This is a genomic window from Legionella sheltonii (assembly GCF_026191355.1).
GTDB classification, from domain to species: Bacteria; Pseudomonadota; Gammaproteobacteria; order Legionellales; family Legionellaceae; genus Legionella; species Legionella sheltonii.
This window is the reverse complement of record NZ_JAPHOQ010000011.1, coordinates 115,344-173,014: the sequence shown is the minus strand read 5'-3', so window position 1 is coordinate 173,014 and position 57,671 is coordinate 115,344. Positions and strand designations below refer to the sequence as shown.

The following is a 57,671-nucleotide window of genomic DNA, read 5'->3' as shown; positions in this document are numbered from 1 at the left end:
AATTTGATAAAAACAAGACAAGAACAACCATGGAGCCAAGAGCTTCACTGGACTTTATTGCTTGAGCTAATTCAAGAACCACAGCACTTTTATTCTGAGAATTCCCAAACGGGAGTTCGTTATTAACGGCAATGACGGCGAAGCGAACAAAGGTAGCCTGTGCGCAGGTTCATACACCCCCACCCCAGCTCCCACTGCATTTCTCAGACTACGTTTGCTTGATTTACTGCACCGCATTAAAAATGTCTGGGTACATGGGCTTCTTTATTTACCTATGAGTATAAAAATTGCAGCCAGCAAAGCAACCACAGCGGTTATGGTGTTGGGAATTGCAACTCCAGGAGCCAAAACACCAAGAGCTACTATAATCAGGTAAACAGCAAGAAGAATAAAACCTATATTTTTAGTGAATCGCATAATTTAATCCTTTATTAATTTGGTCCTAAACACTAAACATCTAGAAATGAATTTTTGATTATTCAATAGTACCTCCTAATCTTTCAAGGTTTCAGGTGACATAAGCATTTTATATATTTCGCCAACATGCATTTCTTCTTCTTGAATCATTTTTCTGGCAAATTCTTCAACTAATACTGACTTTTTTTCTGAATGGTGTGCTAGTTGATAATACAAATTCAAACCTTGTTTCTCATGCTCAAGAGACTCCTCCAAAATAGTTCTAATATTATGCTCATGAGTCTCTAATAATGTGCCAATTTTAAGTGTAGGGTGATAGGAAAAATGGGTGATAAGCTCCCCTATTAAATGAGCGTGACTTAAGCTCTCTTGAGCCTGATCCCGCATCCATTTACAGATAGGAATACGATTAAAACCAAATATCATAAAAGAGTAGTGGGTATAGCGCACAACCCCCGCCATCTCAAGCTCTAATAATTTATTTAGAGTTTTTATGATTGCATCATCAATTGTTTCAGGCTCGGGTCTTCCATGTGTCATAGCTCATTCCTTTAATTAGCATATGTAAGAGTATAGAATAATTCAAAAGAAGTATGGGTTGAGATTGGGCATTATGCTCCCAACAAAACAATCAATCCAACAAAGTACAAAAGGGGGCTGCAACTTGAATTTTGCATTACAGCCCCTGCAAAATGCAGTCTCTGACCTATGATTTCTTAAGACATTCGGCACACTTCCCCGCTGCCCGTGAAATCACCTCTATTATAAACTTAACATGGTACCTTGCTCAGGTTTAATTAATTCGACACCGATATCATTTTCCTGGGACAATTCATTGATAACCTGCTTTCTTGTATCCTCTTTCGAATTTGAAAAGTCCACTAATCTGGGTTTGATGTGAGTCACAATAATTGGCAATCCTCTTAGTGCGTTTTTTAAATCTAAAGGATCAACAATTGACGCCAATTGACGCAACTCAAACATAAATAAACTTGGTTTTAAATGCCCAAATAATTTGTCATCGGGTTGTGAGTTTAAAAAGGAACACTCTAGCATGATGGCATGAAGCTGCTTATTTCTTATAAGTGGCGCGATCTCATTCCAAATAGTTCCCATATTTGTCGATTTTTCAATGCGATCAGCACCCGTATCCCCAAAATATAAAAGATATTCTGTCTTATAACGTATTAAAAACGCGCTTGATGCCATTCCACCATGACTTAAAGGGAACGTTTTTACCTGCAGATCGGTATGAGGAATAGCAGTCCATTGCAGTAATGGCATGGTTTGATAATGCTGATAATTCAAGTGCGGAATTTCACCCTTATCACCAAAATTTCCCCAAACAGACCAATTAAAAATATTGTTCTGCAATGCCTGCATGGTTTCTTCGCGAGCCATAATTGTCTGCTGCTCTCGCAATTCGGGTTGAGCCATTACAAGCCCCATCAGATGATCAAGATGTGCATGAGAAATGAGATAAGCAGGAATATGTTTTTGCAGCAAATCGTCAATATTTTTATTAAATACCGATTGCTTGTGGGCGGTAACTTCAAGCCCTCGCATCAAAGTCCCCCCATCAAGAGCTGTATAATTTTCGCTCTCAATTGTTTTTAATAGGTAAGCGGATAAATTTCCATCTTTTAAACCGCCATAGACCCCAAGAGGAATAATTTCGAAAACGGGTGCACAAGATGCTACATCAGACAACAAAAAAATAAAAATCGTAATCAATAACTGACGCATGGGACCTTCCTTAGAGGGTTCGGGTAATTTTGTAAAATACTATAGTATTTACAATTGCCGCAATCAAAGAGTTTATCAGCTAGAAAATCAGCAGCTTTATTCAAGTGACTTTAATAATAAAACTTGATTGCAGGGAATGTGTTCGTTATTTTTTAATCAAATCCCCCGTCCGGGACTGGGTATTTTCAGCTATTAGAATAAATTTAGTGACATATGCAAAAAGGAATAATTTGTATTTATTCCAGACAAATAGTTAAATCAATGATAAATAATCAAATTAAAATGAAATTGGCTTGAGTCCGTGTTAAAGTTGGCCAATTTATTATTTTATTCATTTCGGTGTAGCAACTTATGTCCTTATATCAACTGATTAATCGCCAACTGAGCCAAGCAGGTTTTCATTACGAAGAAGAGCAACTTACACAATTAGATATCATGGAATACATAGTGTTTGAATCAGCAGGCGTATTGCCTTTGCTACAAGATAAGTCGCTCAAATGTATCTTTCGTCCAGGTCATAGCAGCAATGTGTTTTTTCCAGTGGGTCAAAAAGTCTCAACCATAAAGTTCGGCCTTAAAGACGTTGTCTTTAATATGAACGAACTTTCCATGAACAAAGATGAGCAAATTAATTTTTCTCTAATTGCCAATGCGATTGCCGATAAATTTCCAGAGAGTGTTGTTGATGAGACACATCAAATTTATAATCATTATAATACGCTCTGTGCGGTTATTATTCCCGACCAACATATTGAAAAAGCGATCCAATCCTCTTCTTTGTTCGTAGCAGCCGGTAACTTATCAGAATTTGATCTCGAATCACTTCTTCTCCTAAGAAAGAAACTGAATCTCTATAAAATTGCTGATAATAATCTCTCAGACCTGGTAGATAGATTACTCATAAGAGTCAAAACCCATATATCAGAGCACTATGACCTACCTATAGTTCATCAGGCATTACCTAAAGTAGAAAAAAAATTCGCAGCGATATTGGCCATTAGAAGAGAAGAATATAAATATAATCAATTGCTACGGGAGCTCAAACATAAATTACATGAGCTGGTTCATAAAGGAACGGTAACTTATGAATCTCCTTTTCCCGATGAACGACCTGTTTGGAATGATGAGTTTGACCCAAATTACTTGAGTGTCGCTCCAATTGCTCAATTATTAAAAACTACCTTAAGCGAAAGTGGTGCTGATTTTTTCAATAATCCTATTTCACAAAAAAGCTTTGAGCATTTCAAAGAAAAGTGTCACAGTGCAATAACAAGTGCAAAAGATAATTTTGCCAACTTTCGCGGCAGAGGAAGGTGGTATAATGAATTGAATCCCATATTGAAAGCAATTATCGTTTGTGTCAAAGCAATAGCCGGAATTATTGCGGGTCTTACTGTGATTCCAGGCGTGTTGACAGCAATCTACTCTGAACAGGGCTATATTGGAACTTTCTTTAATACTAAAACAGACTCGCTCAGAAAATTAGAAACCTTTGAACACGATCTTTTTTCTAAAAAGGGTATTTTTGATGAATTAAATAAAGAAATTCCCCATACAGGAATGGTCATTTAGATTCAGGGGCGGCGATACATCCCTCTTTAACTTTGCCATGCTCATGTTGTAATTCAGCTGGACGACTTTATTGTTATAAGTCATGATGCAAAGAGACACCCAATTTTTGCCAACTATAAAATATCTATTGCTAAGAGTAAGTGCTTATTGGGTGAAGGAATTTTAAATGATATTCTTTCCTGCCTATATGCCTCTATTTTTGAACAGAAATTTTGCGGATGAGATGAGACATTGCAACGATTTTTAATGGTAATCGAAGAGGAACTGCAACATGCTGAAAACAAGTCAAGTGAGTGAAACTTTGCGGCAATCTGGTATTCGTGCGGCAAGCACGGAGTGTGAAAAAATTGGCGGCATAAATTTAGGTCAGGGTATTTGTGATTTACCTACACCTGAGGTCATTAAACAAGCGGCAATACGTGCGATTGAACAAGAAAAAAATGTGTACTCTGCGTGTGAAGGGGTATTTAATTTACGTCATGCCATTGCTCATAAAATTCAAACCTTTAATAAAATTCCTGTTCAGGCCGAAACAGAAGTTCTGGTAACTCACGGTTCTACCGGTGCATTTATTTGTGCGACGATGTCTTTGTTTAATCCAGGGGATGAAGTGATTTTGTTTGAACCCTTCTATGGATACCACAAAAATATTTTGGAGCTGTATCAAGTTCATGTTAAAGCGGTACCCATTAATTTACATGACTTAAGCATTCAAATGGAGGATCTTGAACAAGCGATTACCCCTAAAACCCGAGCAATTATCATTTGCACCCCCTGTAATCCTTGCGGCAAGGTGTTTTCAGAGCAGGAATTATTAGCCATTGGTGACATTGCAGAACACTATGATTTAGCAGTAATCACGGATGAAATTTATGAATATATTACTTATCCTGGCTATAAACATGTGTCGTTTGCTCGTTTGAAAAATTTTAAAGAACGCACGATCACCATTTCAGGATGTTCAAAAACTTATAATATGACGGGATGGCGTTTAGGTTATGCCAGCGGTCCGGCACATGTCATTGCGAAAATGGCCCTGGTTCAGGACTTAGTGTATGTGTGTCCTGCAACCCCTTTACAACATGCGGCGATTGACGCGTTTAAATTACAAGAAAATTATTATCAAAAAATGTGTCAAACCTATTTGGAAAAACGTGATCATACAGTTCGAGAATTACGTGAGATTGGTTTTGATGTGACCGTTCCTCAAGGAGCTTATTATATTATGGCTGATTTTTCTGGCATGGGTTTTAAAGATGATGCGACCATGACGCGCATATTATTGGATCAAGCCAAAGTTGCTGTGGTTCCTGGACGTTCATTTTATTTAAACCCGGATAAAGGAAAACATGTCTTACGTTTTTGTTATGCGTTGAGTATGGAAAAAGTAGCGCAAGCACTAAAACAGATTAAGGATGGTTTAGTATCCTGTGTTTCCTAGGACATAGACTAACTCCTAGCAGGTAGGTTGGGTCATTTTTTCCCAATCCAGCTTGCTGGGTTATCCCGCAAAACAAACAGCGTCGTTTGGATTATGAATAAAAAAATTATTGCTGCAGCATCCTTAGGCACTCTGCTTGAAATGTATGATTACGCTATTTATGGGTTTATGGCGCCAATTTTAGCGTCTCTTTTTTTTCCTATTGCCAATCAACACGTTGCTTTAATTGCAACATTTGCTATTTTTGCAGCAGGCTTTTTAATTCGACCCTTGGCCGCCTACTGGTTAGGGAACCTAGGTGACAATATTGGTCGGAAAAAAACATTGACGCTCACGCTCTTGGTCATGACGTTTTCATCAAGCTTTATCGGTTTATTACCTACGTATAAAGCCGCAGGCATTATCGCCCCCATATTGCTAACTATCTGTCGACTAGCCCAAGGTGTTTCCGTAGCCGGGGAAATGACCTTGGCAAGTATTTACATCTATGAAAATGTCAGTATGCGTCATAAAGGGTTCGCCGTTAGCTTCGTCACTTTGGGTTCTATTTGTGGTTTGTTACTTGCAATCATCATCAGCAAAATAACTTTGTCATTTTTTTCCAAACAAGAACTCGTTTACCTTTGGCGCTTCCCTTTTTTAATGGGAATATTCGTTGGTTTTGCTGGAGTTTATTTGCGAAGTAAGACCAGAGAAGTGACCGATTTTTCAAAAGTAATGACAAAAAGACAACATCATCCATTAATAAGTGCCTGGCATTATCGGAAAAAAGCAATTATTGCTATTTTTCTTCTAGCAATTTTTTGCAATGGTAGTTTTTATACACTTTTTGTTTATATGCCATCGTATTTACAACAACGCGGGTTAGCAATAACCGTAGCAATGGATGTAATTATAGTAGCAATGATTTGTTATAGCATTGGCTTACTTCTCTCAGGATTTATCTCGGATATTCTAGGAAGACAATTCCCCTTAGCAGTCAGTTTGATTGCAATGATTTTTGCCAGTCTCCTAATCAATTATTTAATTAATGCAGGAACCTTAGTACAGATTACTTTGGCTTGCAGTGCTTTGGCGATTATTATCTCTCTTTTTATTGGGAGTGTATTTACTGCCAGTCTTGAACTATTACCACTGGAAGAACGAGCCAGTGGTTTTACATTATTTTTTAACCTAAGCAATTCTTTATTTGGGGGTACAGCACCGCTGATTATTTTACTCTTAAGTTATATTTTCATAAATTTTGCCTTTTCCATTTATTTGATCGCGATGGCGTTGTTGACTCTTCCTGCCCTATGGTTAATGCAAGATAAAACAACAGCATAGGAACTAGTTTTCCTAATAAAACGTTCGTGATAACCATCAATACCCTAGGCGGAAATGAAAATTAATTCAGTTTGCGCGTAATTCAGATAATAGCTCAAGTTGTATTTTTTCAATTTCCATCATTTTTTCCCATTGGTGTGATAAAAGATGATCGATTTTTTCATGTAAGATACGAATTTCAAGTTCCGCTTTCAAATTAATTTGATAATCATGTTGGGCGCGAATGCGATCTTTTGCCTCCTTTCGATTTTGACTCATCATAATCACTGGTGCTTGAATTGCAGAAAGGCAGGATAGAATTAAATTTAGGAAAATAAAGGGGTATGGATCAGTAGGTTGCCACCAATAAATCAATGAGTTTGCTCCTAACCAAAACGCCATAAAAATGGAAAAAGAGATTAAAAACTTCCAGCTGCCCCCAAAACTGGCCATGCTGTCTGCAAGACGATCCCCTAGTGACAATTTTTGATTAAGATGAGGCTCCATATCTATAGACAATAACTCTTTGTCATCCAGCCGATCGAGCACTTTATTCTTCAAGGTTGTCAGTTCATTTTTATCAGATGTGAGCAAATGACGGACATAGCGTGAGCGCATTAGCGCAAGATCTTCATGACATATGAAGTGTTGATCATTCCAATCTGGGTAGAGATGCATAATCTCTTTGCTAATCTCTGGGCGAATTAATTCGCCAGAAATCAGTCTATTGGGAGGAAAAGACTTCTCACAAACCGAACATACATATAAAGACCGTTTCATCAGATTTTTCAGTTACCGTTGATAGGGGTTATCCATTATACCTTTTAGAAGAAGAGAGTACTATTGCTGAAAAAAATGGTATTTTTTTAAATAAATGCTTGCCCCACCCTACTCATGCTACTATTTAATAATTGTTCAAGCGATCGTGTTTGAGAATTTTAATGAAACGCTCCATACTCTTTACCTTTTTTTATTTGCACACCATGATTGGAAATACTGCCAGTCAAATTCTGGTTCTTTCTGGTGGTGATAATCCTGGGCTTAATCATTATTCACAATATTTGCAAACCAAAACTCTTTATGAGTTCCTGGCGCATCAATATGGTCAGGACAGAGTGAGCCTATTTTTTGGAGTAGGAAACAATGAACTTCACCAACCCCTACCTTTAGACGTTCATAAAAAAATTAATACACAGCAGGATAAATACGATAAAACGGATCTTATGCTGACGGGTATCATTACCAACAATCAGAGTGCCACAAAAGGACAAGTCAGTACTTATTTTTTATCCCCCAAAATCCGCTCCTTAAAACCTAATGATGACTTGTTTCTTTTTGTTAGCGACCATGGAATGCCTTATGGTTTTTTCGAAGATAAAAATACCAATCCCTACAGTAACAATTGCATCGATTTATGGCACTATAAAAAACCTTTTATCAATAACTTTACTAACGAGAACCATTTTAATAAAGCCTGCCTTTCTAAAAATGAACTCGGCTCACTGCTCGAACAGGTTCCAAGTCATCACGTTGTGTTTGCGATGTCGCAATGTTATTCGGGAGGCTTTCATCAATTATCGGTCAAATTAAAAAATGGTTATCCCAGTGCTAATCCTAAAATTTGTGGGTTTACAGCCACAACTCCAGACCATTATGCTTCAGGTTGCACAGCCGATGCTGATGGAGCTACTTATCAAGGTTATGAACGTTCGTTTACCGAAGCGTATACGGGAATTAGCATCTTGACCGGTGAGAAATTAAAAGAACCCACAAACAATGTATTTACTGCGCATCAACAAGCAATATTAGACGACATGACCGTAGATGTCCCTATCAGTACTTCTGATTATTATCTATTGCTATGGGCCGATTATTTTATGAAGGACCATTTTTCCTCTCGCATGGTGAATTTTAATCAACTAGCCATCGAAAAAATATTTAACCAATATCAGAATGAACTTCAATCAATCAAAAATCCAGATTTAGATCAATTTGTTGGTTTAAGCAAAGCCAATGAAACTAAAATTCTTTCCCTTCTTCCAGAAGCGAAAAAATTTGTAGGGCTTTCTATAGCGCAGCAAACGAAGAAAATAACTGAATTAGAGCAGCAAATTAAAGAACAAGGTGATGAGTTAGAGTCAACTTGGGATGGTATGATGAATCTTTATAATAATGTAATCAATGCACAATGGAATCAAAGCTTAAAACAGCATCAAATGACCAATTTAAATTCCAAGATCTATCAATTTGAACAAGAATTCTATCAAGCGATTATTAAGCAAGGAATATATAAACATCCATTCCAACTGGATATGTATTATCTGCAGTATTTATCTGCAAAAAACAATGATAAGGACTTAGTAGATTATGAAAAAAACCGGTTAGACATTATCAAACAATGGGCGGAAGAACAACATAATCCAACCTTGGTTTATGCGATAAATTACTATCAATCCCTGGACAAAAAACAACAGCAATTAGAGGACATTATTGCTAAAAAGGAAAAAGAGAAACAATTACTCAAACGCATCTTAACTTACAATAAGATCAAAGCCGCATGGGTTACTTTAATTCAAATTGACGATAAAACTGCTTTAGCTGAATTGCAAGGGCTACTGGACTGCGAACATTCTAAGCTGAACTAGGCGTTTAATCTGACGGCGAGTTCTTCGCATGTAGCCCCTTCCCCAGAAAGTTTTAGAAGCTATCTATCGTTTTATCAAATGAGTAAAGATGATGCTGAAAAAATTACTCCCGAGAATAACGATGATTTAACTTATCTTTAGGGAAATTTTTCCGAGATTACAGGTTTCTATCATTCGGCTCATAAACATTCAGGTTCTAATCATCTGATAATTTGCTGTGTCTTTAAGGAAAAAGAGCCTTGTTTTATAAAGTTTTTTATACGTAAAAAGCAAAAAAGTAGTTGCTTTTTGAGCACCTGCAGATTTAAAGAGAAGCACGCGTAGGTCGAACTTTGAAGTAAAAAAATTAAAAAATATGAAAATTGTGTATATAATGCCCGCAAACTAATAAAAACAAGAACAGGGACTTAATCATGCGTTATTACTTTAACAATTCAAAAAATTATATCGACACTCGCGAGAAACTTTCCTCAGAACAAATCGAACAACTGAAAGAAATTATGTCTTTTTTTCCTTACAAAGATAAGGAAAATTGGCCAGAAAAATTGATGTCATTTCAACCTGAAAAATATTCTTCTAAACTAGTTTATCTGGCTGCTAATGCTTTTGATCACAATGGCTATACCATGTTAGGTTTGGCCTGTGAGTACGGTAAAGATATTGGGGTAGTCCAAAAACTGATTGATTTGGGTGCCCATTTGGATACCCCGGATCACCAAATGAAAAAAGCACCATTGCACCGCGCCATCAATAATCAATTGTCCGGTTCTAACGGTGATTCTTTGCCGGCAACAGCGGTTGTTCAATGTCTTCTTCAAAATAGGGCGAATACTCAAAATACTAGCTTTCAAAAGCCCATTCTTTTTGCTCGAGCGCAACATTTTGAAGCAGCAGAAAAACTCATAGGAGTACATATAAAATATTGTAAAGAATATGAGAAATTCCGGAGGTTATTGCTTTCAGGAAATACGGATGGTCTAAAAAAAATGTTACATGGATCGACTACTTTGTCCTCTTCAATGACAACTTTTAAAGGTTGGTCTCTTATTTTTAATGCCATCCAGGAAAGTTATGCTCATCAAAATAGCTTGAGTAATCTAGAGCTACTAAAAAAGCATCATGTTGATTTCAACAGTACCTTTTACCTTAAAACCTACTTAGGTGTCCCCGTGTATTGCTCGGTTAATCCTATCGCTTATTTATTATTACGTGGCGGTGACTCACGACTGATCGACGCCTTAATTAAGCATGGAGCTGATCCGGACCATCCTTCAGTTGCGGTAATTAAGAAAATTATTGAACTCAATCCTCAACATAAGGTCTTTGATTACCCAGTAAAAAATGATAAGAACCCCTATGATGTCAACTCCAGAAAAATGCTCGCCTTATTTGAGTCCAAAATGATGAACCACGATCAAGACATGAGCCATACTAAAAAATCTGATGCAAGTCCCTCACGTAAACTGGGATTTTTTGAAAGAAGCGTTGATCTAACCGAAGATATAAGTGCTGATGAAATGCTAACAAGCGCCTTTGGTCTAGGATCATTCACTGCAAAAAAATGACAGCCATATGGCGACAACGTCGGGCTACAAAGAGCCCGACAAAACAACCAAACTCCCTAAGCAATATTATTCTCCAAGCTACTTCACTGCTCCTTCAATTATCTTAAACTGAAAATGTTTTGGTCGCTACGAATGTATCTTCCTCATCATTGGGCGCCACAGGGATATTCTGTAAAATATCCCTTATCAAGGATTGATTGTAACGTCGTTGAGGATTCGTTTTGTCAAATTTTCCTCCGCTAAAAAAAGTAGCATGATAGCTTGGAATCTCTGAGTCCCCAAAATCAAAAACTATATCTTGAGCGCCATAGGCAGTCTGAAATTGAGCAGCAATGTAGGCTTCCAATATACGAGTTTGCTCCTCATTCAAATCCGTGCGCTCAAATCGTCCAGATACAAGGTAAACTTGCAAATAACCATCTCGTTGACAAATATAACCTGCATAAAATGCAGAGCCGTCATACTTGCCTTCAGGTAAGGTGAGTGAGGGATGTCCATAGCGATCCTTCCAATTTATAAATGGATAAAGTGATTCGCTAAAGCTGTCCTTAAAACCAGTGTATCCATATTCTTTCTCATAAGCATTTTTTACACCAGTTGCCAAAATAAAATCACTTCGTAAAGCCCAAATTCGCTTTTCCCCTGGAAGCAAGGGATATTGAATACTAGTAATCTCTTGATACCCTGGATTGATGGAACCCTCATCAGGATAACTGTATTTGGGTTTAATCGAAGGAATATTATCTTTAATGTAGTTTTGGGCTGTTACATAATGTGAGTCATCGTGTGAAATCTTAACCGCTTTAGCGATTGATGAGGGCGTGTATGTTCTAGGTTTTTTGCTCTTAGAGTATGGCGTATTTGTAAAGAATAATGACGAATCAACATCATCCTCTTCTGGCGTTGTATCATAAAATACAACCTTCTGAATCCCATATGCCTTTTGAAATTTTAATGTTAAATAGGACTCAACAACATAAATCTGTTCTTCTGTTAGTGGTAAGATTCCCTCGTTAATTCGATTACAACGATTATATCTTCCCGAAGATAAAAAAACTTCCAGGTGTCCGTCACGTTGACAAATAAATCCAGCATACAGGACAGTACCATCGTAATTATTATCTGCTATGGCAAGGGAAGGATGGCCGTATCGATCGCTCCAATTTAAATAGGAATATTGTGATTCTTCAAAGGCTTCTTTTAACCCGTAATAACCATGTTGCTGTTCTGCGTTTTTCACTCCAGTCGCTAGAACAAAATCACTGCGCAAAGCAAATATTCGTTTTTCATTAGACCTAAGTAAACTGTCAACCTCTTCAATACGTTGAAAAGCTGGATTTATTCCTACCTCCCCAGGATAAGTATAATTAGGTGCAACTCCTTTGACATGACGTTGAATATAAGATTTTAATACAAACTCTACGTTAAAAATTTTTGACTGAATGTCTGCTACGTTCATTATAATTGCCTCATTTTGCCCCAAATTAACCCACATTGATTTATGGATGTAAGTTGGGCTTAAATTCAGCAGTAAAAAACATTAAGTTGAATTTTTACCACCAAATTTCAATTTGAGCGCTTTTTTAAGATTTAGAATGAGTGTCTGGAAACCTGGACACTGGTATTGGAGAGGATTAGTTTGTTAGCGCCTTTTACAAATAATTCCGCCCAACCTCGACAACAGTGTCCAGGCAGCGCATCATCATCATTTGTTGTAAGCGTGTTTGTTGCATTTCAGATAACAGAAACATCAAAGATAAAAAACATTGTGTCATTAAATTACACACCCAGTCAAGCATTTAAATAGAATTCATCGAGTACGACTCTAATTGAGGTTTTTCTAAAAAATAATTAAGAATTTTCCAATACAGCAGCGCTGGAGCGTATCAATATCCTGTGATTTATCTATGGAACTGTGGCATTTATTGATTGAAGCAATGGCAAATGCAGGATATTTGCCTGCTTGGAGGCAGTTTTATGAGCTAGCAGCACCGCTACTCCTAAACAAAGACCGCCTGTGTCTTTTATAAAATTTTGACAGAGCCTTCTGATGTATCCCGGATACATTATGGTTAAATTAATTGTCAATCTAATCACAGGATAAGCTTAAGAATACTCCATAATTTACCGCACGCGGACTCTTTGTGCTATTGTTAGATAATATAATGTCTGTGTTCAATGGTTAAAAGGAGTTTCCATCAATGAAAACCTCCTTATTTAAAAAGGAAATGTCCTCTCAATTAGAGAAGATTGCTGCACAGCGAGATGAGTTAATTTCTAAAATTAACGAGTATGAGAAGCTACTAAAGGGGGCGCCTGAGTTAATACTTCAATACATCGAAATGATTGCTACTCCCTTCTATCAATTTTCCGTTGATCTAGCAAAAATTAGCTATATTAATCCAGCAGCAGAAAAATTGTTCGGTCGTTCTCGTGAAGAGATTTACCAAAATCCGAGTTTATGGTTTCAATCGATTCATGAAGACGATAGAGCAAATGTAATTCAAGCCTTACGCGATACAGTGCACCAGAGAGAGAATGAAAAATTATTTGAATACAGGGTTAAAATGCCTGACGGAACAATTGCCTACGTCGCTGATAGACCCACTCTGATTTATGACAAACAAGGTAATAAAAATTGTATTATGGGTTTTATTACAAATTTGTCTGGGCTTTTTAATGCAAAGCGAGAACTCTTACTTTATGATCAAATCTTGAATGTGGCTCATAATGAAAAAAGTATAGAGGTTGCTGTCGAAGCCATATTAAGAATAAGTTGCTTATCATTTGCATGGGATGAAGGTGAAGTTTGGTTAATCGACAAATCAACTAGTTCATTATATTGCATCAAAATTTGGCATAGTCTTCATGATGAAATCAGGGAATTTTATGAAAAATCCTATCTGTTAAAAATTGATATCAAAGAAGGGCTTCAAGGAAAGGTGATAAGAGATAATCTACCCATTCTCGTGACAAATTATGGTGAACATCAAGAATATATTCGTGGTGATCTTGCAGTAAAAGCTGGATTAAATTGTGCGTTTGGCTTGCCCCTAGCATATCAAGGTCAAACCCTTGGCGTGCTGCTGTATTTCTCAAAAAAAGAAAAAAAACTGACTCATGACCAAATCCTTGCTTTAGAAAAGGTATCCAATGTCCTAGGAAGCCTGATTCAGAATAAATTCAATAAAGACCAAATGATCTATTTTATTCACCATGAAAAATTGACTGGATTAGTCAATCGGTCAGGTTTAGAAGAGTTTCTTGAAACCGAAATTAATAAAAATAGAAAATCGTTAATTGCGCTCATCATGGTTGATTTTGATCGATTCAAAAAAATCAATGAATCGATGGGATTTGATGTTGGAGACGCGGTCCTTAAGAATATTGCTGCCAAATTTAATGAATACTTAAGTGATTCATGCTCTATTATCGCAAATATTGGTGGCGATCAGTTCGTTTTCGCATTAAGCAACATGAAACAACCCGAAGATATTTCACCAGTGGTTGAACGAATAAGGTCAATGGTTAAAACACCCTTGATTATTAATCGTCAAACCATTTTATTAACAATTAGCATGGGAATAAGTATTTATCCGTATGATGGAACTGATTTTTTATCGCTCTTGCAAAATGCAGATATAGCACTGAATCATGCTAAAATCTCAGGAGGCAACTCTGTGGAATATTTTTCTACAAAATTGCAAAAAGCGGTCACCCACTCCATCGACATTGAGAATAAGTTACGCAAGTCGCTCACTGAAAACGATTTCAGACTCTATTATCAGCCTAAGGTAGATTTAAAATCAGGGAATATTGTCGGAGTGGAGGCATTGCTACGATGGCAAAATCCTGATGACGGCTTGATGTTACCGGGATCGTTTCTTCCATTAGCTGAGGAATCTGATTTGATTGTTTACATTGGTGAATGGGTTTTGCTTGAGGTTTGTCGACATTTCCCATTTGAGCATTTGCACGTTCCGGTGTCGATTAACTTCTCCGCTCGGCAATTTCTAGTTGAATATGATATTGTAAAATTTGTACAACTACTTTTAGAAAAATTATCTATGGATCCTACGTAAGCGCTCCAAGAACCACAGGCTTACAATTTACAACTTAGGGGTATAATCTAAGCCAATATTCCAAGGCAACAGTTTTTCATAATCATCAACACTGTTGCAAAGAGGAGCGTTCTTTAACAACATGACATAGTAATGATAAGGGTCGAGATTGTGTAATTTAGCCGTTCTGATGATACTGAAGTGTAAACACAAGGCCTCAGCACCTTCAACAGAGGCGCAAAACAAGAAGTTCTTTCGAGCAATGACCAAGGGTTTGATTTCTTGTTCAGTAAGATTGTTATCGATTTCCAGACGCCCATCATCTAAAAAGCGCATCAGTCCATCTCTATATTTAACACAGTAATTGAGTGCTTTCCCAAGCGGTGATTGGGGCAAAGTTGTAGGATAGACCTTATCAACCCATGTATTAAAGGCTTCCATGAGTGGTTTGGATTTTTCCTGACGCAACTGGTGACGTTGGTCTGGATTCAGTTGATTATTTTTAGCCTCACGCTCTATTTTATAAAGCTCTTTAAAAAAGCGCATGGCTTCTTTGGCAATGCCTTTGCCTTTATTAGATTGGGCAATAGGTTCAAATTTTCTGCGCGCATGCGCGTTGCAATTGACAATGTGCGCATTGCTGCTACCCACAAGTTCAAAAAAATTGTCACCATCGACATGTAAATAGCCATTGAATCCGACAAACCAATCGTAAATAAATTGTTTGTGCTCCACATCGTTGTAGTCATAAAGAATAACGGATTTATCCGGTGGTCCACCCCGAATGCAATACACATAGGATTTGGTTTCTGCTTTTCTTCCAGGCTCATGCAAGACCTGCAAGGTCGTTGCATCACAACTGGCCACATCATACTCAATCACACTGTCTTTCAACAGATTATAAATGGGACGCAGTGGTGTCATTAACTCAATGAGCCAGCGCGCCATGGTTTGGCGTGAGCAATCAATACCATGTCGTTCGCTGAGTTGTCGCTCCAGATGGTACAGTGGTTGCCTGTCATCCAGCTTGCTGACCACCAGGAATGATAAAAACTCTTCTGTTGCTTTAATTTTGGGGAGAATTTGTTTGGGCGCTGCTGCGGTTACGATTTGATTCTCGCATCCTTTAGTGCAAGCAACTACTTCACGTCGTTGCTCCACAATTTCGATGACGCAAGGTTGGTAATGCAGTAGCTCTTTGGTTTCATAACGAATCACTGTTTTGCATGCACCACAGGCACATTGCTTGTCTTCATCAGATACCGGAATAATTTCAATGCGACGGGGTAGTTCTTTCTGCGCTTTTTTATTCTTCTTTCTTGTATGGGCAGCCACTGGTGTCATTTCTTCGGTCTGCTCACCGCTTGCTTCAGCCTGAGAAAAAATGCTCTGATTATTTTCAAACAAAGACAGCTGAGGATTTTCAGGGTCAATATAACGCTCAGAGCGCTTGCCAAAACGGTGACGGCGTAGCTCCATGATTTGTGCTTTTAAAGAATCATAGGCTTCCGCGTAGTGTTCATTGCGTGCTTGAGATAGAGCAAGCTCTGCTTTTAATGCGAGTATTTCGTTACTTAATTGCTCTATTTTTTCTTCGTACATCATGTTGAAATGGCACCTGTTTGCTGAGTCAATTATATCACATTACGTTGATTTTAAAAACAAATTAATCGTTTTTTGTAAATTATTTCTAATAGAAATTCGTAGCCAATACTTCCGGCAACAATGTGTGTTTTGCAAAATCCAATCCTGAGAGCAGCCAGCTTAATTGGTCATTGGTAAGGCTCATGACCGCGTCATCGTGTTTGGGAAATTTTAGTTTTCCTTGCTCCAATCGCTTATAACAGAGCCAAAACCCATTTCGCTCCCACCACAGCATTTTTATTTTATTGGCTTGGCGGTTTCTGAAAAGAAAAATTTGCCCTGATGTGGGGTTCAACTGAAGATGGTCGGAAATCAACATCACCAGTCCATCAATTTGTCGCCTAAAATCAATAGGCTTTGGATAGAGCCATATGCTTGCATTAAATGATAAAAACATGGCTAACCCCACAAGGACAACAACATTGGCAATAAAGTCTGGTCGTGAATTTTTAGCTCATGCCCATTGTTCAATACCAAGGTGCATACTGTCTCTGGAGCTCTTTGTGTCAGCTTATTTAATTGAATCGGTACTAATTTGGATGAAGCTATTTCTTCCCGATACTTTCGCTCCCAATAGCCAAATTGATGGTAGTTTAATTGATGCTTTCGACAGTACGTTACTCGCGACAAACCACTTTCTTTTTGATGCGTTACATGCTCCATCCATCTCTGTTCTTTCGTGCCATCTGTTTCTTGGGGGGATATAATTTGTGGGGATATATTCATCGTACTCTCCTCTCTAAATTGATGTTGCAGAGTATGACGAAACGGAGATAATTATTAAATTATGTAGTTGCTGGCGCGCTTACGATCCTACGCTACTTGAAATCGAATTAACTGAAACACAACTGATGAACGATCTTAAGCATACCACAAACGCTCTAAAATCACTTCGAAAAATGGGTCTATCATTCGCTATTGATGATTTTGGTATCGGCTATAGTTCCTTTCAATATTTAAAACTCTTCAAACCTAATAAAATAAAAATAGATAAATTTTTTATTGATGGTTTACCTGACGACCGCGAAAATGCAGGCATTGTTAAATCGATTATTGCATTATGTAAGAGCTTAAATATAAAAGTAGTTGCTGAAGGGGTTGAAAATGCCCAGCAATTACAATTTTTACTCGATGAGGGATGCGATGAAATGCAAGGGTTTTATTTTTCACCGCCATTACCCATTTATGACATCATCAATCTAATTGATAGCAAAACAAACTTAAAAAACATGATCCCCAGGACCTACCCAAGAAAAAAAGCATGACTTCTAGGTTTCGCAACTTATCGACAGAATCAATCAATCTTGTTCCAATTTAAAACGATTGCATCGCGCAACTACAAATATTGTTGAATATCAATGCTTGTCTTTTGCCAATATGGCTAAGATTTTATTTAACTAGCGCAAGCGTAGCAACTTTCAATTTTTAATCCAAGACAGCGAGCGTAGGCTGGGGTTTTCAGCCCAGCCTACGCTTACATTAACGCCCCTCAGCTGTATTAAAATGCGCAGCTCATTTGAGGGCCTCGAACTCAAATTATCAGTATTTATTGAACCATACCTGGAATTTGAAATGCCTAAGGTGTTATTTGACCCTAACACTTAAATTCAGTAGGTTGCATAGCCAGTCGAATCAAGAAGAAAAGCTATTTGATTTCATAATTGAAATCGTATCTCATTTCAATAATAAAGCGGTACTTGCTTATTTTTTGGTTGCAAACCATGCAGTGACTCCAACAACTGTTGCAGTGAGCACAGTGGTCGAAATTCGGTTCCGTTCCCAGAAGCTCACTTTTGTATGGACAATGCTGGAAGATTGCTGACATTCGACTGGTTTGGATCGATTATCTTGAATCATTTGATGTACTTGAGTCAGGCATTGGGGTGAATGACGTTCTATTATTTTTAACCCCATCTTATTCTTAGCGAACAGTGCTTCTTTGATAAGCGTGGAGCCATTGGGTGCTTTCATCGCTGCATTCAATGCCTTTGATAAAGTATGCGGCGCATATTGGGCAATCACTGTGAGGTTATTAACAATTTCTTTTGCAAGAAATTCGGGCTCATGTATATTTCCTTTACTGGCAATGTCTAATGTTTGAGATAAGGCATTGGGTCCGTGACGTGCAACAAGATAGATAAGTGTTGAATTATGTTTATTTTTTTCCAAAATTAATTTTGCGAGCTGTTGAGGTCCATTCGCTGTTTTGTTAAATAAATCAAAAACTTTTGGCAAAAGATCGGGTAAATGTGCAGCAATATAGTGTAAAACAGACCAATCATCATCATCTTTAAATAGAAGGGCTTGTACTATGAGTTCGCAACCCTCTAATGTCTGAGACGCCAGATCCAATGCGAGAGCCAACGAAGCTGGTGCATGAAATAAAATTGCTTTTAATCCTATTTCTTTAGTGTCCTCTTCATCGTCTTGAGCTAAAAGAGCTCGGGCAATCAGTTTATCACCGTTTTTTGCTTTGGCTGCTAATTCAAGAGCTTTCGACAATGCTTCAGGAGCGAACTTGGCAATGAATTTTAATCCTGTTCCATTGTTTTTACGTAGAAGACCTTGTGCAATAATTTTGTCTGCAGAGGGAAGATTTTCAACCTGTTCTAATACTTTCAGCAAAATATCAGGGCACCATTTTGCAATAACAAAGAGGCCATCTTCCCTTAATCGATCGACTATCTCAAATGGTTTAAGCTCGCTAAATAGAGGGAGAGATATTTTCTTGAGTGAATCCGTACTGGCAATTTCAATGGCTATGGATTGGCCTAGAATTCCAAAAATTGCATTCACTACACCCAGTTTAATCGGAAAGAATTTACGACATGTAGTGAGCGAAGTCTGATCATAGTTCGAGTTATATACAGACCATAACCCATTTTTGCAGCTAACTCGAATTGCATGTCTTGGTGAATGGATAATGGCGATTGTATCGGTGAAGTCATTTTCGTCAAGTAACTTCAATAGTTCGTTTGTAGTTAAGTTACCTGCTGTTATTCTTCTTTGTTGAATACTTTTGACGACACCTTCTTTGCTTAGAATTTCAAAATGATGTTCTGTGGGAGACAAGAGCGTATATTGATTGAGACTATTAGGTTTAAAATTTTTATCAAAGCACGCCTGGGTCGAGATTACATAAGGTAATAATCGGGAAAAAAGCGTTTTTAGCTTAATTTTTTTCTTGTCTACGAGAGGAGACTGTATCGATTGCTCTGCTTTTTCTTTTTTGGTTTGCCCAAAAAAATCGTCTTCAGAGTCTGGTAATTCAATGAGTTTATCAAGGGTTGATTCCTGTTCATCCCAATTTGCAACAGCTATTCTTGCATGATCCCACCAATCTAATTTCCCGATGTGCTCCATCGCTGCATCAATGACACTAAACCCCAGGCAATGCCCCTTTTTGAGGGTTAGGCGTAAATCATTCAGATCATGTTGCGTGGCTTTTACTTTATCCTGATAATTGCTGGGGAACTCCTCTTTTAACTCCTTAATCAGCTGATTTTCAATGATGTCTAAAAATTTAATAAATTTATTTAAAATAATACGCTGGGTCATAATAAATGAATTTGTAATATAAATAATTCATCATAGAGGTTCGAGATTAATGTACTATTAAATGAGCATGGGGATAGAAATGAAATTTTCGAAATATCAATTTTCTAAAATGGAAAAATATGAGTTGGCATGAAACAACAAATTGTTTTATCTAATATGGGTGCTTAATAAAAGTATCAATCACGAGCATGCAGGTCGGGCCTGGCCGGACTTATGCTCACTAGTGTTATTCTAATACGATACGTAAGGAATAATTGAGCTTAGCTCTTTTGCGCTACCCAAATTGTAGCCTCACCACATTTAGGATCACGGACTTTATGAATTAACACTTTAAAAGAGAATTCCTTTAGAAGGCTATTATATTCTTTTGTCGATAAAGATGCGTGATAAAGTTGTTGACCGCCATTATCACTCCAGACCTCGCCCTCTTCCTCTCCAGAGGTAAATGCAAGCACACCACCTGGCTTAATATGTGATGCAAATACTTTGAACATATTGCGTTGACTGTCATGATCAAGATGAAAAAAGCTATGCCAGACCAGTATGGCATCGAATTGTTGTTGTAAATTTATATCGCGCATATCTGAGATTATCCAGCATTCGCTTGGAAAACGCTTTTTACACAACGCAATCATTTTTTGACTACCGTCTACTCCAGTAACTTTGAATCCGTTTTCAATAAAGAACTGTGCCATGGGTTCCCCAGTGCCACAACCCAAATCTAAAATTGTGCCCTCAGGAGGAATTCTGTTCACGATTAAATTAAGATATTCAGATTCCATAAGACTTTTAGCACGAGCATCGTCATACCAATCGATGATTTCATCATAGGCTTGATAAACTTTGATTTTATTCAACTCACTCATCGGTAACTGCCCTTAATTCTAGATTCGAACGAGGTAAGAATAGCTGATCTTATTGAAAAATAATAATGCACCCTCTTAATTAGAAGTACCCCACCAAACGTAGCGGCTGAATCAAAAGGCGCAATCAAACGCAAATTAAGAGATTTCTTACATGATTATGCGCTATTTTGAATATGCCTGATTAAAATTATTCGCTATGCTTGAATCAGTACGAGGAAGGACAGCGGATGTCTTAATAAGGATAATTTGAACGCATCAAGGACGATGCACTGCCACAAGGATGTGGTCTGCCCTCCTCGGAACACAATTCACCATAGTCATTTATAATTCATTAGAATTTATTGCGCTTTTTATCATCTCCCAGGCCAAAGAAACCACCAGGTTCCCAGATTAGTTAATAATTTTGGTATTCATTTTGAACCATCGATTAATCAATACAGCGTCTAATCTTGAGTGTTACCTAGAAATTGATTAATAATTAAAAACATAATATTCACTCAAGTATCAATCCATTCATCAGAGCATATGCTGGTGAAGTAAACTCGTGAGACCCTACAGCAACTCCAGTGTGTTATTCCTATTGCTTTTTTGACCAAATTGATTTGACCAAATGATTTTATCATGCAAAAATAGGACTCGTTTTAAACATATTGATCCTAATATGAATAAGTTTTTTTGTTTGTGCTGTCTATTAATCATTCCAATTGCGTATGCAAGTCCTGAAGAAAATACCCAAGCTTATTTTGACTCCGTTAAAGCAACTCCCAGCATGTTAAAAAAATTCTTAACGAATATGCCTAAGGGGGGAGATCTGCATATGCATGCGAGCGGCTCATCATTCGCTGAAAATTTAATTCATTATGCAGAGCTGGATAATTTATGTATTGATAAAGACAATTTGTCGGTGTCTATCAATCCTTCATGCAATTCAGAAGATTATTTAATGACCGCCATAGCGAATAAAAAATTATACCATTCTTTGATTGACGCATGGTCGATGTGCGATTTCGACCCAGTGACAAATGAATCAGGACATGATCATTTTTTTAATGCTTTTGGAAAATTTAGCCTTATTACCAAAATGCATGGAGGAGAAATTTTAGCTGAAATGACTAAGCGTGCGGCGGTCCAAAACGAACTCTATCTAGAAATCATGACGACACCCGATGGGAATGAAGCCAGCGAACTCGGAAAGCGACTGGGTTGGGACCCTAATTTAGAAAATCTGCGCAATCACTTATTAAGTGCTGATTTTGACCAAGTAGTGACTCATATTTCCCAGAATTTGGACAAGGACGAAGCGAAAAAGAATGCATTACAACAATGCGGCACGAATAACGAACAAGTAGGTTGTCAGATCACGGTTCGTTATTTGTATCAAGTTCGTAGGGAACAACCTCCGCAGATGGTTTTTGCACAATTACTTGCGGGATTTGAAGCGGCTTCACAAGATCCACGCATTGTAGGCATTAATTTGGTTCAAGCGGAAGATGGAACAATAGCAATGCGCGATTATCGATTACATATGCACATGCTAGCTTTTTTGCATCAACTCTATCCTAATGTCCATATTTCGCTACATGCTGGTGAACTTAATCCTGAATTAGTTGCGCCAGAAGGACTTACATTTCATATTCATGAAGCGGTAGAGACTGCCTCTGCAGAACGAATTGGACATGGTGTTGATATTGAATATGAACATCATGTATCCGAATTAATAAATATAATGGCACAAAAGGAAGTGATGGTTGAAGTCAATTTAAGCAGTAACGATTATATTTTAGGCATCAAAGGGAAAGAACATCCCTTGGCTTTATATTTAAACAATGGTGTCCCTGTGAGTTTATCAACTGATGATGAGGGAATAAGCCGTGAACCTTTAACGCGTCAATTCGAGCGTGCGGTGGAAGAACAACAGCTTTCTTATCTCACTTTGAAAAAGTTAGCTCGAAACAGTCTGTATTTTGCATTTTTACCCGGCGATAATCTCTGGCACAATTCTCAATACACCTTAATGAATGGGGAGTGTACCCCGATTAAATCAGTAACAGATCAGCCAACACAGACGTGCCAGAATTTTCTTAATCTTAACCCCAAGGCAAAACTTCAATGGAAATTGGAAGAGCAGTTCGCCAAATTTGAATCACAATATTGATATTTACTTTAGGGTGTGCAGATTGAGAGCACTACAATAAGCTTTGCTTTCCAGGTAAACTAAATGAGCGTTTTGTTTACTAACTTACCATCTCCTACGAACAAAAACTATAGAGTTTTGGCACGCCAAACATTACGAGGAATAATATACTAGACTTATCTATATTAACGGATGATCTAGGTTCGAGATGAAAAAAATTGCATTGGAAGAAGCTATTGTTGTTCCTGGCCGAGATTTAATTTTAGAACACAAAAGCCATCCCGAGTTTAGTCAAAACTTAGTTCGTTTAAAAGATATACATAAGCTAAGAATTGAGAGTATGGATGAAGCAGGGATTGATTTATCAGTACTCTCCGTAACAACTCCAGGGCTACAATCATTGGCTTTAGCATCACAACTAGAATCTTGCGCCCAAAAGTGGAATGACTATTTAATAGAATGTGTCACTCAATCCCCAAGTAGATTTCGGGCCTTTGCTTGCATACCTACTTACGCCCCAGAGCTTGCAATCAATGAGCTTGAACGCCTTAAAGGGGTTCAAGAAATCGTTGGCTGCCTAATTAATGGATATGATAGCAGTGGTTATACCTCTGCAAAGTACCTGGATGACAATGCTTATGACGAATTTTGGGGCTACATTAATGAGAACAACATCCCCGTTTATATTCACCCCCGAGGGATTCCGGAGGGAAGAGTAGCTACTTATTCACCATATCAAGCGTTACATGGCTCAACATGGGGATTTCATATTGAAACGGCCGAACATGTTTTGCGCTTAATGCTGTCAGGGCTTTTTGATAGGTATCAGAACCTTAAAATCATCATTGGACACATGGGAGAAATGTTAGCATTTTGGGCTTGGCGACTCGATCATCGACTCAAAGAAGAAGGTTGGCTTGAAAAATTGCAATGCAATAAAACAATTACTGAGTACCTAAATTCTCATATATTCATAACCACAAGTGGCTTTTTTGATACCCCATCTTTGATGCATGCAATTGCTACAGTTAGCGTAGATCGAATCATGTTCTCAGTTGACTACCCTTATGAAGATAATTTGAAGGCAAGCCAATGGTTAGATTCTCTGCAATTGGATGATGAAGATAAAATGAAAATAAGTTACTTAAATGCTGCTAAATTACTAAATATATAGAGTTCACAAGTCCTTTTGTTTATGCGACAACCCTATTGCGGAACGGCATAAGATCCATTAGATATTTTCTATATGAGGCATTGCTCATTAGCAAAATTAATCGCTTCAGAACGAGTTTTATTCATGCCGCTGCTGGAGTATGCATAGGTATAATTGTCAATAAAACATTGTAAGCTGTTTTTGGAGTAATATTTTGATGCTTCATAATCACTCATTGTAGTCGCGAATTTACGTGCTTCAGATTTTGTTTTATCAAGTCCCGTCGATTTGTAAGCAAATTCAAAGGATAATTTAAATACCTTAAGATATGCTGCAGGACAAAATTTTTGGGTTACCTGGCCAGCAAATTTTTCTGCCTCTGAAGCGGTTAAATCTAAACCACTAGCGCTATAGGCCCATTTGTTAGCTTCTTGAAATACTTCGAGTTGTGTTCCACAACTTGCTTCATTAGGCAGAGTGATGATCATATCGATTTGATTGGCCAAGGTATCTACCATTCTTTTTTGTTCCTCATTTAATGAGGTTTCAACGTACCATAACTTAGTAGACAATTGGTATATCTTTTCATATAGGCTTGTACTTGTTGAGGTGGCCAGGGTTGGCATAGAACAGAAACACATAATATATAGGGTGGTTTTTTTTATAATTGTCATTATTTAGTCCCTTGGCTTAGTTATGGAATAAAAACAGGACCAATATAACAAGGAAAGCTTAAAAAAACCTTAAGAAAAACAATGGAAACAAGAACAATGGGGTCAGGCCTTGAATTGTGAATTTAATCAATGATTCACAATTCAAGGCCTGACCCCATAGCTTCATAGGTTCATAGGTTGTTCACCCCATTTTTTTAAATTTCCCGATATTCTATTAGGAGAAACACTTTTCTTCTTAAAAAGTCTATTATATTTATAAGTGCACAATTTCGGATCATTTGTTATGAAAGAAGATCATGATGGCAATATAAATTCATTAAATAGCATTCCACCAATGTTTCAATATGTCTGGGTGGGTGGTGAAATAAAGCCTGAGTATTTGTCAACCGTACTAGAGATATCGGCAGCTGCATTTCGCAGTGGTTTTAAAGAAACCATTATTTGGACCGATAATGATGAATACATTAATAAGCCACTAAAACGTTCCGATTTAAAATCACTTTCAAATAAATATAATTCGAGCAGGAAAAAAAATAATACAGCTGAAAATGAACATCATCAATCTGCTCACCAACCCGATTCAAAGGTGCCTCTGTCTGCTGAAACTTTAGATATCCCCATTCACGCGAGAAATTTCCATATTAAAATAAAAAATATCGATGAATTGCTGGACCGGCTTAAAAATGACCCTATTTTCCCTGATAAAGAAACAAATGCCTATTTATACAACTTATTAAGAGAGTCTATTGGAAATCGCAATTTGGCTGCCGTTAGTGATCTAATTCGATATTGTAGCCTGTATTACTATGGAGGATACTACCTGGATACTGATTTACTTCCTACGGTTAATAGGGATACAAGACTTGTGCCAGACACACCGCCGTTAGGAATGATTGGCCATATACGGCAACAAAATCACCCGGCAGAATTGCGCAGGATAGCTTCTTTGATGAAAATGCCATTACCCTTAGAAGTAGATGGAAATAATGATGCTTTTGGGGTTGTTCCCCGTCATCCCATTTTACGAGTAGCCATCCAAAAGATGCTTACCGCCTATGCAAAGCAAGATGTAGAACCAATCATATTAAAAGACATTAGCGCTGAAAAAATTGGAGATAGAATAAAAGACGCTTTAACTTCTTTTGAAAGTAACTTTGTATCTCAGTTAAAAAATGATAAAGCAACTCAAACTGAATTTATAAAATCGCTTTTGAATAAGTGTTTTGAGTTACGATTATTGGATAATGTAAATTTTAATGAAATGGAATTGAAAAATTCTTCTCAACGTTCGCCAAGTGATGTTGCAAAAGATAAACAAAAAACACTACTTTCAATTGAACATTTAATTGCTGAATATACCAAGCAATTAAAAATTGACAATTTTACTCATGAAGATATGAAACAATTAAGTAAAAAGTTAATTAAATACGTCCAAGAAGAAATTAAAATACATCAAGAAACCTATAACTTAGGGTATGAGGGTGCAACAGAAATGGATGCTAAAAGGTATCCATTTGTCACTAAAGACAGCAACGATCGAAATAAAAGAAGACAGAATACCTGTAAAGCCAGTATTAATTCTTTTTGTGGAGCTATTGAAGACTTTTTACTTCATAAAGATCGTAATGGAGCCTCTCCGTATACGGACAAAGAGCTTGAGGCATTTTCTCCTGAAAAATTAACTAAATCGAATTTCGTAACTAATATTCAAACAATTAAAGCACCAGGTGATTACAATGAAGAAGTTTACTTAGCTGGTTGTGAAGTTAAAATAAAGTGCGATAAAACATGGTTACATAATACTAAAAGCAAGGTTTCCTATGATGAACATGCTTTACCGGCAAAGAAAAAATCGGGGGATTTTTTCGCAAGCGGTAAAAATGAGGACAAAAAAACAATTGAACCCGGTGAACAAGCGGCAAAACAAGATGCTAAAACAAAAAAAGGGAAACCAGAAAGAGTAGTCGCGTTTGAACCTAAAGATAGCAAACAAGAAAGCCTCACTATACCCAATAAAAATAAAGTGACTATCAGTATCATGAAGATACCTGCGAATGAAAGAGAAGAAAATATCTTCGCGGTCTACACGGTATTAATGAATGATGAATTGCTGAGAAACTCCGATAGATCGGTTCCAGCTATTATCAAGACAATACGAGACATAGTGGTGAATATCGACCCTTCAAAAGAAGAAAATATAACCAATGCCATTATTGAAATCAAAACAAAAATAGCTGAAAACAAGGACAATAATTACAATCAGAATGCTGATGACATCATCAAGGCATTTGCAAAATCAAGCTGTTGTGATTTTCAAAAAATCCGTGCGGCCTTAACGGCCAACCCTAAAATGGACGAAATAATGAAACCTGTCCGAGTAGGAGGGCAGCAACTGTAAAACTTTTTAAAATATACAATCTAGTAACGTGGAGCTAGCACCGTACGGGGTCACCGTACGGGGTCAAGCCCTGACCCCATTGGTGCTAGTTTACCTATGCTTTGTATGACTGACTCCATCTGTACAAGTACAAGTACCACTCCTAGTAGTAATATCAACGATACAAGACTTCATTCCCTGATGTGCTTGGCAAAAACGCCCACAATTTCCTTGCTGGGTTGTATTGCACATTTTCGTTTCAGCCGCTGCAGCTAAAAGAGGACTAAAATACAAAACAAAGCTAACCATAGCAATTAATGGCTTGATAGACATTTCTCCTCCTGAATAAAAAATAACCCCCTTAATTATAGTTCATGAATCAAGCGTAAACCTATGGGGTCTGGCCCTGAACGATCCCGTCATAATTTTGCACAATCATAATTTTCCCAGTTTACGACATGATTACTGATATAAGCAAAAGCCTCCCTTAGTTGTTTTTTCCGCATTCTATAAAAAGATAAATGTCTTAAGATATGAAGGCCAATGAATGTAATGCTCAATACAGGAAGATTACGAATCGTATTGGCTTGAATTTGGTAATGCCATTTATTTACTATTACGACCTGACCTGCTAGGCATGCAACTACTGTTGCAATTAGAGCAATGAGGATTAAATTTTCTAAACGGTTGCTGCTTTTTGTACTTGATTCAGGGAGACGAAATCCATAGCGTTTATTCTTTATGTCTTTAAAGGCCCCTCGATTTGCATACGTAATTTATATATTTTAGTTATCTTTTTAGCACTATTTAAGCCATCTGGAAGAGAAGTAAAAATTACCCATGGCTCATTTTCCTTTAGCAAACAATGCAAACAATGAAACAATGGGGTCAGGCCTTGAAGGTAGTGTTTAAATAACTGTGTCATCTCTTTTAATTTGTTTATAATTTAACACTTAAAAGAGGTAGATATGAATAAAAAGAAAATAGATTTATCGAATTTTGATTTCAATGAGTTCAAATTAGAGGCTTTGACCCAGTTAAAGTCTGGCCAATCTCTCACTGGAAAAGACGGCATACTGACCCCCTTAATAAAAGAGCTATTAGAGGCGGCATTAGAAGGTGAAATGGATTCTCATATGACTGATTGTCATGAGACAGGTATTTCAAACCGTCGCAACGGCAAAACGACTAAAACAATTAAATCAACAACTGGAGTTTTTGATTTAGAAACACCTCGAGATAGGGATGGCAGCTTTGAACCCGAGCTTGTAAAAAAACGTCAAACGGTACTCAACGAGTCACTGGATAATAAAGTCCTAGCCCTCTATGCGATAGGCATGAGTTACGAGGCGATAAGCGAGCATTTATCTGAGATGTATGGACTAGAAGTCTCGAGTGCTAAAATCAGCCTGATTACTGACAAACTATTACCCCTGATTACCGAGTGGCGTAATCGCTCCCTAGAATCTGTATACCCAATCGTTTTTCTTGATGCCATGCACTTTAAAGTACGTGTTGAAGGTAAGGTCATAAGTAGAGCATTTTACACCGTCCTTGCTGTAAATTCAGAAGGTAAAAAAGATATTCTAGGGCTCTATTTATCTGAGGCAGAGGGAGCTCGTTTTTGGCTTAGTGTATTAAATGACCTTAAAGCTCGTGGTGTAGAGGATATCCTTATAGCAAGCATCGATGGACTTAAGGGATTTCCTGATGCCATTGCTGAAGTTTTTCCTAACACCGAGATCCAGCTTTGTGTCGTTCATCAAATTCGCAACTCATTAAAGTATGTGGTTAGTAAGGACCAGAAAGCCTTTATGGCCGATTTAAAGCTGGTTTATAAGGCTTCAAGCAAAGATATGGCTTTGCATCATCTACTTGAGTTGGAAGAGAAATGGGGCAAAAAATACCCGGCGGTGATGAAATCCTGGAATAACAACTGGGAAGCTCTATCACAATACTTCAAATACCCAGAAGAGCTAAGACGCATCATTTACACTACCAATATTGTTGAAGGCTTTCATCGGCAAATTCGCAAGTACACTAAAAATAAAGGCGCTTTCACCAGTGAAAACGCCCTTATTAAGCTTATTTATTGTGCTTGCCAGAAAGTACTGGAAAAATGGAATCAGCCCATGCACAATTGGGCGCTTATCGTGTCCCAGTTACAAATCTATTTCGAAGACAGACTAACCCTGGGACTTAGATAATGACTGAGGTGACACAGTTGGATGAACACTCTCGCCTTGAATTGTGAATTTTCAAAACTATAGTCGTAATTTTTTGACTATTTTACTCACACTAGAATAATGCAAGCAAAAATATTCCCCAATTTCTTTTAAACTAAATTGACCACTTTGGTACGCAAATTGAATTCCTTCATTTCTTGTACTGGCCTTTTGCTCTATCTCTTTTAAAGTGTAATTCTCTGTTTCATATTGAGTTTTCGGGATATCTATTAGATTCATTTGAGGGTCTATTTTTTTCAACATCTCATTAATAAACTCTTCATTTCCCAAATAAATTTGTTTTTTTAAATCACTCCATGGTGACTTACTCGTTATCCCATCAATTACAAATTCTCGATATTTATTAATGGCTACGGCCAGATCTTCACTAAATAAATAAAGAATTTTATCTGTATGCAACCAATTGGGTTTCGACTCTTTTAATGTCGTAGCCAGATAACTACTCCATTTCCATTCATGTGGTGAAGTAACCATTTTTGCGCGTACAGGATTTAATACAATGTATCTTGATAACTCAAGCAAATAACTCTCTTTCTCAACTAATATTGCTTTGAATCGCCCTTGAAAAACGTGTCCCACACGATTGTGGGTTCGATTAAATTTTTGGGTATAGACACCATTAAGTAATTGCATCCCTTTACTTAAATTTCCAGCTGGGGTCTCTATTAACAGATGGTAATGATTATCCATGAGACAGTATGCATAACAAACCCAATTACATCGTAAACATACCTCAGAAAATGTGTTTAAAAATAAATTTCTATCTTCATCTGAAATGTAGATACACTCCTGACCATCTCCTCTTGAAGTAATATGATAAAAAGCTCCTGGAAACTCTATTCGTAGCGATCTTGCCATGTTGGACTATTAATTATCTTTTCCTTGACATGTTTTTAATCCATTCCATTCCGATCGTCAATAGATTCATCAATCTTCAATTGAAATTCACAATTCAAGGCCTGACCCCGTTAATTCGAAAGTCCTGATATTCGCATCGAAGCCTGTCGCCTCGTTTGTTATATTTTGATTAATAATAAATTTTATTCTTGAATTGGATACACCACCAGCTAAAACCTTGGAAGGATTATTAGTACATACTGTGGCTGACTGGGTTGCCCGAATTAATGAAGTTACAAACCAGCCAGGATGTGCGGAGGACAAGCCAAGCTTGGCTCTTTCCGTACGTTCGTAATATATTTTTTGTTTTATTAGTTAAGCAGCACAAGCCGGGTGTGTTAAAGTGGTATTCTGTTCATAGAAAGGATTCACATGTTCCTGTTGCTCGCCTTGAATAAAATGGATCATGCTTTCAATATCAGTGCAGCTAAAATTCAAAGAGCCTAGAAAGACATTATCTCTACCACTAACTGCTCTTAATTGTTGGTGTTGCGCTTCGGTCAATGAGACTTTATAGCAAGATAAGACAGTGTGTGGACCCAAGCGTCCTGATTCCATGCGAGCGAGTACCTCGGGAGAAGAATAAAATTTGCGTGTTATATTCGTTTCTTTCGCAAAATTCCAGATATATGTTTTATTGTAATCACTAGATTTTATTTGTTCCACGATGGGAATGAAATAACAATGTACTTTTTCATCTTCGTTAGTTCTTTTGGGTGTTGGGTTAAAAAACATATTATTCTCCCTTTTAAAATAGCAAATTCAGAGCTGACACAACCGAATGAATCGGCAAAATTCCTAATAATTTTAAATTTATCTAGGAATAGTTCTGTCGAAACAACACAAAAACTATCCTTAAATTAGAGGAACTTAGAAGCTTTTTCATATCAAGTCCTAAGATGAACTTCTTCAATTTAATATACACTTAATTTTTATATCATAAAATAAGCATAATGATCAATTTTTATGAGAAACAATGATATGAGAACAGAGCAAACCGCACTCGCACAGATTGCAAGTGAATGGTACAACTTAAGAAAGTTGATTAATAGAAGTCAAGAGAAGAGTTTTTTTAAAAGCGGCGGCAGCTTAACAGCAGTTGATCACTTTTTTAATCTGATAGCACTTGATCGCCAGCCAATGACTATTGGCGAATTGGCTGAGGCGTTGCAAGTTTTAGAACATTTAACTATTACTAATGCAGCTTCTAAAAAAGTTTCTTTTGCGCACTGGTTAGATAAAAATCGCTATCGGACCTCTCAAAACATTGGTATTGAACAGAAGAGAGAGGACGAACGCCCCTCGGATAAAAAAGATGTTCAATATTCAATACCAGAAAAATCTGCTTTATTTCGTTTACTTCTCAAAACCCATGATGTCTTAATCAGTTATCATGAATTGGCCAATTTTCATGCGCAAGGTGAAATTCCCTGCAGCGAAATTACTTATAGCCAAAGTGATCTCAAAGAGTCACAAGCTATTTACGATATAGAAACCTCTACTCAAGAAGAGGAAACGAGCGATAAGTATACGGTTATTAAAGATCTTGTCCGAAAAGGAGTAACGATATATGGTGCTGCGATTATTCCGGGGAATGTCGAGGATCATAACGACAGAATACTTCTAGAAGCCATACAAAATTTTGCTGGAGATAAGATTGATACACCTCATTCAAGAGCGAATAAACTTTATCATTTTGGTGGTCAATTTTTACATGGCAGCCTCTTGCGAGAATTTACTAATACAACCAAGTTGACTGAGGGTAATATTCAAGGCTTAGAACGTGGACGAACTACTGGACACATTAATTGGTCTAAAGATAGTAATGGTACACTTTATGCAACCGTTGATTTGAAAATTCTCTCGTGTTCTTATGCGGATCCTAGTGACACAAATAGTCCTCAACGAATTTTTGCGATGGCTAGTGATGGTATTTCTTTGATAGAGCTTAATGACAATGAACTGGCGAAAACCATGGAGCAATGTCGTAGGGAAGTTACAGGCGAAACAGAAAACAATATAGTTCCGATCGCCGAAATAAAAGCAAAAATCGAGATGGTGAAAAATGAGACCGGGACCGGTTATATGTTTAAGGTTAGCGAATTCACTACCAAGTATAATACACCGCAATTAGTCTCTACCAAGGCACCTGAACCTATGGAAAACCTCCTTTACAAAACAATGTAATCGTATTTTCCCATTTCTATGATGAACATAATTCGTGGAACTATAGTGTGTGCGCATAGCATAGCTATGTATCTCAGGGGCAGACCTTGAATTTTCAATTTAAAGGTTTTTATTAGTCTTATAGTTACAATTCAAAATTCAAGGCCTGCCCCCATTTGTGGGTAACTTAACTCCGTAGATATGTGTGATTATTCATATTGAGGTAAGATAATCGCATTCGAAACTGATTTTATCATGGCTAGTATTCTATTCGAGCGCTCCTCTGCAATTTCCTTGGAAGCTTTATCTTCTACAAGAAAGGATTTGCTCACCCAAACACCAAATTCATGATTGGTATCAACAAAAGAGCGTAGTAGTGCATTATAACGAGGAAACGCAAGCATATAGTTTGCATTAGCAGCTTTTAATTCTCCCGCTAGAATATATGCTCCAACAAATGCCAAATTATTACCTTGGCCAGATAAAGGAGAAGGGCAATAACCTGCATCACCGATAAGCGCTATTCGACCTTTGGTCCAACTATTCATTTTTACTTGCGTAATAGCATCGAAATAAAAATCATCGCTTTCTGGCATTCGATTTAAAATATTTTGTGTTTCCCAGCCAAAATCTCGAAAAGTATCACACAGGAATTGTTTTTGCTCATGTTCATCACGAATATCTTTCAGGATATGCTGAGAGCGGAACATAAATCCAGCTCTTGCTATTTCAGGATTGTTATCGCTATTGATGGATACCAATTTATGATTCGCTTCACATTCCAGAACTGTATGACTCAAGCCAAGGTAATTTGGAATAGTAAATGTACTAAAATAGGAACCAAGATGAATTAACTGATATTCATTTTTATCAAAAATCATGCGCCTTGTAGCAGAGTGAATGCCATCGGCACCGATCACTATGTCATAATTTTCAATCTTACCATCCTTGAATTTGACTATAACGTTATCAGCATTCTGCTGCATGCTAATGATGGATTTATTGAAATAACAAGGTACATCCGCAATTGCTTTCATCAGGATTTCAATCAGATCACCACGGAGAATCTCGACATCGTCATCTTGCCTGAACCCGAATTTCTCACCATGCTCCTCATGCAACACTTTGCCCGCCGAATCTACAAAACGACCACATTCTATTCGTGTGCGCATATCACATATTTGATCATAAATACCCATTCCTCTAGCGAGATGCGTTGCTATGCCACGGATATCAAGTGCCTGGCCACCTTTTCTAATAGAAGCGGATTTCTCAATCAAGACAGGAGAAAAACCAAATCTTTTTAGCCAATAACAAATTGCGTAAGCGCGCCAGCAACTACATAATTTAATAATTATCTCCGTTTCGTCATACTCTGCAACATCAATTTAGAGAGGAGAGTACGATGAATATATCCCCACAAATTATATCCCCCCAAGAAACAGATGGCACGAAAGAACAGAGATGGATGGAGCATGTAACGCATCAAAAAGAAAGTGGTTTGTCGCGAGTAACGTACTGTCGAAAGCATCAATTAAACTACCATCAATTTGGCTATTGGGAGCGAAAGTATCGGGAAGAAATAGCTTCATCCAAATTAGTACCGATTCAATTAAATAAGCTGACACAAAGAGCTCCAGAGACAGTATGCACCTTGGTATTGAACAATGGGCATGAGCTAAAAATTCACGACCAGACTTTATTGCCAATGTTGTTGTCCTTGTGGGGTTAGCCATGTTTTTATCATTTAATGCAAGCATATGGCTCTATCCAAAGCCTATTGATTTTAGGCGACAAATTGATGGACTGGTGATGTTGATTTCCGACCATCTTCAGTTGAACCCCACATCAGGGCAAATTTTTCTTTTCAGAAACCGCCAAGCCAATAAAATAAAAATGCTGTGGTGGGAGCGAAATGGGTTTTGGCTCTGTTATAAGCGATTGGAGCAAGGAAAACTAAAATTTCCCAAACACGATGACGCGGTCATGAGCCTTACCAATGACCAATTAAGCTGGCTGCTCTCAGGATTGGATTTTGCAAAACACACATTGTTGCCGGAAGTATTGGCTACGAATTTCTATTAGAAATAATTTACAAAAAACGATTAATTTGTTTTTAAAATCAACGTAATGTGATATAATTGACTCAGCAAACAGGTGCCATTTCAACATGATGTACGAAGAAAAAATAGAGCAATTAAGTAACGAAATACTCGCATTAAAAGCAGAGCTTGCTCTATCTCAAGCACGCAATGAACACTACGCGGAAGCCTATGATTCTTTAAAAGCACAAATCATGGAGCTACGCCGTCACCGTTTTGGCAAGCGCTCTGAGCGTTATATTGACCCTGAAAATCCTCAGCTGTCTTTGTTTGAAAATAATCAGAGCATTTTTTCTCAGGCTGAAGCAAGCGGTGAGCAGACCGAAGAAATGACACCAGTGGCTGCCCATACAAGAAAGAAGAATAAAAAAGCGCAGAAAGAACTACCCCGTCGCATTGAAATTATTCCGGTATCTGATGAAGACAAGCAATGTGCCTGTGGTGCATGCAAAACAGTGATTCGTTATGAAACCAAAGAGCTACTGCATTACCAACCTTGCGTCATCGAAATTGTGGAGCAACGACGTGAAGTAGTTGCTTGCACTAAAGGATGCGAGAATCAAATCGTAACCGCAGCAGCGCCCAAACAAATTCTCCCCAAAATTAAAGCAACAGAAGAGTTTTTATCATTCCTGGTGGTCAGCAAGCTGGATGACAGGCAACCACTGTACCATCTGGAGCGACAACTCAGCGAACGACATGGTATTGATTGCTCACGCCAAACCATGGCGCGCTGGCTCATTGAGTTAATGACACCACTGCGTCCCATTTATAATCTGTTGAAAGACAGTGTGATTGAGTATGATGTGGCCAGTTGTGATGCAACGACCTTGCAGGTCTTGCATGAGCCTGGAAGAAAAGCAGAAACCAAATCCTATGTGTATTGCATTCGGGGTGGACCACCGGATAAATCCGTTATTCTTTATGACTACAACGATGTGGAGCACAAACAATTTATTTACGATTGGTTTGTCGGATTCAATGGCTATTTACATGTCGATGGTGACAATTTTTTTGAACTTGTGGGTAGCAGCAATGCGCACATTGTCAATTGCAACGCGCATGCGCGCAGAAAATTTGAACCTATTGCCCAATCTAATAAAGGCAAAGGCATTGCCAAAGAAGCCATGCGCTTTTTTAAAGAGCTTTATAAAATAGAGCGTGAGGCTAAAAATAATCAACTGAATCCAGACCAACGTCACCAGTTGCGTCAGGAAAAATCCAAACCACTCATGGAAGCCTTTAATACATGGGTTGATAAGGTCTATCCTACAACTTTGCCCCAATCACCGCTTGGGAAAGCACTCAATTACTGTGTTAAATATAGAGATGGACTGATGCGCTTTTTAGATGATGGGCGTCTGGAAATCGATAACAATCTTACTGAACAAGAAATCAAACCCTTGGTCATTGCTCGAAAGAACTTCTTGTTTTGCGCCTCTGTTGAAGGTGCTGAGGCCTTGTGTTTACACTTCAGTATCATCAGAACGGCTAAATTACACAATCTCGACCCTTATCATTACTATGTCATGTTGTTAAAGAACGCTCCTCTTTGCAACAGTGTTGATGATTATGAAAAACTGTTGCCTTGGAATATTGGCTTAGATTATACCCCTAAGTTGTAAATTGTAAGCCTGTGGTTCTTGGAGCGCTTACAACTGATATTCATTTTTATCAAAAATCATGCGCCTTGTAGCAGAGTGAATGCCATCGGCACCGATCACTATGTCATAATTTTCAATCTTACCATCCTTGAATTTGACTATAACGTTATCAGCATTCTGCTGCATGCTAATGATGGATTTATTGAAATAACAAGGTACATCCGCAATTGCTTTCATCAGGATTTCAATCAGATCACCACGGAGAATCTCGACATCGTCATCTTGCCTGAACCCGAATTTCTCACCATGCTCCTCATGCAACACTTTGCCCGCCGAATCTACAAAACGACCACATTCTATTCGTGTGCGCATATCACATATTTGATCATAAATACCCATTCCTCTAGCGAGATGCGTTGCTATGCCACGGATATCAAGTGCCTGGCCACCTTTTCTAATAGAAGCGGATTTCTCAATCAAGACAGGAGAAAAACCAAATCTTTTTAGCCAATAACAAATTGCAGGACCAGCTATACCACCACCAACGACAAGAATTTTGATATTTTTAGACATTAATAACCACCTTAATAGATTTTTTACATAACTCACATTTTATGATTTACGTTATGTAAATTATATAAAATTTATTGATTCCTGTTTTATTTAGTTATTCATTTAAAGAAATGATATCTATAAAAACTGGCACGGGATATTTTAAGAATCTTACAAATATCATCGATACTCATGCCATGATTTTTATGCATACGTTTAGCAGTAAGCACTTTAGGAAACCTATGAAACCTATGAGGTCAGGCCTTGAATCGTGAATTTTTAATCAATGATTCACAATTCAAGGCCTGACCCCATTATGTTTTTATAGCCATTCTCACAGGCAAGAATGGCTGATTTGATTATATATTGCTTCAGCTTTAACTATGCAGCTGTTCTAATTTCTGAACATCGGCTTGTTTGTTATGGATGGATTTTAAAATTTCTCTAATCTTGGGATCATGGCTACATTTTAGTAAGTAAGCCGTCATTTGCATGCCTCCTTTAAAGTGATCACTCATTTCACTTATATACTTATCATCGAACTCTTTGCCTGAAAGCTGGTCAAACGACTTTATCTCCATAGGTTTCATTCCAGGAATTTGATAATTGGCAGCAGAGGTAGCGGGTAATTTACTGAGTAGTTCTTTCATTTTAACAACTTCCCTGTCTTGCCGCGCGAGCATTTTCTTTGAAATAGCCACTATTTTTGGATTTTGAGATTTTTTTATAGCTAGCTCCATTATTTGCATTCCTTGTTGATGATGAGTAAGCATCATTTGCAGGTATTCTTTTTCAAGTGCTGCAGTTTGTTTTTTATCTTTAGGACAATGATTTTCATTCATAGACATTTGTCCCATATTTGATTGATCCATTGCAAAAGCACATGAACTTATTAATGTGAGTCCTAAAAGTATTGAACACTTCTTCATTTCCCTATCTCCTAAATTAAGTAAAGGACATTTGAATTATAGGTCAATAATAAAAATAGGTACTATAAAAAGCCAGGATTCATGTCTGCAAAACCTATGGGGTCAGGCCTTGAATCGTGAATCATTGATTAAAAATTAACCATTTAAGGCCTGACACCATTAGTGGAAAATGGGGGTTAATTTAGTTTAAGCTTGTTTAAAGCATTTATTTTGCAGAACAAGGATTTAGCGGACTCAATTAAACCGCCCAATGTGTAGGTATGATGGCCATAAATTTTATTAATTTTACATCATGCCCTTAAATGGAGTTTATTGACTAGTCCTATCAGTGGAGAGCTCAGTGTGATTAAGCGACGAATTGCAAGAGAATTCGGTATGGACAGCCTAGTAGGGACTCTGTTTTTATTCCTAGGATTTTGGCTGACTTTTTCTACTCATGTTTTTGCTAAAACCACGGTAGAAGTAGTCGATACCGATCCGGCTGGAAATATCGTTACCTTGGGTAGAGACCAGAACTTTTATCTCCACTTGCACTATGAGTCCGACCAACCCGTTAAAATTTGGGTCAAACCCTACTTTCAGGGTAAAGTGGTATCTGCTGGGAGTAATCCTTCCCGTGTCTACCCTCCCGGCAGTGGAGAGGCACTTGGCTGGTTTTTCCTGTTCAAACCCGGGGAGCAGGTAGACGAGGTTAGAATCCTTGCAGGGAATGGTTCTTTAGGAGAAACTCCCGTTGTCGCTACCTATGCCGTTCAAGTTACTGGCAGCGACCAACAAAATACAGTTCATATCAAGCCTGATTGGGTAACACGATTGAGTGCACTCGATGCTGCGGCGCAGAAAGAAAATTATAAGAGGCTGATGAATACACCAGTATCTTTTGGTGACATGATTATGGCCTTTATTTTCATGCTCAGTATGTTCGCAATTGGTATTCTGGGAATTATTACACCCTTACTGGGTGTATGGAAATGGAAGGGAGGGTGGCGTATTGCTGCGTTTGTACCGGCAGCACTAATGGCATTTGTAGTGTTGCGGCTTATCATCGATATCTCAGCAGATCATTCTTCACACAATTTATGGCCGTTTGAGATCCTGCAGACAGGAGCGCTTAGTGTGGCTATTATGGTTGCTTTGACGGTAATAAGAAAAATCACCAGGGCATAGAGTGTGTGATGATGCCGCACAGGCTGAGCGTACCAAAAACCTATGGGGTCAGGCCTTGAATCGTGAATTTTTAATCAATGATTCACGATTCAAGGCCTGACCCCATTAGTGCTGCACCAAACCAGCGTTGGTCGATGGATTTTGTATCGGATCAACTTAGCAATGGGAGACGATTTCGAATATTGAATGTAGTGGATGATTATTCTCGTGAAATGGTTGGCCAGCTAATATCTACCTCAATCAGTGGCAAACAAGTGGCTCGCTTTTTAGACCAACTTATTGAGCAAAGAAATAAGCCTGTTAAAGTGATTTGTGATAATGGTACAGAATTTACTAGTAAAGCGATGTTTTTCTGGAGCAAAGAAACGAATGTCACTTTAGGGTTTATTCAACCAGGAAAACCAACTCAAAATGCGTTTGTTGAGAGCTTAAACGGGAAATTCAGAAATGAATGCCTTAATCAGCACTGGTTTCGAACAATGGAGGAAGCACGATTTGAGATTGAACAATGGCGTAAACACTACAATAATGTTCGACCTCATAGCTCTCTAAATTATATGCCTCCTGTTGAATACGCAAGAAAGGTGGCATAGGATAATGAATCTCATCAAAGAAGTGGTACTAATTTAGGGGATAGGTCACGAGATTAAATTTCTCAGCTTCACTTAGACTACTGTTCACGATAGAGGTTTTTAAGCTAGAAAGCTCTGTATGAAGGCTTTGATATTGTGCATTTACAATATTTCCGTCACCCAAGGTAATTATATTAGAACCAGTCGCACTAATATTGATTCCAGGGTACCTTACATTTTCTTTAAATTCAGATGTATCCTCTATTTTGTCAATTCCTGCAGAAGATATTTCATACCATGTAGTAGTTGATGGCACTGTCCCTGAATCTACCTGAACTGTTTTCTGTATATCCGATTTATTAATCCACCCTTTATCCAACAGATATGTTAAGTTTGACATTACTTGAGATTGAGTTAAGAGATATTCCTTTTTTAGACTTTTTTTAACATCACTAATTTTTACTGATGTACCCATTTTTCCATATTTACTCGTTGCATTATTATTTCGATCATAGAACCATTGAAGTATCTGAGAACGGATTTTATCGTTGGGGTTCATATTCATCCTTGTATCATGAAAATTATTTGATTAACAATAATTATACATCACATCAGATAAACCTAGTTTCAAGAAGAATGCTAGTTGATTAAATTCAGAAGTTAATTAGAGATAAATTCATATTCCATCTTCAAATCTTCCTAAATCTGATAAATTAAGTTCATATGCTATTCTATGACATAATTCTTCAGTTGATAGACCACAAAATTGTAAGGAAAATTCTTGGCATGGAAGAACAAAATGCAATCCTTGTCGTGGATTGTATAAACCTAATGTATGGATTAAGTATTGTTTAGAATACCTATTGAGAGTTAAATAAAGCACTAACTGACGTAAATCTACAGATCTGAATTTTCGTCCCCCAGATTTAATTTCATAAAGAATGCCATCAGCTATCACATCACCATTACATGAATTAAGTCTGCCACAACCAGCAAACTCTGGCCTAATTACAACATTATTAAATTTTTCAAAAAAACTGAATAATCTATGCGCTATTTTTTTTACTTCGATAATTTCTTGAGTTTCCAAAATAGTGTTAAACAATGGAGAATTAGATCTTAATTGAGCAATATATGCTCCAACTGAGTTTGCTATACTCATTAACTCTTCTGTTTCTATTTCTTCCGGTATGATTTTTTTTAAGAAAGAACGATTAAAAAGTTCAAAACCTATTTCGTTTATTAGACCCCGACGTGAATTTAAAGTACTACTTAATAATTCAGTATTAATTTTATTAGAAAGTACCTGACAATTGATATGCCGTACTAAATCCTCAGAAAGTGGAGAAATAGTACGCCAGAATGAAGTATAATCACGTATAAATTCTATTTCTAATATCATAGAGGGACCATCCAGTTTTTATCAGAGTGTTGGTCAGCTTTAGACTTAGCCCAATCCTTTATAATCATTTCAAACTCAGAAAAACCTTTTTTATTATGATTTCGCCAATGCTCTCCTTCATCGCTAAGACTAAAGCTACCAATAATAAAGGCTCGTCTTAATGGTGAGGAAAATCCATGATATTGACTTCGCAAATCGGATAGCCATGGGGTATAACGCCAATTAAACATTGCCACGATAATATCCCTTTTAATAAGGGAGGATTCTGCTGTAGCATACGATCTTTGAAAAAGCTCAATATTTTCTTGACGATATTCTAAAGATAAGAGTCTAAATGCATAAGACTGATTTATTTCTGTTTTTATCAAACGAGACTTCTCAGTAAATAAAAGACGGAAATGCTGGCCTATCCTTGTTCTTATAGGGGGAGAAAGATTTGGCCATAAATCTTTTATTACTAAAATTATTGCTGGGAATACTGGATATAAATTGTTTAATGAGTCGCAAACAGACAGTACAGCTTGATCACGCGATGAATCAGGAAGAAATTTTAAAGATTTAATAATCTGTCTAGTAATAGCAATGTCTATACTACTTTTGGCAATTTCTTTTCTCAGAAGACCGATAATATCAAATTTTGCAATCGCAGCTTTCAATACCTCATAATCATCTTCAGCTGTCGGTGAATATGGGTCGAATCTTAACGAAAGAGATAGAAAAGCTTGTGGACTTGTGGTATTTATTTCGTCTTTCTGTGAATGTGCGAGGGGGGAAGTATGTTTAAACTCAGATGCAGACATTATTCTAGTCTTAGCTTTTTGAAGAGCCAGTCCTTCATTTGTAAGTAATTTTTTTGAAAGAAATAAAAGAGCATCATAAGCATCTTCTTCTGAAGCAACAAAGAGATGATAGTCATCAGCAAATCTACAAAATTTAATCCCCTCTGAACGAAGCAGTTGATCCGTTTGGTTTAGAACTAACTCAGATAATAATCTAGCAGCTGGCCCCCCTACTGGTAACCCATGTGAATACGTACCTGAAAAATTACTAAGTAATTTTATAATTTTTTTTGGTATATCTCCTGGTTGACTCAATTGTGTAAGAGCATTTTCCAAGCGATGATGTCGAATTCTTTGATAAAAATCGGAAACATCACAGATTACTACCGTCTCGAAAGAGTCTGCCAATTCTAAACTTCTTCTATGAAAGGCATGCCACCCCAAGTCAGGATTAAATAATTTCTCTTCGTCTCCTTTAACAAAACGATATGAAAATATTATTTGATCTTGTATTGGAATTCGCATTTCTTCTATTTGATCTCCTATAGCAATAACTAAGCCTAATAGATATGCATTCCACAATGGATCTAACTGAGTACACCATCTAAAGCCGCTGTATCCCACAGGAACAAGTTGACTTTCATTATAAGGAGGCTGCTTATAGATACGATCTTGAAAATTGTCATCAATTCTACACAGGAGCTCAACAATTTTATCTTTACAATCATAAAAGATAGTGTTTTCTAATGGGTACGGAAACACATCTGTATCGCCATGAGTGGAAATATTATTTAATGCTCTTAAAAAATGGATATTATTTTTATTCATAGAGTTGTAGCCCAATAAGAAAATTTATCTCTCAATAAAGTTACTATAGCTCAAGAAAATTGGGTCTACGTCAACTAAGGACCACCATCTTCTCATTATTTTTAGTCGTCGGGGTCTTAACCATTATATTCTGGATGAAGCAAACGTAATCTCTCCATATTTCTAGAAATAGCTATAATTAGAAAAAAATGGAGGAACGAAAATGAGTAAAATAAAAGTTAAGTTAAACAATGATGACATTAACATTATTAATTCAGCAATTACCCATACCCAAGATGAAACATTTAAAAATTTCCCCCATCTAGTAACAATTGAAAAGGAAGGTTTAGACAAACCTCAATGGATGATTTTAAAGTCTCATATTGAATCGGGTCCCATTGTTGTCACTATACGTCCTGGCAAAAATTATGGCGAAGAATTAGATAAGGACTCCCTACTAAATAAAATTGATGATGCAATAAAATAAAATACGCTTGCTATTACATTATTAGCGATAACCCAACTATATAAAGCTTATATTTACTGGGGTAACTAATATGCTCAAATTAACAATACATTTATTTGTTTTATGTGCCTTTTGCTCATCTTCATTTGCTGACATATACATTCGGAAAGATGAAAAAGGGATAACTCACTTTTCCGATACTCCAGAGCCAGGAGTATATTATGATAATCAGGGACAAAAAAGTATAAATTTAGAAAATGCAAAAGCAGTATTATCGAAAAAGCTACCGGAAATATATTGTTCCTCTATGCTACAAAGTAATGTCCACCTTTTTGTTGAAAAATTTAGTAATCTTGAAGATTGTTTAAGCAAAATGACCGAAATTAACAGGTTATGTTATGATCTAATGATAGAAAAATTTCCCCCACAAATAGAAGGTTCTGGCTCTACCCCAAATAAGGGGGCATTTTAATCAAGTTAGTCTAGACTAACCCTTTGATTTGACGGTCAAAAGGAAGATTAAAATGCCTAAGAAAGATTGTATCCTAAATTTGCCTGGATATTCTATTAAAAGAGTAAGTGGAGAAAACCCGGTATACATAGAGGTAAGCTATCGCTGGGTAGTTCGCTGTATTCATTGTGGTAATAAGAAGTTACGTAAAAAGGACAGTTTTATAAGACGAATCCGTCATGAATCGATTGGATTGCGACGTAGTTATTTGTGTTTAAAAGCTCATAAGTATTATTGTCCATCATGTGGTCGTTATTTTAATCAGCGATTTCCTGGGATAGGGAAACATCAAAGAGCGACGGAGAGTTTACGAAAACAAGTATTTCACTATCACAGTAAGGGAGTGAGTCAAAAAGATTTGTCTCGGGACTTAAAGCTGGGCAAATCGACTGTAGAGCGTTGGTATCACTATGGTTATGAGCTCCGTTATAAAAAGATATCGAGACGCTCTTGTCCTCGGATATTAGGCCTTGATGAGCATTCATTTAATAGAAAGGTTGGGTATGCGACAACCTTTTGTGATTTAGCCAAGCACAAAATCTTTGATGTGGTTGAAGGGCGTAGTGCTAAAGACTTAGAGAGCTATCTCAAGACCTTAGAGGGGCGGGATAAAGTGCTTGTTGTGTGTATTGATTTAAGCAGCAGCTATCGCTTATTAATAAGACGTTATTTTCCTAATGCAAAGATAGTGGCTGACCGTTTCCATGTGATTCGCTTGTTGAATCAGATGAGCCTCCAGACTTATCAACAGATTGACCCTCAAATAAAGTATCAACGTGGTCTATTAGCTGCATTAAGAACGAATGAAGCCAATTTAACGATAAAACGATTAAATAGAAGAGCCAGCTATTTACAGCACCAGCCAGCAATTGCGGCTATCTATCACTTTAAGCAACGTCTCCATCGACTCCTGATGAAAAAGCATCGGACAGCAAAGCAATGTAAGCGTTTACTGCCTTTGTTTCTTAAATACGTAACGCTTTTAAAAGAAAGTCCTTTTGAGTCACTAAAGACTCTAGGTAAAACATTATACCAATGGCGTGAAGAAGTGGTTAGAATGTGGCGGTTTACTAAAAACAACGGCATTACGGAAGGGTTTCATCGTAAAATGAAACTGATTCAAAGACGTGCTTACGGGTTTAGAAATTTTGAAAATTACAGGTTAAGGGTTAAAGTTTTGTGTTCTTGATTAGTGCCCCCGGAAATGGGGAAGAGCCAAGGTTCTCAAGTTGATGACTTTATTTCCAATATTGAGGATTGTTATAAGGCTCACCTAAATTTATGAGTAAGCAACATTCTTGAGATACGCACTATTTAGTAAAATAGCATTTAACAAAATGCTTACCCTAAGCAGTGAAGCCATACTCATTCTTTTTGTATAAAATTATGAAAGCTAAATGGAAATAGACGTTGGTTATCGAACTGTTTTGGAAGCAAACTGGTAAATTAGAGTATCTTGACGCATATGTTAACAAACCCATCGTTTTGCGAATCAACGAAAATGAGTTCGCTTTTTGCCTTAATACTATTATCTTCAGCAACACAATTAAACTAACATACGTGATTAAATTAAGGCTATTCTATCCGTTGAAATCGAGGAACTGTTTTTCCATGATGAATGACATTCTCAAAAAACATTTTCATAGGGCGAACCCAAAGCTGGTTATCCCCAAATTGATCACAATGATAAAGTGCTTTGTACACTATCATATCTTCATCTGTCTCACTATGACGAGCTTGGCCAATAACTTCATATAGTTTTTCGTTTTTATAATGTCTGTATTTTCCAAGTATAATAGGATCAGCTACCATTTACACACTCTCACGTGATTCATTGTCATTAACACTCACAAGACTTAGAAAGTTATAGAATACAATAAAGTCAGTATGAATTAGTTTATGGTACCATTTTGCGATCGGTACCAAAACTGGTACCAAATATTTCTGACGGGGTTCGGAGAATTTTACAAAACCCTTACTGGGATTGGTCGGGACGGAAGGATTTGAACCTTCGACCACTAGCACCCCATGCTAGTACGCTACCAGGCTGCGCTACGCCCCGATTAGGTGGGAAATGATAGCGAAGTCTGGGGAAAATAACAAGGGTTTATCAGTTTATCCTTTTCTTTGTAACCTGGGTTGAGCGCAGCAAAGCCCGGGGATTTGATTTTATGCTTGTGCCGATCTCCCGGGTTACGCTCACGAAACAAAGCAAAATGGCTATGCTTCATTTATTGTTGCGGAATGATTCGCTTTGAACTTTCTGAAAGAGTAAACGCACAGGCTTCAATTCCTGCAGTACACAACATTTGCTTCTCTTCTTTAGCCCAATAGGCTCCATAAGGTTTGACGATTTGATTCACTGAGGGTGATAAGTGAATGGTCATCCAGAGGTAGGTGCCCTTCTCTTTTGGATTTGGCCAATGATAATAGCAAACCAGATTATTGTTTGGGTTTATCAACGCTTGCATGAATCCCACCCCGTCCGGCGCCTTCCATTCTTGATAATCCATTTGCCAATGTAATGTCCCGATTTGGAATGCTTCAGCGTTGTATTGATGTGTTACAACTTCTGCTGCGGGCGGACAAAAGTGGAGTTCTGGAGTTTTTTCTTCTTGTCCTTTGTCTACCCACACCCTATTCATTAACTCTTGAATTGATGCGTGGTAATAGCTGCCCACAGCAATGCCTAATATAAAAATGATAAGGATGAATAAACTATTTTTTAAAAATGGGTACACGTGCAAGCTCCTGCTACCCAACTCCTCAAGTCTGTAATAGATACCTGAGGAGAAGGCTTATTTTTATAATAATGTCTTAATCTTATGGGCTTCAAATTTAGAATGTGAAATTTGAATGTATTGCTTGCAGCTCAACAGCTCAGCATATTGCAAGGCAGCTACTGCATTATTCAAAAGCTCTTTTGCCACATCAGAAGAGTCTTGCATAATTAAATAAGCTGCAGAACTCATTTGTACTGAAGCCATATAGAGTTTATTAATGCAGACCTTTTTGTCTTGGTTGTCCGCCAAAGAGACAATCACTCGAGAAAGCTCATAGCACTGATTGGCTAAAAATTCTTTGCTTGGCCCGGACTGCACATTCATACTGAATACAGGTAAAGTTAAAATTAACGCTGTTTTTAAAGTCATTTTAAACATAGGGATACTCCTGTAAGTTGCCGAATAAATCTGCTTCGCTTCACACAATCCTGATGCATGAAGAATAAGTTCTAATCTGAGAAAGAACTCTGTTAAACCCTAGCGATGCCAATAACTTATAGAACAAAAAGTAACCTGGTTCCAATTTCCAGGTTACTTTTAGTCATTGCTCTTGGTGCTTAACCGTTTGCTGCCTGATTTAAGCAAAAGCATTAATTCCTGTAATATGTTTTCCAAGTACTAGCGTATGGACATTGTCCGTACCCTCGTAGGTAAAGACTGATTCTAGATTAAGCATGTGACGAATCACATGGTACTCAAGGCTGATTCCATTTGCTCCCAATAGATTCCTGCATTTTCGTGCAATATTCAATGCTTCACGGCAGGCATTGCCTTTAGCAAGAGAAATCATCACAGGATTCTCTCGGTGATTATCTTTTAATCGGCCTATTTGTAAATTAAGACATTGTGCCTTAATAATTTCAGTATACATATCTGCTAAGTCTTTTTGAATAAGCTGGAACGATGCTAAAGGTTTATCAAATTGCTTACGCTCTAACAGGTAATCTCGAGTAATATCGAAACAGGCCATTGCAGCCCCCATCACGCCCCAGGCAATGCCATACCTCGCTTGGCTCAAGCAACTTAAAGGCGCACCCAAACCTTTGTCACTTCCAGGAAGATAATTTTCATCGGGGACAAAAACATCATCAAACACCAACTCCCCTGTATTTGAAGCACGTAGTGACATCTTTAATTTGATTTCAGGGCGACGTAATCCTTCAGAGTGAGCATCCACAATAAAGCCACGGATCCCCTCCTCGGTTTTTGCCCAAACAATGGCGATATCAGCGATGGGTGAATTGGTGATCCACATTTTAGCCCCATTCAAACTCCAGCCGCCCTTCACTTTCTTCGCAGTGGTTCTCATCCCAGCCGGATCGGAACCAAAATCTGGTTCAGTTAAACCAAAACAACCGATAATCTCACCAGCAGCCATCCCGGGTAAAAAACGTACGCGTTGCTCTTCAGAACCATAACGAAAAATAGGATACATGCATAAAGAACTTTGCACGGAAACAAAACTACGTAAGCCGCTATCACCGCGCTCTAACTCCTGGCAAACTAAACCGTACGCAACATAAGACGCTTCAGCACCGCCGTATTCTGCGGGCAAAGTCAAACCCAATAAACCCATTTCTGCGGATTTTTTAATAAGCTCTTGTGGAAATTGAGCATGTTCAAAAGACTCAGCCATCAAAGGCATTACATCATTGCTGACGAAACGCGCTACGCTATCACGTATCATGCGCTCATCACCATTCAACTGCTCATCAAGAAACAACAAGTCGTCCACTTTCTTTCTCCCTTTTATCTGACTGTAACGCAATCACGGCTTCAATAATACTTTCTTTACTGGGTAACAAATATTGCCAGGCATTACCCAAGGGAATAAAGCAATCTTTACCGGTAATTCGCTTGATTTTTAAACTCGTTGAGGCCTCTTCTAATAACAAAGTCATCAAGCCTTCACTGACCGAACCACTTTGTCTGCCCTCATCCACAATTAATACATTTTTCGCTTTGGCAATTTCTTTCAAAATCCCTTCGACAGGTAAGGGACTAAGCCATCGTAAGTCGACTATTTTTACAGAAATATTATGTTCTTCCTGCAGAACCTTTGCAGCTTGTCGTGATAAATAATAACCATTAGCATAGGTTAAGATAACCGTTGCCCCCTCTCCATAGACACCCACCTCACCTGGAGCAATCACCGTATCAGGTGCAGGATAATTAAAAAGCCACCCATTATCCCCCGGTTGATGCAAGTCTTTGGTCATATATAAAGCGATCGGTTCTAAAAAGACAATGACCCTGCCTTCTTCATAAGCCATGCGTACACAAGTACGTAACATTTTTGCAGCGTCTGGGCCATTTGAAGGACAGGCAACGATCACTCCGGGTAAATCACGGAGTACGGCAATGGAGTTATCATTATGGAAATGCCCCCCAAATCCTTTCTGATAAGCCAGCGATGCAATGCGCAGAACCATGGGATTTTGATATTGACCGCTCGAGAAAAAGGATAAGGTGGAGGCTTCTCCGCGCAGCTGATCTTCTGCATTATGCAAATAAGCCAAAAACTGAATTTCTGGAACCGGGATAAATCCATTATGAGCCAAGCCAATGGCGGTACCTAAAATCGTAGTCTCATCCAAAAGGGTATCAAATACTCGCCGTTGTCCAAACCGTGCCTGCAAATCCGCAGTGACTCGATAAACGCCACCTTTTTTACCTACGTCTTCACCAAATACCAACATGTTGGAGTATTGCATCATTAAATCAGTCAAAGCAAAATTAATTTGTTGGCATAAGTTTCGTTTCTGGGCTAATTGCGGGAACGCATTGGCAAAAACTTGGGTTCGTTGTTCCTCAGTAGGTAGAGGAAGTGCTGGTTTTTTAGGTACCAAAGGGATTAGCGACGACATCACGGCATCAGCACTGGTGAGTTTGGGTTGTCTTATTGCGTCTACCGCTTTGGCTTCGATCAAATCTTTATTACTTTGATAAAGGTTCAGCATGTCCGGAATACTCATCCAGCCTTCGCGATAGAGCATGCCTGCCGTATGCAGCAAAGGATCTTGGGCCTCTCTGGCTTCTATTTCTTCTGGGGTACAATATTGGGATTCAATATCTGAACCGGCATGCCCTAGCAAACGCACACAGCGCATATGCAAAAAAACCGGTTGCTTTTTTACCCGTGCCAAATATTCTGCTTCTTGTGCCGCTGCATAAGCATCAGCGAGATTCAAACCATCACAGGCAATATAATGCAAACCAGGGCGAGCACTGACAGAACGTTCTATCCAGCCTGATGGGGTGGGCACGGAAATTCCTATACCATTGTCTTCACAAATAAATACAATGGGTAAAGGATAATTTTGCTGTGCAATCCATGAGCAAGAATTCAAAGTAGCTTGTGCTGATGCATGGTTGGTCGATGCATCACCAAAAGTGCAAATGATGACGGAATCCGGATTTAAATTGCTGGGGGTATTTAATTCTTTTGCACGAGTAATCGATAAGGCCGCGCCTAGAGCTTTAGGTAAATGCGATGCAATAGTTGAGGTTTGTGGCGGAATATTTAAAGGAACACTGCCAAAAACTTTATGGCGTCCTCCTGAAATGGGATCGGTTGCTGCGGCAACCAAAGACAGTAAAATATCCCTAACCCCATCAGTACCCTCTATTTTTTTAGCACGTTGTAAATAAAAGGCGCCACTACGATAATGCAAAAATGCCATATCATCCGGACGAAAAACCTGTCCCCAAACCGCATTTCCTTCATGTCCACTACTGCCTATGGTATAAAAAGACAACCCTTTTTCCTTAAGCTGCCTGGCGATCAAATCAAGTAGGCGGGATTTGATTTGTGAATCAAAAAGCTCTATGGCAGTTTTCTTATCCAATTCCGCCGTTTCTGGACTCATTATACTATTGGGTTTTGGAAAGTCTGCTTGTTGGACTCGATTTATAAATTGCTCATCAACTACAATGGTCCTGTCTAACATCACTACATCCTGTTTGAGTTATTTTCTAATAGAAGATGATGAGTATATACCGATTCAAAATGAACAGGAAGAATGAGTTGATATTACTCCCTACTCCCTTCCCCGAGAAGGAGAGAGGGGAATTTTTTTGTTTAATCCTGGGAATCCATCAATAAATAAAAAGCAATATGATCAATTCTGGATATTATTGATTAAATATTCTACACTTTTCGTAAGAATCCACTAAGAGGGCTTCATAATGAAATGGATTATTCTGTTAGGAAGTATGGCTTTGATGGTTGGATGTTGTTGCAACACGGTATACTACACACCAGCATATGCACCAGCAGTGGTCGCATACAAACCTGTAGTATCCTACAGACCAGTTGTTGTTCGACCTGTTGTTACCCCCGTTGTGCAACCAGTAACAGTTTATTCTTATCCTGTAGGGCCTGTGGATGTAACGACAACTACGATTGATTTTTATTGATCTAAACCCTGTAACCTGGGTGAAGGCAAAAGCCGTAACCCAGGATTTGCAGCAGCGACAGGTGATTCGCTTATCCCACTGAATTATTCTTCTTCATCCTTGGCCGAGTAACCACATCCATCTTGTGGGCAAAGAATTTGTCGACCAAATTTTTTGCTTTCTTTCACCGTTAAAATCGGCCAATTGCATTTGGGACAGGGTTGGTTGATCGGTTCATTCCATAAAGCATAATCGCATTTAGGATAATTGCCACAAGAATAGAAAATTTTGCCCTTTCTTGATTTACGCTGCAAAATTTTTGCTTCATGACACTTGGGACATTCCACGCCCGTATCAGCTGGCTTTTCTATAGGTTCCATGTGCTTGCATTGAGGATAATTACTGCAGCCAATAAAGCGGCCATAACGCCCATTTTTTATGTGTAAAGGACTGGAACAAACTGGACAGGCTCTTCCCTCAACCACTTCGGGTTCATTTTTTTCGTGCTCCTGACCGGCAATATCCTGCGTGTAATCACATTCAGGATAACCTGTGCATCCAATAAATCGTCCTCGCTTACCCAATCTTATGGACAGTGGCTTTCCGCATTTAGGACATTGTTGATCCAAAACTTCCGAAGTTACATCTTTACGCTGTACCTGTTGATCGGTAGTTTCTATTTGTTGTACAAAAGGCTTCCAGAACTCTTCTAAAACGGGAACCCATTCTTTTTCACCGCGCGAAATCGCATCTAATGTGTCCTCAAGCTCAGCGGTAAATTTATAGTCTACATAACGCGTAAAATAACCAGTCAAGAAACGATTCACAATACGGCCAACATCCGTTGGGAAGAATCTTTTCTTATCCACAATCACGTATTCACGCTGTTGTAAGGTATGAATAATGGACGCGTAGGTTGATGGGCGGCCAATATCATATTCTTCCAATGCCTTAACCAAAGTTGCTTCAGAATATCTTGGAGGAGGCTCAGTGAAATGTTGATTGGCTAGGATGTCTTGTACCTTAACTTTTTCACCTACAACGAATGCCGGGAGTAATGAACCTTCACCTTCATCTTCTTTGGTATCATCACGACCCTCTTCATATACTGAAAGGAAGCCAGGAAAAGTAATGATAGAACCATTCGCACGAAAGATGTTCCCTTCCCCACAACTTAAATCAACAGCAACCGTATCAAGGATTGCATCAGCCATTTGGCAAGCTACTGTTCGCTTCCAGATCAGACTGTAGAGTTTGTATTGATCCGCAGTCAAAGCCGATTGCACCATTTCAGGCGTACGCTTAATCGATGTGGGGCGAATCGCCTCATGGGCTTCTTGAGCATTTTTGGATTTGGTTTTATAAATTCTTGGACTTGAAGGACAATTGTCGGCACCATACCGCTCGGTAATAAACTGTCGGGTTTCCTCTATAGCTTCCGTCGATAAATTAACCGAATCGGTACGCATATACGAGATAAGACCCACTGTTCCTGTCCCTATATCTATCCCTTCATACAATTGTTGGGCGACCATCATTGATTTTCGCGCAGTAAAACCTAATTTTCGTGCTGCTTCTTGTTGCAAGGTTGAGGTAATAAATGGAGGTGAAGGCTTACGCTTACGCTGCTTTTTCTCAATTTGGCTGACCTGTAAATATCCTTGTGCCTCACGCAGCAAATGTTCTTTGATTTTTTGTGCCTGATCTTCTTTATTTACGGTAAATTGTTGTAATTTTTCATTTTTAAAGTGCGTCAACCGTGCTTCAAAAGACACATTAGTATGAAGACATTGAGCCAAAATCTTCCAATATTCCTGGGGTACAAAACGCTCAATTTCTTCTTCTCGCTCGACAATAAGTCGCAGTGCAGGGCTTTGTACTCGACCCGCTGAGAGCCCTCTTCTGACTTTTTTCCATAACAGAGGAGACAAATTAAAACCCACTAAATAGTCCAATGCGCGTCGTGCTTGTTGGGCATTAACCAAATCCATAGAAATTGAACGGGGATGATTGATTGCATCCTGAATTGCTGATTTGGTGATTTCATTGAAAAAAATCCGATGAATCGGTTTATCCTTGGTTAGATTTTTTTCTTTCATTAATTCATAAATATGCCAAGAAATGGCCTCGCCTTCGCGATCTGGGTCCGTTGCCAGTAATAAGGAATCTGATTTTTTCAGCATTTTTGCAATGGTTTCGATATGTCTTGAGTTCTTCTCAATCGGAACATAAGTCATAGCAAAGTGTTTATCGGGATTAACCGACCCTTTGCGTGCTGGCAAATCACGAACATGTCCATAAGAGGCAACAACCTCATAGTCACTGCCCAAATATTTTTGAATCGTCTTCGCTTTGGCGGGTGACTCAACGATCACCAAATGTTTACTCATAGTAACGTTAACCTTATCCTTTTCACTTCATCCTTAAGCCACCAAATATCCCCTATTGCAGAAAAAAATGGGGGATTGGTGCTGAATATGAAATAGCAACAACTTCTAGTAGTATAGGAATAGATGATCTTTTAATGTAATGTCAATTGATCTTCTGATTGATAAAGAACTAAATCAAGAAAAGCCAATTGTTCTTCATTCAAAGTACTGGCTAAAGTATTTCTAATTGTCCATTTAGTTTCTTGAAGCGTTACGATTCTAGAGTCAGAAAATTGCAATTGATTCATAATCATTTCAAATGATTCTTCATTAAGAATTTTCCATTGTTTCATACGTATGAGAAATTGATAACTGGCTTTAGTCAATTTCATTTGCTCATCGTAAGTAAATACTCGCATTGATGTTTGTTGTTGTAACTTCAAATGCAAAACTTGTTCTTCCGAAGTCAAACTCTCTTCATCGTTCAGTTCCGTTGCATCCTGATCAGCGGTTTTATGGCTTTTTTGCAGTTGGGTAAGACTTTGTTCAAATAAACTCAATAACATTTCAAATAAGTTATCTTTCATATACTAACACCTCATATAGCCACCGGGCACAGATACAACAGCCCCATTTAATTCTAATTTTGCAAGCTCACTAGTGACTTGCTCAACGGTGCATCCACTACGTAAAATGATCTGATCAACAGTTGTCATTTCAAAGCCAATGAACTTTACTAGGTTTTTATTCCCGCTGGCAAGAGGTAAAATCGCTTTATCAGTTGTTTGCTGTTCTGAATCAATCCGTAACTCTTCAAGAACATCGGCAACTGAAGTGACTAATTTAGCTCCTTGCTGCAACAGGTAATGACACCCTCGAGCCAGGGGGTTATGAATGGAACCAGGAATTGCCAAAACATCTCGATTTTGTTCCAGGGCCATTCGTGCTGTGATTAACGAACCACTCTTTATTGCTGACTCAACAACCAAAGTGCACAATGATAAACCACTTATTATACGATTTCTTCGTGGGAAATGTCCAGCAGTCGGAGGACTTTTTAGAGGAAATTCGCTCATTAATAGTCCGCTTTGCTCAATTTTTTGCGCAAGTGCCTGATGTCGGTAAGGATAAATCCGATCAATTCCGGTCCCCAAAACAGCTATTGTCTGCCCTCCGGCCTCCAAACATCCTTCATGAGCTTCAGCATCAATTCCTAAAGCTAAACCACTGACAATGGTCACTCCATGGGCGGCGATAGCTTTTGCAAATTGGCGGGCATTTTCTCTGCCAGTTATTGTTGGATTACGGCTGCCTACCACAGCTAATTGCGGTTGCTTTAAGCAGGCAAGCTGTCCTTTTACGTACAAAACAATAGGAGGATCGATAATTTCCTTCAATAAAGCAGGATAGTCAGGCGAATCCCAAGTCAGTATATGATGTGTATCAGCAGCCTCAAGCCATCTGAGATCTTCTTGAATCAAATGCAAATCAAAACCCGCTATGGTTTGTGCCAAAGTAGGTGATAGTCCCGCTTCTTCAAGCTCTGTTGCTGAGAGTTGGAACATTTGTTGCAGATCAGGCCAGCGTTTTTGCAATGTTGCAACCGTACGCGGACCCACCCTTTCCATTCGATTTAATGCGAGGTAGTACGATAAATTATTCATGGGTTAGTCACAAAGTTTGATAAATAAACAGCGCGAGTAGAACGAACGATTAAGGCAAAACTGGTTTTAGTGAATACACGAAACACCATGACTTCGCCAATACGCTCGGGCGGTAATTTGATAGGAAACAGTTTATTTTTAGGGTCACTGACAGTCCCCGAATCTCTATAGATTCCCAGTACATCTCCTGCTTCCAATCCGTCACGTGCTCCCAAACTTATCACTACCACACCACCAACTGCCTCCTGGACATTCCCATTGGGCATCCCATCAGGCATATCAATAATAAATCCCCGCACGAGAAATCTAGGTGCTTTAGGTTCAAATGATAAATTAAACTCAGGACTATCATTTATTAAAACACTATCTTGAACTTTAATTCCTTCATTAATACTGGTTAATAAAATGGTGGCAGGTTCTCCTCCCGCAACTAACTCAGCATACCCTACTAAATCTGCTCGATATCCCAAGAGCTCTCTGGTTTTTGGATGCTCATAATTTTTTCCCCCTCTAAAAATAGAATAAGCAGGAATACCCCCAGTAGGTAATTCTCGAGAAGGATGCAGACCTTGAACCCAAGCTTGATCCCCTTGTCCCCCCATCATATGTTCCCCTACTAAAGCAACAATATAAGGGGCGCGACTGAGGACATCCTGATCCAAAATAAGGGATTCATTTAAAAAGGGCTTGATTTCATTTAAGGGTATTGGAGGCACCGGGTCCTCTAAGGGCATAGGACGGGCCTTAGGCGATAATTTGATAGTGCCATTCGAGAGTACTTTAAGGTAAGGTTTATTTTTGTAATAGGCTAAAACCAGAACTGCTCCAGGATACAATCGATTGGGATTTTTTATTTTAGGGTTGGCATGCCAAAGCTCTTTCCATTCCCAGGGATTATGCAGATAACGACTGGCAATGCTCCATAAAGTATCCCCATGTTGAACAACATAACGCTCAGGAGCATCTGTGCGTAAGCTTAGAGCATAATTCAATGTAGAAAAGAAAAAGAAGATTATTAAGAGAATAAATCTCATTAGAGTCAATCCTTTGTTGGAATATCTTGATAATTCGACCACTCATCAAGACTTTTACATCCCGCGTAACCCATTACTATCTTGCAGCATTGCAATATATAGAGGATAATATAACATGTTTTTTACGCAGAGAACCAGATAAACGATGGCTATTCATACGATTCTATATTTACCTGATGCTCGATTAAGAGATGTAGCAAAACCTGTTGTTCATTTTGATGATAAATTGCAAACGTTAATTGACGACATGTTCGAGACAATGTATGACGCCCGTGGTGTTGGGCTTGCAGCTCCGCAAATTGGGGTGAGCTTACGTTTATCAGTGATTGATATTGAAGGGGATAAACAGAATCAAATAGTGATTATCAACCCTGAAATCGTTGCCTCTGAGGGTGCAAAAAAGTTTGAGGAAGGCTGTCTTTCTGTTCCTGGAGCTTATGATACAGTGACCCGCGCAGAAAAAGTTACAGTAACTGCCTTGGACAGAAATGGAAAACCTTTTGAAATTAAAGCCGATGGCCTACTCGCTGAATGTTTGCAACATGAAATTGATCATATGAATGGCAAACTGTTTGTCGATCTGCTTTCTCCATTGAAAAGAGCAATGGCCCGCAAAAAACTAGAAAAATTCAAAAAACGCCAACACGCACGCAAGTAATTTGCAGTTTTCACAAGGTTTTCATTCAAGATATGTCCTATAGACGTTTTTTGGTCGTAATACGTGATACGTGGATAAAAATCTTGGTGAACGGTTGAATTTGAGCACAGGTGCCAAATACGGCCGTTCCTTGATACAGCGTGACCATTTACGTGAGTACTTACCATGAGTCAATTGAACATTGTTTTTGCTGGAACTCCAGAATTTGGCTTGCCTTGCCTTGATGCCTTACTGCATTCTAGACATCGTATTCAAGCCATTTATACTCAACCGGATCGACCTGCGGGACGTGGTCGTAAACTTCACGCCTCTGCAGTAAAAGAATGGGCTTTGACGCAGAAAATTCCGGTTTATCAACCTCTGAATTTTAAAAATTCTGAGGCAATTTCTGAGCTCGCCGCATTAAAACCCGATGTCATGATTGTTATTGCCTACGGGTTAATTCTACCTAAAGCAGTTCTTGATATTCCACGCTTAGGTTGTATTAATGTCCATGCATCTTTGTTACCTCGATGGCGTGGTGCCTCTCCAATTCAATCGGCTATTCTTCACGGTGATGCTGAAACTGGGGTAACTATAATGCAAATGGATGTGGGTATGGACACCGGAGCAATGCTTCGTAAAGCAAGTTGTTCCCTTACTGCATCAGAAACCGCACAAAGCTTACATGACAAGTTAGCCCAGATCTCCGCTCAGCCTTTATTGCAAACTTTGGACGAATTAGCCAACCAAACCATTCAACCTGAAATTCAAAATAATGAATTAGCGACCTATGCGCACAAAATTAATAAAGAAGATGCATGCATCAACTGGCACCACTCTGCAATAGAAATTGATCGACGCATTCGCGCATTCAATCCCTGGCCAATCGCTTATACAACTTTTGAGCATGAAATTTTAAGAATTCACCAAGCACAAATTGTTGCTTTGCAAGGGCATCACGCTCCAGGTACAGTAGTTCACCTTGATAAAAAGGGCATGTCAGTTGCTACAGGCGACCAAGGTTTGCTTATAGAAAAAATTCAGTTCCCAGGGGGTAAAGTAATTTCTATAGCCGATTGGTTAAATTCCTCAAAGTCACACGCGCGCGTAGGATATGTGTTTTAATGAACAAGAATGAACGATTACATGCCTTAAAAATTCTAACACGCTTGCTTGCTGAAAAATCATCCTTATCCCAACTGATGTCGGCTACTGAAGTATCCCCAATGACCAAAGAAATCTGCTTTGGCTTTTGCCGTCATTATTTTCGTTTGCAAGCCATTGCAGAGTGTTTGCTGCAAAAAAGACCCAAAGAACCAGAAATTTGGGTTGCATTACTGATAGGCCTTTATCAATTACACTTCATGCAGCAACCTGATTACGCAGTAGTTAAAGAAACCGTCGCCTTGCTCGAAAAAATCAAAA

Annotated in this window: 53 protein-coding genes, 1 tRNA gene and 1 pseudogene (1 of these 55 only partly in view); 24 read left to right on the top strand and 31 right to left on the bottom strand. The window is 38.2% G+C overall.

Features of this window, described 5'->3' with window-relative positions; genetic code table 11:
• Positions 1–264 precede the first annotated feature (264 nt).
• The 3 genes from OQJ26_RS13760 to OQJ26_RS13750 all read right to left on the bottom strand — a co-directional run bounded on the left by OQJ26_RS13760 (position 265) and on the right by OQJ26_RS13750 (position 2,163).
• Positions 265–417: a hypothetical protein gene (locus OQJ26_RS13760; protein ID WP_265704319.1), complete on the bottom strand. Its 153-nt coding sequence runs from the start codon at positions 415–417 to the stop codon at positions 265–267.
• A gap of 75 nt (positions 418–492) precedes the next feature.
• Positions 493–957, bottom strand: a complete 465-nt coding sequence (locus tag OQJ26_RS13755; RefSeq protein ID WP_265704318.1) for a ferritin-like domain-containing protein — start codon at positions 955–957, stop codon at positions 493–495.
• A 222-nt stretch (positions 958–1,179) separates the two neighbouring features.
• The gene (locus OQJ26_RS13750; RefSeq protein WP_265704317.1) at positions 1,180–2,163 is read right to left on the bottom strand and encodes an MBL fold metallo-hydrolase; all 984 of its coding nucleotides are present in this window, start codon (positions 2,161–2,163) and stop codon (positions 1,180–1,182) included.
• A 351-nt stretch (positions 2,164–2,514) separates the two neighbouring features.
• On the opposite strand from OQJ26_RS13750, the gene OQJ26_RS13745 reads away from it, so the two are divergent.
• The 3 genes from OQJ26_RS13745 (at position 2,515) to OQJ26_RS13735 (ending at position 6,502) form a co-directional block, all read left to right on the top strand.
• A complete protein-coding gene (locus tag OQJ26_RS13745) occupies positions 2,515–3,735 on the top strand; it encodes a hypothetical protein (protein ID WP_265704316.1) in 1,221 nt (406 codons plus the stop codon).
• 271 nt (positions 3,736–4,006) lie between these two features.
• The gene (locus OQJ26_RS13740; protein ID WP_265704315.1) at positions 4,007–5,176 is read left to right on the top strand and encodes a pyridoxal phosphate-dependent aminotransferase; all 1,170 of its coding nucleotides are present in this window, start codon (positions 4,007–4,009) and stop codon (positions 5,174–5,176) included.
• A 93-nt stretch (positions 5,177–5,269) separates the two neighbouring features.
• Positions 5,270–6,502 (top strand): MFS transporter, encoded by a 1,233-nt coding sequence (locus OQJ26_RS13735; RefSeq protein ID WP_265704314.1) that lies wholly within the window; start codon positions 5,270–5,272, stop codon positions 6,500–6,502.
• Positions 6,503–6,568: 66 nt separating this feature from the next.
• Here OQJ26_RS13735 and OQJ26_RS13730 read toward each other — a convergent pair whose 3' ends face one another.
• Positions 6,569–7,261: a DUF1003 domain-containing protein gene (locus tag OQJ26_RS13730; RefSeq protein ID WP_265704313.1), complete on the bottom strand. Its 693-nt coding sequence runs from the start codon at positions 7,259–7,261 to the stop codon at positions 6,569–6,571.
• 161 nt (positions 7,262–7,422) lie between these two features.
• Between OQJ26_RS13730 and OQJ26_RS13725 the strand changes: the two genes are divergently transcribed.
• Entirely contained in the window at positions 7,423–9,126 is a 1,704-nt protein-coding gene (locus tag OQJ26_RS13725) for a hypothetical protein (RefSeq protein ID WP_265704312.1), read from the top strand.
• 413 nt (positions 9,127–9,539) lie between these two features.
• A complete protein-coding gene (locus OQJ26_RS13720) occupies positions 9,540–10,691 on the top strand; it encodes an ankyrin repeat domain-containing protein (RefSeq protein ID WP_265704311.1) in 1,152 nt (383 codons plus the stop codon).
• Positions 10,692–10,794: 103 nt separating this feature from the next.
• Here the strand turns inward: OQJ26_RS13720 and OQJ26_RS13715 are convergent, their stop codons facing one another.
• Positions 10,795–12,150 (bottom strand): hypothetical protein, encoded by a 1,356-nt coding sequence (locus OQJ26_RS13715; protein ID WP_265704310.1) that lies wholly within the window; start codon positions 12,148–12,150, stop codon positions 10,795–10,797.
• A 742-nt stretch (positions 12,151–12,892) separates the two neighbouring features.
• On the opposite strand from OQJ26_RS13715, the gene OQJ26_RS13710 reads away from it, so the two are divergent.
• Positions 12,893–14,773 carry a diguanylate cyclase domain-containing protein gene (locus OQJ26_RS13710; protein ID WP_265704309.1) on the top strand — a complete coding sequence of 627 codons (1,881 nt, stop codon included), beginning with the start codon at positions 12,893–12,895 and terminating at the stop codon, positions 14,771–14,773.
• Between the two features lie 27 nt (positions 14,774–14,800).
• On the opposite strand, the gene tnpC (OQJ26_RS13705) is transcribed toward OQJ26_RS13710, so the two are convergent.
• The 3 genes from tnpC (OQJ26_RS13705) to tnpA (OQJ26_RS13695) all read right to left on the bottom strand — a co-directional run bounded on the left by tnpC (OQJ26_RS13705) (position 14,801) and on the right by tnpA (OQJ26_RS13695) (position 17,122).
• On the bottom strand, positions 14,801–16,357 hold the full coding sequence (gene tnpC / locus OQJ26_RS13705) for an IS66 family transposase (RefSeq protein WP_265702303.1): 1,557 nt from the start codon (positions 16,355–16,357) through the stop codon (positions 14,801–14,803).
• Between the two features lie 85 nt (positions 16,358–16,442).
• Positions 16,443–16,793 carry an IS66 family insertion sequence element accessory protein TnpB gene (gene tnpB, locus OQJ26_RS13700; RefSeq protein ID WP_265702305.1) on the bottom strand — a complete coding sequence of 117 codons (351 nt, stop codon included), beginning with the start codon at positions 16,791–16,793 and terminating at the stop codon, positions 16,443–16,445.
• A gap of 2 nt (positions 16,794–16,795) precedes the next feature.
• Entirely contained in the window at positions 16,796–17,122 is a 327-nt protein-coding gene (gene tnpA / locus OQJ26_RS13695) for an IS66 family insertion sequence element accessory protein TnpA (RefSeq protein WP_265702306.1), read from the bottom strand.
• Positions 17,123–17,139: 17 nt separating this feature from the next.
• Between tnpA (OQJ26_RS13695) and OQJ26_RS13690 the strand changes: the two genes are divergently transcribed.
• Positions 17,140–17,661, top strand: a complete 522-nt coding sequence (locus tag OQJ26_RS13690; RefSeq protein WP_322783969.1) for an EAL domain-containing protein — start codon at positions 17,140–17,142, stop codon at positions 17,659–17,661.
• Positions 17,662–18,097: 436 nt separating this feature from the next.
• Here the strand turns inward: OQJ26_RS13690 and OQJ26_RS13685 are convergent, their stop codons facing one another.
• Both OQJ26_RS13685 and OQJ26_RS13680 read right to left on the bottom strand, forming a co-directional pair.
• Positions 18,098–19,954, bottom strand: a complete 1,857-nt coding sequence (locus OQJ26_RS13685) for a hypothetical protein (RefSeq protein WP_265704308.1) — start codon at positions 19,952–19,954, stop codon at positions 18,098–18,100.
• Positions 19,955–20,214: 260 nt separating this feature from the next.
• A complete protein-coding gene (locus tag OQJ26_RS13680) occupies positions 20,215–20,820 on the bottom strand; it encodes a class I SAM-dependent methyltransferase (protein ID WP_265704307.1) in 606 nt (201 codons plus the stop codon).
• A gap of 661 nt (positions 20,821–21,481) precedes the next feature.
• On the opposite strand from OQJ26_RS13680, the gene OQJ26_RS13675 reads away from it, so the two are divergent.
• Positions 21,482–22,975, top strand: coding sequence for an adenosine deaminase family protein (locus OQJ26_RS13675; RefSeq protein WP_265704306.1), 1,494 nt, complete (start codon positions 21,482–21,484; stop codon positions 22,973–22,975).
• A 187-nt stretch (positions 22,976–23,162) separates the two neighbouring features.
• On the top strand, positions 23,163–24,128 hold the full coding sequence (locus OQJ26_RS13670; protein WP_265704305.1) for an amidohydrolase family protein: 966 nt from the start codon (positions 23,163–23,165) through the stop codon (positions 24,126–24,128).
• Between the two features lie 68 nt (positions 24,129–24,196).
• On the opposite strand, the gene OQJ26_RS13665 is transcribed toward OQJ26_RS13670, so the two are convergent.
• Complete coding sequence (locus OQJ26_RS13665) at positions 24,197–24,781, bottom strand: hypothetical protein (protein WP_265704304.1); 585 nt, start codon at positions 24,779–24,781, stop codon at positions 24,197–24,199.
• Between the two features lie 334 nt (positions 24,782–25,115).
• Here OQJ26_RS13665 and OQJ26_RS13660 point away from each other — a divergent pair, with 334 nt between their 5' ends.
• A complete protein-coding gene (locus OQJ26_RS13660) occupies positions 25,116–27,179 on the top strand; it encodes a TcdA/TcdB catalytic glycosyltransferase domain-containing protein (protein WP_265704350.1) in 2,064 nt (687 codons plus the stop codon).
• 90 nt (positions 27,180–27,269) lie between these two features.
• Here the strand turns inward: OQJ26_RS13660 and OQJ26_RS13655 are convergent, their stop codons facing one another.
• Positions 27,270–27,491 (bottom strand): hypothetical protein, encoded by a 222-nt coding sequence (locus OQJ26_RS13655; RefSeq protein WP_265704303.1) that lies wholly within the window; start codon positions 27,489–27,491, stop codon positions 27,270–27,272.
• Between the two features lie 635 nt (positions 27,492–28,126).
• On the opposite strand from OQJ26_RS13655, the gene OQJ26_RS13650 reads away from it, so the two are divergent.
• Positions 28,127–29,365 (top strand): IS256 family transposase, encoded by a 1,239-nt coding sequence (locus OQJ26_RS13650; protein WP_265701939.1) that lies wholly within the window; start codon positions 28,127–28,129, stop codon positions 29,363–29,365.
• A 57-nt stretch (positions 29,366–29,422) separates the two neighbouring features.
• On the opposite strand, the gene OQJ26_RS13645 is transcribed toward OQJ26_RS13650, so the two are convergent.
• Together OQJ26_RS13645 and OQJ26_RS13640 are read right to left on the bottom strand one after the other, a co-directional pair.
• Positions 29,423–30,262, bottom strand: coding sequence for an REP-associated tyrosine transposase (locus tag OQJ26_RS13645; protein WP_265704302.1), 840 nt, complete (start codon positions 30,260–30,262; stop codon positions 29,423–29,425).
• A gap of 354 nt (positions 30,263–30,616) precedes the next feature.
• Positions 30,617–31,036, bottom strand: a complete 420-nt coding sequence (locus OQJ26_RS13640; RefSeq protein WP_265704301.1) for a hypothetical protein — start codon at positions 31,034–31,036, stop codon at positions 30,617–30,619.
• A gap of 231 nt (positions 31,037–31,267) precedes the next feature.
• Here OQJ26_RS13640 and OQJ26_RS13635 point away from each other — a divergent pair, with 231 nt between their 5' ends.
• Positions 31,268–32,488 carry a hypothetical protein gene (locus OQJ26_RS13635; protein ID WP_265704300.1) on the top strand — a complete coding sequence of 407 codons (1,221 nt, stop codon included), beginning with the start codon at positions 31,268–31,270 and terminating at the stop codon, positions 32,486–32,488.
• A gap of 188 nt (positions 32,489–32,676) precedes the next feature.
• On the opposite strand, the gene OQJ26_RS13630 is transcribed toward OQJ26_RS13635, so the two are convergent.
• Positions 32,677–33,786 carry a tetracycline destructase gene (locus tag OQJ26_RS13630; protein WP_265704349.1) on the bottom strand — a complete coding sequence of 370 codons (1,110 nt, stop codon included), beginning with the start codon at positions 33,784–33,786 and terminating at the stop codon, positions 32,677–32,679.
• Positions 33,787–33,872: 86 nt separating this feature from the next.
• On the opposite strand from OQJ26_RS13630, the gene tnpA (OQJ26_RS13625) reads away from it, so the two are divergent.
• From tnpA (OQJ26_RS13625) to tnpC (OQJ26_RS13615), 3 genes are all read left to right on the top strand, one after another.
• Positions 33,873–34,199 (top strand): IS66 family insertion sequence element accessory protein TnpA, encoded by a 327-nt coding sequence (gene tnpA / locus OQJ26_RS13625; RefSeq protein WP_265702306.1) that lies wholly within the window; start codon positions 33,873–33,875, stop codon positions 34,197–34,199.
• A gap of 2 nt (positions 34,200–34,201) precedes the next feature.
• Positions 34,202–34,552 carry an IS66 family insertion sequence element accessory protein TnpB gene (tnpB, locus tag OQJ26_RS13620; protein WP_265702305.1) on the top strand — a complete coding sequence of 117 codons (351 nt, stop codon included), beginning with the start codon at positions 34,202–34,204 and terminating at the stop codon, positions 34,550–34,552.
• Between the two features lie 85 nt (positions 34,553–34,637).
• Positions 34,638–36,194: an IS66 family transposase gene (gene tnpC / locus OQJ26_RS13615; RefSeq protein ID WP_265702303.1), complete on the top strand. Its 1,557-nt coding sequence runs from the start codon at positions 34,638–34,640 to the stop codon at positions 36,192–36,194.
• A gap of 27 nt (positions 36,195–36,221) precedes the next feature.
• Here the strand turns inward: tnpC (OQJ26_RS13615) and OQJ26_RS13610 are convergent, their stop codons facing one another.
• The 3 genes from OQJ26_RS13610 to OQJ26_RS13605 all read right to left on the bottom strand — a co-directional run bounded on the left by OQJ26_RS13610 (position 36,222) and on the right by OQJ26_RS13605 (position 37,654).
• Positions 36,222–36,746 (bottom strand): FAD-dependent monooxygenase, encoded by a 525-nt coding sequence (locus OQJ26_RS13610; protein ID WP_265704299.1) that lies wholly within the window; start codon positions 36,744–36,746, stop codon positions 36,222–36,224.
• A 98-nt stretch (positions 36,747–36,844) separates the two neighbouring features.
• Positions 36,845–36,955 carry a helix-turn-helix domain-containing protein gene (locus OQJ26_RS19480; RefSeq protein ID WP_416209964.1) on the bottom strand — a complete coding sequence of 37 codons (111 nt, stop codon included), beginning with the start codon at positions 36,953–36,955 and terminating at the stop codon, positions 36,845–36,847.
• 147 nt (positions 36,956–37,102) lie between these two features.
• Positions 37,103–37,654, bottom strand: a complete 552-nt coding sequence (locus OQJ26_RS13605; protein WP_265704298.1) for a DUF305 domain-containing protein — start codon at positions 37,652–37,654, stop codon at positions 37,103–37,105.
• Between the two features lie 312 nt (positions 37,655–37,966).
• Between OQJ26_RS13605 and OQJ26_RS13600 the strand changes: the two genes are divergently transcribed.
• Together OQJ26_RS13600 and OQJ26_RS13595 are read left to right on the top strand one after the other, a co-directional pair.
• Entirely contained in the window at positions 37,967–38,821 is an 855-nt protein-coding gene (locus OQJ26_RS13600; protein WP_265704297.1) for a hypothetical protein, read from the top strand.
• Positions 38,822–38,934: 113 nt separating this feature from the next.
• Positions 38,935–39,414 (top strand): annotated as a pseudogene (locus tag OQJ26_RS13595) (IS3 family transposase); the annotation flags it as partial.
• A gap of 28 nt (positions 39,415–39,442) precedes the next feature.
• Here OQJ26_RS13595 and OQJ26_RS13590 read toward each other — a convergent pair.
• The 3 genes from OQJ26_RS13590 to OQJ26_RS13580 form a co-directional block, all read right to left on the bottom strand.
• Positions 39,443–39,952 carry a hypothetical protein gene (locus tag OQJ26_RS13590; protein ID WP_265704296.1) on the bottom strand — a complete coding sequence of 170 codons (510 nt, stop codon included), beginning with the start codon at positions 39,950–39,952 and terminating at the stop codon, positions 39,443–39,445.
• A 117-nt stretch (positions 39,953–40,069) separates the two neighbouring features.
• Complete coding sequence (locus OQJ26_RS13585; protein WP_265704295.1) at positions 40,070–40,795, bottom strand: hypothetical protein; 726 nt, start codon at positions 40,793–40,795, stop codon at positions 40,070–40,072.
• Complete coding sequence (locus tag OQJ26_RS13580) at positions 40,792–42,402, bottom strand: RNA-directed DNA polymerase (protein WP_265704294.1); 1,611 nt, start codon at positions 42,400–42,402, stop codon at positions 40,792–40,794. The genes OQJ26_RS13585 and OQJ26_RS13580 overlap by 4 nt, the downstream gene beginning before the upstream one ends.
• A 202-nt stretch (positions 42,403–42,604) precedes the next feature.
• Between OQJ26_RS13580 and OQJ26_RS13575 the strand changes: the two genes are divergently transcribed.
• The 3 genes from OQJ26_RS13575 to OQJ26_RS13565 all read left to right on the top strand — a co-directional run bounded on the left by OQJ26_RS13575 (position 42,605) and on the right by OQJ26_RS13565 (position 44,547).
• Positions 42,605–42,868 carry a hypothetical protein gene (locus tag OQJ26_RS13575; protein WP_265704293.1) on the top strand — a complete coding sequence of 88 codons (264 nt, stop codon included), beginning with the start codon at positions 42,605–42,607 and terminating at the stop codon, positions 42,866–42,868.
• A 70-nt stretch (positions 42,869–42,938) separates the two neighbouring features.
• A complete protein-coding gene (locus OQJ26_RS13570; protein ID WP_265704292.1) occupies positions 42,939–43,319 on the top strand; it encodes a DUF4124 domain-containing protein in 381 nt (126 codons plus the stop codon).
• A gap of 52 nt (positions 43,320–43,371) precedes the next feature.
• Positions 43,372–44,547, top strand: a complete 1,176-nt coding sequence (locus tag OQJ26_RS13565) for an ISL3 family transposase (RefSeq protein WP_265704196.1) — start codon at positions 43,372–43,374, stop codon at positions 44,545–44,547.
• A gap of 386 nt (positions 44,548–44,933) precedes the next feature.
• Here OQJ26_RS13565 and OQJ26_RS13560 read toward each other — a convergent pair whose 3' ends face one another.
• From OQJ26_RS13560 to OQJ26_RS13535, 6 genes are all read right to left on the bottom strand, one after another.
• The gene (locus OQJ26_RS13560; RefSeq protein WP_265704291.1) at positions 44,934–45,170 is read right to left on the bottom strand and encodes a DUF1653 domain-containing protein; all 237 of its coding nucleotides are present in this window, start codon (positions 45,168–45,170) and stop codon (positions 44,934–44,936) included.
• Between the two features lie 173 nt (positions 45,171–45,343).
• Positions 45,344–45,420 (bottom strand) — tRNA-Pro (locus tag OQJ26_RS13555).
• Between the two features lie 169 nt (positions 45,421–45,589).
• Positions 45,590–46,099 carry a hypothetical protein gene (locus OQJ26_RS13550; RefSeq protein ID WP_265704290.1) on the bottom strand — a complete coding sequence of 170 codons (510 nt, stop codon included), beginning with the start codon at positions 46,097–46,099 and terminating at the stop codon, positions 45,590–45,592.
• Positions 46,100–46,162: 63 nt separating this feature from the next.
• Positions 46,163–46,519 (bottom strand): hypothetical protein, encoded by a 357-nt coding sequence (locus tag OQJ26_RS13545; protein WP_265704289.1) that lies wholly within the window; start codon positions 46,517–46,519, stop codon positions 46,163–46,165.
• Positions 46,520–46,718: 199 nt separating this feature from the next.
• Entirely contained in the window at positions 46,719–47,876 is a 1,158-nt protein-coding gene (locus tag OQJ26_RS13540) for an acyl-CoA dehydrogenase family protein (protein ID WP_265704288.1), read from the bottom strand.
• Complete coding sequence (locus OQJ26_RS13535; protein WP_265704287.1) at positions 47,854–50,091, bottom strand: thiamine pyrophosphate-dependent enzyme; 2,238 nt, start codon at positions 50,089–50,091, stop codon at positions 47,854–47,856. Before OQJ26_RS13535 ends, OQJ26_RS13540 begins: the two co-directional genes overlap by 23 nt.
• Before the next feature lie 238 nt (positions 50,092–50,329).
• On the opposite strand from OQJ26_RS13535, the gene OQJ26_RS13530 reads away from it, so the two are divergent.
• On the top strand, positions 50,330–50,560 hold the full coding sequence (locus OQJ26_RS13530; protein WP_265704286.1) for a hypothetical protein: 231 nt from the start codon (positions 50,330–50,332) through the stop codon (positions 50,558–50,560).
• A gap of 83 nt (positions 50,561–50,643) precedes the next feature.
• On the opposite strand, the gene topA is transcribed toward OQJ26_RS13530, so the two are convergent.
• The 4 genes from topA to OQJ26_RS13510 form a co-directional block, all read right to left on the bottom strand.
• Complete coding sequence (gene topA / locus OQJ26_RS13525; protein ID WP_265704285.1) at positions 50,644–52,929, bottom strand: type I DNA topoisomerase; 2,286 nt, start codon at positions 52,927–52,929, stop codon at positions 50,644–50,646.
• A gap of 131 nt (positions 52,930–53,060) precedes the next feature.
• Positions 53,061–53,495: a DUF494 family protein gene (locus OQJ26_RS13520; protein ID WP_265704284.1), complete on the bottom strand. Its 435-nt coding sequence runs from the start codon at positions 53,493–53,495 to the stop codon at positions 53,061–53,063.
• A gap of 3 nt (positions 53,496–53,498) precedes the next feature.
• Positions 53,499–54,572: a DNA-processing protein DprA gene (gene dprA / locus OQJ26_RS13515; RefSeq protein WP_265704283.1), complete on the bottom strand. Its 1,074-nt coding sequence runs from the start codon at positions 54,570–54,572 to the stop codon at positions 53,499–53,501.
• The gene (locus OQJ26_RS13510) at positions 54,569–55,606 is read right to left on the bottom strand and encodes a LysM peptidoglycan-binding domain-containing protein (protein WP_265704282.1); all 1,038 of its coding nucleotides are present in this window, start codon (positions 55,604–55,606) and stop codon (positions 54,569–54,571) included. Before OQJ26_RS13510 ends, dprA begins: the two co-directional genes overlap by 4 nt.
• A 145-nt stretch (positions 55,607–55,751) precedes the next feature.
• Here OQJ26_RS13510 and def point away from each other — a divergent pair, with 145 nt between their 5' ends.
• The 3 genes from def to rsmB all read left to right on the top strand — a co-directional run.
• Positions 55,752–56,264, top strand: coding sequence for a peptide deformylase (def, locus tag OQJ26_RS13505; RefSeq protein WP_265704281.1), 513 nt, complete (start codon positions 55,752–55,754; stop codon positions 56,262–56,264).
• Between the two features lie 165 nt (positions 56,265–56,429).
• Positions 56,430–57,371, top strand: a complete 942-nt coding sequence (gene fmt, locus OQJ26_RS13500; RefSeq protein WP_265704280.1) for a methionyl-tRNA formyltransferase — start codon at positions 56,430–56,432, stop codon at positions 57,369–57,371.
• Positions 57,371–57,671, top strand: the 5' end (the start) of a protein-coding gene (gene rsmB / locus OQJ26_RS13495) for a 16S rRNA (cytosine(967)-C(5))-methyltransferase RsmB (protein ID WP_265704279.1). Its footprint extends 983 nt past the window's final position; only the first 301 of its 1,284 coding nucleotides appear in the window; it begins with the start codon at positions 57,371–57,373; the stop codon falls past the right edge of the window. Before fmt ends, rsmB begins: the two co-directional genes overlap by 1 nt.

Excerpts from the sequence above, each read along its gene's own strand:
- OQJ26_RS13735 (WP_265704314.1), top strand. The coding sequence starts at position 5,270 with ATGAATAAAAAAATTATTGCTGCAGCATCCTTAGGCACTCTGCTTGAA.
- OQJ26_RS13655 (WP_265704303.1), bottom strand. The coding sequence starts at position 27,491 with ATGTCTATCAAGCCATTAATTGCTATGGTTAGCTTTGTTTTGTATTTT.
- topA (WP_265704285.1), bottom strand. The coding sequence starts at position 52,929 with ATGAGTAAACATTTGGTGATCGTTGAGTCACCCGCCAAAGCGAAGACG.
- OQJ26_RS13565 (WP_265704196.1), top strand. The coding sequence starts at position 43,372 with ATGCCTAAGAAAGATTGTATCCTAAATTTGCCTGGATATTCTATTAAA.
- tnpB (WP_265702305.1), top strand. The coding sequence starts at position 34,202 with ATGTTTTTATCATTTAATGCAAGCATATGGCTCTATCCAAAGCCTATT.
- OQJ26_RS13740 (WP_265704315.1), top strand. The coding sequence starts at position 4,007 with ATGCTGAAAACAAGTCAAGTGAGTGAAACTTTGCGGCAATCTGGTATT.
- OQJ26_RS13510 (WP_265704282.1), bottom strand. The coding sequence starts at position 55,606 with ATGAGATTTATTCTCTTAATAATCTTCTTTTTCTTTTCTACATTGAAT.
- dprA (WP_265704283.1), bottom strand. The coding sequence starts at position 54,572 with ATGAATAATTTATCGTACTACCTCGCATTAAATCGAATGGAAAGGGTG.
- OQJ26_RS13725 (WP_265704312.1), top strand. The coding sequence starts at position 7,423 with ATGAAACGCTCCATACTCTTTACCTTTTTTTATTTGCACACCATGATT.
- OQJ26_RS13645 (WP_265704302.1), bottom strand. The coding sequence starts at position 30,262 with ATGGCAAGATCGCTACGAATAGAGTTTCCAGGAGCTTTTTATCATATT.
- OQJ26_RS13665 (WP_265704304.1), bottom strand. The coding sequence starts at position 24,781 with ATGACAATTATAAAAAAAACCACCCTATATATTATGTGTTTCTGTTCT.
- OQJ26_RS13610 (WP_265704299.1), bottom strand. The coding sequence starts at position 36,746 with ATGTCTAAAAATATCAAAATTCTTGTCGTTGGTGGTGGTATAGCTGGT.
- OQJ26_RS13520 (WP_265704284.1), bottom strand. The coding sequence starts at position 53,495 with ATGAAAGATAACTTATTTGAAATGTTATTGAGTTTATTTGAACAAAGT.
- OQJ26_RS13720 (WP_265704311.1), top strand. The coding sequence starts at position 9,540 with ATGCGTTATTACTTTAACAATTCAAAAAATTATATCGACACTCGCGAG.
- OQJ26_RS13590 (WP_265704296.1), bottom strand. The coding sequence starts at position 39,952 with ATGAACCCCAACGATAAAATCCGTTCTCAGATACTTCAATGGTTCTAT.
- OQJ26_RS13560 (WP_265704291.1), bottom strand. The coding sequence starts at position 45,170 with ATGGTAGCTGATCCTATTATACTTGGAAAATACAGACATTATAAAAAC.
- OQJ26_RS13745 (WP_265704316.1), top strand. The coding sequence starts at position 2,515 with ATGTCCTTATATCAACTGATTAATCGCCAACTGAGCCAAGCAGGTTTT.
- OQJ26_RS13755 (WP_265704318.1), bottom strand. The coding sequence starts at position 957 with ATGACACATGGAAGACCCGAGCCTGAAACAATTGATGATGCAATCATA.
- OQJ26_RS13530 (WP_265704286.1), top strand. The coding sequence starts at position 50,330 with ATGAAATGGATTATTCTGTTAGGAAGTATGGCTTTGATGGTTGGATGT.
- OQJ26_RS13580 (WP_265704294.1), bottom strand. The coding sequence starts at position 42,402 with ATGAATAAAAATAATATCCATTTTTTAAGAGCATTAAATAATATTTCC.
- tnpA (WP_265702306.1), top strand. The coding sequence starts at position 33,873 with ATGAATATATCCCCACAAATTATATCCCCCCAAGAAACAGATGGCACG.
- fmt (WP_265704280.1), top strand. The coding sequence starts at position 56,430 with ATGAGTCAATTGAACATTGTTTTTGCTGGAACTCCAGAATTTGGCTTG.
- OQJ26_RS13575 (WP_265704293.1), top strand. The coding sequence starts at position 42,605 with ATGAGTAAAATAAAAGTTAAGTTAAACAATGATGACATTAACATTATT.
- OQJ26_RS13635 (WP_265704300.1), top strand. The coding sequence starts at position 31,268 with ATGAGAAACAATGATATGAGAACAGAGCAAACCGCACTCGCACAGATT.
- OQJ26_RS13760 (WP_265704319.1), bottom strand. The coding sequence starts at position 417 with ATGCGATTCACTAAAAATATAGGTTTTATTCTTCTTGCTGTTTACCTG.
- OQJ26_RS13675 (WP_265704306.1), top strand. The coding sequence starts at position 21,482 with ATGAATAAGTTTTTTTGTTTGTGCTGTCTATTAATCATTCCAATTGCG.
- OQJ26_RS13730 (WP_265704313.1), bottom strand. The coding sequence starts at position 7,261 with ATGAAACGGTCTTTATATGTATGTTCGGTTTGTGAGAAGTCTTTTCCT.
- OQJ26_RS13650 (WP_265701939.1), top strand. The coding sequence starts at position 28,127 with ATGAATAAAAAGAAAATAGATTTATCGAATTTTGATTTCAATGAGTTC.
- tnpC (WP_265702303.1), bottom strand. The coding sequence starts at position 16,357 with ATGATGTACGAAGAAAAAATAGAGCAATTAAGTAACGAAATACTCGCA.
- OQJ26_RS13660 (WP_265704350.1), top strand. The coding sequence starts at position 25,116 with ATGTTTCAATATGTCTGGGTGGGTGGTGAAATAAAGCCTGAGTATTTG.
- def (WP_265704281.1), top strand. The coding sequence starts at position 55,752 with ATGGCTATTCATACGATTCTATATTTACCTGATGCTCGATTAAGAGAT.
- OQJ26_RS13585 (WP_265704295.1), bottom strand. The coding sequence starts at position 40,795 with ATGATATTAGAAATAGAATTTATACGTGATTATACTTCATTCTGGCGT.
- OQJ26_RS13535 (WP_265704287.1), bottom strand. The coding sequence starts at position 50,091 with ATGTTAGACAGGACCATTGTAGTTGATGAGCAATTTATAAATCGAGTC.
- OQJ26_RS13670 (WP_265704305.1), top strand. The coding sequence starts at position 23,163 with ATGAAAAAAATTGCATTGGAAGAAGCTATTGTTGTTCCTGGCCGAGAT.
- OQJ26_RS13680 (WP_265704307.1), bottom strand. The coding sequence starts at position 20,820 with ATGAGTGAGTTGAATAAAATCAAAGTTTATCAAGCCTATGATGAAATC.
- OQJ26_RS13545 (WP_265704289.1), bottom strand. The coding sequence starts at position 46,519 with ATGTTTAAAATGACTTTAAAAACAGCGTTAATTTTAACTTTACCTGTA.
- tnpA (WP_265702306.1), bottom strand. The coding sequence starts at position 17,122 with ATGAATATATCCCCACAAATTATATCCCCCCAAGAAACAGATGGCACG.
- OQJ26_RS13710 (WP_265704309.1), top strand. The coding sequence starts at position 12,893 with ATGAAAACCTCCTTATTTAAAAAGGAAATGTCCTCTCAATTAGAGAAG.
- OQJ26_RS13685 (WP_265704308.1), bottom strand. The coding sequence starts at position 19,954 with ATGACCCAGCGTATTATTTTAAATAAATTTATTAAATTTTTAGACATC.
- OQJ26_RS13570 (WP_265704292.1), top strand. The coding sequence starts at position 42,939 with ATGCTCAAATTAACAATACATTTATTTGTTTTATGTGCCTTTTGCTCA.
- tnpB (WP_265702305.1), bottom strand. The coding sequence starts at position 16,793 with ATGTTTTTATCATTTAATGCAAGCATATGGCTCTATCCAAAGCCTATT.
- tnpC (WP_265702303.1), top strand. The coding sequence starts at position 34,638 with ATGATGTACGAAGAAAAAATAGAGCAATTAAGTAACGAAATACTCGCA.
- OQJ26_RS13605 (WP_265704298.1), bottom strand. The coding sequence starts at position 37,654 with ATGAAGAAGTGTTCAATACTTTTAGGACTCACATTAATAAGTTCATGT.
- OQJ26_RS13750 (WP_265704317.1), bottom strand. The coding sequence starts at position 2,163 with ATGCGTCAGTTATTGATTACGATTTTTATTTTTTTGTTGTCTGATGTA.
- OQJ26_RS13640 (WP_265704301.1), bottom strand. The coding sequence starts at position 31,036 with ATGTTTTTTAACCCAACACCCAAAAGAACTAACGAAGATGAAAAAGTA.
- OQJ26_RS13715 (WP_265704310.1), bottom strand. The coding sequence starts at position 12,150 with ATGAACGTAGCAGACATTCAGTCAAAAATTTTTAACGTAGAGTTTGTA.